This window comes from Photorhabdus tasmaniensis, from assembly GCF_011189505.1.
In the GTDB taxonomy this organism is placed as follows: domain Bacteria; phylum Pseudomonadota; class Gammaproteobacteria; order Enterobacterales; family Enterobacteriaceae; genus Photorhabdus; species Photorhabdus tasmaniensis.
The window spans coordinates 1-57,671 of sequence record NZ_PUJU01000002.1; the positions used below are offsets into that span (position 1 = coordinate 1).

40 protein-coding genes, 5 tRNA genes and 8 pseudogenes (1 of these 53 running past the window's edge) are annotated in these 57,671 nt (G+C 45.0%); 44 read left to right on the forward strand and 9 right to left on the reverse strand.

Features of this window, described 5'->3' with window-relative positions; translation table 11 throughout:
- Both C5471_RS00675 and C5471_RS00680 read left to right on the forward strand, forming a co-directional pair.
- A pseudogene (locus tag C5471_RS00675) lies at nucleotides 1–279 on the forward strand (ISNCY family transposase); the annotation flags it as partial.
- A gap of 53 nt (nucleotides 280–332) precedes the next feature.
- Nucleotides 333–662: pseudogene (locus C5471_RS00680) on the forward strand (hypothetical protein); the annotation flags it as partial.
- Nucleotides 663–832: 170 nt separating this feature from the next.
- Here the strand turns inward: C5471_RS00680 and C5471_RS00685 are convergent.
- Nucleotides 833–1,570 (reverse strand): cyclase family protein, encoded by a 738-nt coding sequence (locus tag C5471_RS00685; RefSeq protein ID WP_133815139.1) that lies wholly within the window; start codon nucleotides 1,568–1,570, stop codon nucleotides 833–835.
- A 1,072-nt stretch (nucleotides 1,571–2,642) separates the two neighbouring features.
- Here C5471_RS00685 and C5471_RS24130 point away from each other — a divergent pair.
- The 6 genes and pseudogenes from C5471_RS24130 to C5471_RS00720 form a co-directional block, all read left to right on the forward strand.
- Nucleotides 2,643–2,911: pseudogene (locus C5471_RS24130) on the forward strand (hypothetical protein); the annotation flags it as partial.
- A gap of 87 nt (nucleotides 2,912–2,998) precedes the next feature.
- On the forward strand, nucleotides 2,999–5,134 hold the full coding sequence (locus C5471_RS00700; RefSeq protein ID WP_133815138.1) for a type I secretion system permease/ATPase: 2,136 nt from the start codon (nucleotides 2,999–3,001) through the stop codon (nucleotides 5,132–5,134).
- A 104-nt stretch (nucleotides 5,135–5,238) separates the two neighbouring features.
- On the forward strand, nucleotides 5,239–6,654 hold the full coding sequence (locus tag C5471_RS00705; RefSeq protein WP_133815137.1) for an HlyD family type I secretion periplasmic adaptor subunit: 1,416 nt from the start codon (nucleotides 5,239–5,241) through the stop codon (nucleotides 6,652–6,654).
- Between the two features lie 121 nt (nucleotides 6,655–6,775).
- Nucleotides 6,776–7,297, forward strand: coding sequence for a DUF5625 family protein (locus C5471_RS00710; RefSeq protein WP_133815383.1), 522 nt, complete (start codon nucleotides 6,776–6,778; stop codon nucleotides 7,295–7,297).
- A 49-nt stretch (nucleotides 7,298–7,346) separates the two neighbouring features.
- Nucleotides 7,347–7,868: a DUF5625 family protein gene (locus C5471_RS00715; protein ID WP_133815136.1), complete on the forward strand. Its 522-nt coding sequence runs from the start codon at nucleotides 7,347–7,349 to the stop codon at nucleotides 7,866–7,868.
- 49 nt (nucleotides 7,869–7,917) lie between these two features.
- The gene (locus tag C5471_RS00720; RefSeq protein ID WP_133815135.1) at nucleotides 7,918–14,217 is read left to right on the forward strand and encodes a S8 family serine peptidase; all 6,300 of its coding nucleotides are present in this window, start codon (nucleotides 7,918–7,920) and stop codon (nucleotides 14,215–14,217) included.
- Nucleotides 14,218–14,259: 42 nt separating this feature from the next.
- Here the strand turns inward: C5471_RS00720 and C5471_RS24135 are convergent.
- A pseudogene (locus C5471_RS24135) lies at nucleotides 14,260–14,349 on the reverse strand (hypothetical protein); the annotation flags it as partial.
- A gap of 230 nt (nucleotides 14,350–14,579) precedes the next feature.
- On the opposite strand from C5471_RS24135, the gene C5471_RS00725 reads away from it, so the two are divergent.
- From C5471_RS00725 to C5471_RS00770, 10 genes are all read left to right on the forward strand, one after another.
- Nucleotides 14,580–14,789, forward strand: a complete 210-nt coding sequence (locus tag C5471_RS00725; RefSeq protein WP_133815134.1) for a YbfA family protein — start codon at nucleotides 14,580–14,582, stop codon at nucleotides 14,787–14,789.
- 181 nt (nucleotides 14,790–14,970) lie between these two features.
- Nucleotides 14,971–15,714, forward strand: a complete 744-nt coding sequence (locus C5471_RS00730; protein ID WP_133815382.1) for a type 2 GTP cyclohydrolase I — start codon at nucleotides 14,971–14,973, stop codon at nucleotides 15,712–15,714.
- 590 nt (nucleotides 15,715–16,304) lie between these two features.
- The gene (locus C5471_RS00735; protein WP_133815133.1) at nucleotides 16,305–17,984 is read left to right on the forward strand and encodes a ShlB/FhaC/HecB family hemolysin secretion/activation protein; all 1,680 of its coding nucleotides are present in this window, start codon (nucleotides 16,305–16,307) and stop codon (nucleotides 17,982–17,984) included.
- A 62-nt stretch (nucleotides 17,985–18,046) separates the two neighbouring features.
- Nucleotides 18,047–23,206, forward strand: coding sequence for a DUF637 domain-containing protein (locus tag C5471_RS00740; RefSeq protein ID WP_133815132.1), 5,160 nt, complete (start codon nucleotides 18,047–18,049; stop codon nucleotides 23,204–23,206).
- Between the two features lie 11 nt (nucleotides 23,207–23,217).
- Nucleotides 23,218–23,565: an immunity 8 family protein gene (locus tag C5471_RS00745; RefSeq protein WP_133815131.1), complete on the forward strand. Its 348-nt coding sequence runs from the start codon at nucleotides 23,218–23,220 to the stop codon at nucleotides 23,563–23,565.
- Nucleotides 23,566–23,886: 321 nt separating this feature from the next.
- A complete protein-coding gene (locus C5471_RS24775) occupies nucleotides 23,887–24,450 on the forward strand; it encodes an HNH/ENDO VII family nuclease (RefSeq protein WP_339959120.1) in 564 nt (187 codons plus the stop codon).
- Between the two features lie 9 nt (nucleotides 24,451–24,459).
- The gene (locus C5471_RS00755; protein WP_133815129.1) at nucleotides 24,460–24,879 is read left to right on the forward strand and encodes an SMI1/KNR4 family protein; all 420 of its coding nucleotides are present in this window, start codon (nucleotides 24,460–24,462) and stop codon (nucleotides 24,877–24,879) included.
- Between the two features lie 117 nt (nucleotides 24,880–24,996).
- Entirely contained in the window at nucleotides 24,997–25,821 is an 825-nt protein-coding gene (locus C5471_RS24145; RefSeq protein ID WP_133815128.1) for a hypothetical protein, read from the forward strand.
- Complete coding sequence (locus C5471_RS00765; protein WP_133815127.1) at nucleotides 25,818–26,168, forward strand: immunity 8 family protein; 351 nt, start codon at nucleotides 25,818–25,820, stop codon at nucleotides 26,166–26,168. The genes C5471_RS24145 and C5471_RS00765 overlap by 4 nt, the downstream gene beginning before the upstream one ends.
- 189 nt (nucleotides 26,169–26,357) lie before the next feature.
- Nucleotides 26,358–26,828 (forward strand): hypothetical protein, encoded by a 471-nt coding sequence (locus C5471_RS00770; protein ID WP_207627096.1) that lies wholly within the window; start codon nucleotides 26,358–26,360, stop codon nucleotides 26,826–26,828.
- A gap of 1,438 nt (nucleotides 26,829–28,266) precedes the next feature.
- On the opposite strand, the gene C5471_RS00775 is transcribed toward C5471_RS00770, so the two are convergent.
- Complete coding sequence (locus C5471_RS00775; RefSeq protein ID WP_133815126.1) at nucleotides 28,267–29,553, reverse strand: citrate synthase; 1,287 nt, start codon at nucleotides 29,551–29,553, stop codon at nucleotides 28,267–28,269.
- Nucleotides 29,554–30,424: 871 nt separating this feature from the next.
- Between C5471_RS00775 and sdhC the strand changes: the two genes are divergently transcribed.
- The 8 genes from sdhC (at nucleotide 30,425) to sucD (ending at nucleotide 40,175) form a co-directional block, all read left to right on the forward strand.
- Nucleotides 30,425–30,814 carry a succinate dehydrogenase cytochrome b556 subunit gene (gene sdhC, locus C5471_RS00780; protein ID WP_133815125.1) on the forward strand — a complete coding sequence of 130 codons (390 nt, stop codon included), beginning with the start codon at nucleotides 30,425–30,427 and terminating at the stop codon, nucleotides 30,812–30,814.
- Nucleotides 30,808–31,155 carry a succinate dehydrogenase membrane anchor subunit gene (sdhD, locus tag C5471_RS00785; protein ID WP_133815124.1) on the forward strand — a complete coding sequence of 116 codons (348 nt, stop codon included), beginning with the start codon at nucleotides 30,808–30,810 and terminating at the stop codon, nucleotides 31,153–31,155. The genes sdhC and sdhD overlap by 7 nt, the downstream gene beginning before the upstream one ends.
- Nucleotides 31,156–32,922 (forward strand): succinate dehydrogenase flavoprotein subunit, encoded by a 1,767-nt coding sequence (sdhA, locus tag C5471_RS00790; RefSeq protein ID WP_133815123.1) that lies wholly within the window; start codon nucleotides 31,156–31,158, stop codon nucleotides 32,920–32,922.
- Nucleotides 32,923–32,958: 36 nt separating this feature from the next.
- A complete protein-coding gene (locus C5471_RS00795) occupies nucleotides 32,959–33,675 on the forward strand; it encodes a succinate dehydrogenase iron-sulfur subunit (RefSeq protein ID WP_133815122.1) in 717 nt (238 codons plus the stop codon).
- A gap of 265 nt (nucleotides 33,676–33,940) precedes the next feature.
- Nucleotides 33,941–36,748: a 2-oxoglutarate dehydrogenase E1 component gene (sucA, locus tag C5471_RS00800; RefSeq protein ID WP_133815121.1), complete on the forward strand. Its 2,808-nt coding sequence runs from the start codon at nucleotides 33,941–33,943 to the stop codon at nucleotides 36,746–36,748.
- A 13-nt stretch (nucleotides 36,749–36,761) separates the two neighbouring features.
- Nucleotides 36,762–37,979, forward strand: a complete 1,218-nt coding sequence (gene odhB, locus C5471_RS00805; RefSeq protein WP_133815120.1) for a 2-oxoglutarate dehydrogenase complex dihydrolipoyllysine-residue succinyltransferase — start codon at nucleotides 36,762–36,764, stop codon at nucleotides 37,977–37,979.
- Nucleotides 37,980–38,133: 154 nt separating this feature from the next.
- On the forward strand, nucleotides 38,134–39,300 hold the full coding sequence (gene sucC, locus C5471_RS00810) for an ADP-forming succinate--CoA ligase subunit beta (protein ID WP_023045846.1): 1,167 nt from the start codon (nucleotides 38,134–38,136) through the stop codon (nucleotides 39,298–39,300).
- Entirely contained in the window at nucleotides 39,300–40,175 is an 876-nt protein-coding gene (gene sucD / locus C5471_RS00815) for a succinate--CoA ligase subunit alpha (RefSeq protein WP_133815119.1), read from the forward strand. The genes sucC and sucD overlap by 1 nt, the downstream gene beginning before the upstream one ends.
- A gap of 266 nt (nucleotides 40,176–40,441) precedes the next feature.
- On the opposite strand, the gene C5471_RS00820 is transcribed toward sucD, so the two are convergent.
- The 3 genes and pseudogenes from C5471_RS00820 to C5471_RS00830 all read right to left on the reverse strand — a co-directional run.
- The gene (locus tag C5471_RS00820) at nucleotides 40,442–42,235 is read right to left on the reverse strand and encodes a Hint domain-containing protein (protein WP_133815118.1); all 1,794 of its coding nucleotides are present in this window, start codon (nucleotides 42,233–42,235) and stop codon (nucleotides 40,442–40,444) included.
- Between the two features lie 478 nt (nucleotides 42,236–42,713).
- Nucleotides 42,714–44,012, reverse strand: a complete 1,299-nt coding sequence (locus tag C5471_RS00825; protein WP_133815117.1) for a phage tail fiber protein — start codon at nucleotides 44,010–44,012, stop codon at nucleotides 42,714–42,716.
- 301 nt (nucleotides 44,013–44,313) lie between these two features.
- A pseudogene (locus C5471_RS00830) lies at nucleotides 44,314–44,418 on the reverse strand (tail fiber assembly protein); the annotation flags it as partial.
- Between the two features lie 765 nt (nucleotides 44,419–45,183).
- Here C5471_RS00830 and cydA point away from each other — a divergent pair.
- From cydA to C5471_RS00850, 4 genes and pseudogenes are all read left to right on the forward strand, one after another.
- Nucleotides 45,184–46,752, forward strand: coding sequence for a cytochrome ubiquinol oxidase subunit I (gene cydA / locus C5471_RS00835; RefSeq protein ID WP_133815116.1), 1,569 nt, complete (start codon nucleotides 45,184–45,186; stop codon nucleotides 46,750–46,752).
- Nucleotides 46,753–46,769: 17 nt separating this feature from the next.
- A complete protein-coding gene (cydB, locus tag C5471_RS00840; RefSeq protein WP_133815115.1) occupies nucleotides 46,770–47,909 on the forward strand; it encodes a cytochrome d ubiquinol oxidase subunit II in 1,140 nt (379 codons plus the stop codon).
- Between the two features lie 12 nt (nucleotides 47,910–47,921).
- Nucleotides 47,922–48,038 (forward strand): cytochrome bd-I oxidase subunit CydX, encoded by a 117-nt coding sequence (cydX, locus tag C5471_RS00845; RefSeq protein ID WP_133815114.1) that lies wholly within the window; start codon nucleotides 47,922–47,924, stop codon nucleotides 48,036–48,038.
- Nucleotides 48,038–48,196: pseudogene (locus C5471_RS00850) on the forward strand (cyd operon YbgE family protein); the annotation flags it as partial. The gene cydX and the pseudogene C5471_RS00850, both read left to right, overlap by 1 nt.
- A 50-nt stretch (nucleotides 48,197–48,246) precedes the next feature.
- Here C5471_RS00850 and C5471_RS00855 read toward each other — a convergent pair.
- Both C5471_RS00855 and C5471_RS00860 read right to left on the reverse strand, forming a co-directional pair.
- Nucleotides 48,247–48,399, reverse strand: a pseudogene (locus C5471_RS00855) (RNA-guided endonuclease InsQ/TnpB family protein); the annotation flags it as partial.
- A gap of 24 nt (nucleotides 48,400–48,423) precedes the next feature.
- Nucleotides 48,424–48,837, reverse strand: a pseudogene (locus C5471_RS00860) (helix-turn-helix domain-containing protein); the annotation flags it as partial.
- A gap of 79 nt (nucleotides 48,838–48,916) precedes the next feature.
- Here C5471_RS00860 and C5471_RS00865 point away from each other — a divergent pair.
- The 13 genes from C5471_RS00865 to C5471_RS00925 all read left to right on the forward strand — a co-directional run bounded on the left by C5471_RS00865 (nucleotide 48,917) and on the right by C5471_RS00925 (nucleotide 55,350).
- Entirely contained in the window at nucleotides 48,917–49,039 is a 123-nt protein-coding gene (locus C5471_RS00865) for a cyd operon YbgE family protein (RefSeq protein ID WP_133815113.1), read from the forward strand.
- 116 nt (nucleotides 49,040–49,155) lie between these two features.
- Entirely contained in the window at nucleotides 49,156–49,557 is a 402-nt protein-coding gene (gene ybgC, locus C5471_RS00870; RefSeq protein ID WP_133815112.1) for a tol-pal system-associated acyl-CoA thioesterase, read from the forward strand.
- Nucleotides 49,557–50,252 carry a Tol-Pal system protein TolQ gene (tolQ, locus tag C5471_RS00875; RefSeq protein ID WP_133815111.1) on the forward strand — a complete coding sequence of 232 codons (696 nt, stop codon included), beginning with the start codon at nucleotides 49,557–49,559 and terminating at the stop codon, nucleotides 50,250–50,252. Before ybgC ends, tolQ begins: the two co-directional genes overlap by 1 nt.
- A gap of 16 nt (nucleotides 50,253–50,268) precedes the next feature.
- Nucleotides 50,269–50,694, forward strand: coding sequence for a colicin uptake protein TolR (gene tolR / locus C5471_RS00880; RefSeq protein ID WP_023045408.1), 426 nt, complete (start codon nucleotides 50,269–50,271; stop codon nucleotides 50,692–50,694).
- Nucleotides 50,695–50,739: 45 nt separating this feature from the next.
- Nucleotides 50,740–51,813 carry a cell envelope integrity protein TolA gene (gene tolA / locus C5471_RS00885; protein WP_133815110.1) on the forward strand — a complete coding sequence of 358 codons (1,074 nt, stop codon included), beginning with the start codon at nucleotides 50,740–50,742 and terminating at the stop codon, nucleotides 51,811–51,813.
- A gap of 133 nt (nucleotides 51,814–51,946) precedes the next feature.
- Nucleotides 51,947–53,239, forward strand: a complete 1,293-nt coding sequence (gene tolB, locus C5471_RS00890; RefSeq protein WP_133815381.1) for a Tol-Pal system beta propeller repeat protein TolB — start codon at nucleotides 51,947–51,949, stop codon at nucleotides 53,237–53,239.
- Nucleotides 53,240–53,281: 42 nt separating this feature from the next.
- Nucleotides 53,282–53,782, forward strand: a complete 501-nt coding sequence (gene pal / locus C5471_RS00895) for a peptidoglycan-associated lipoprotein Pal (protein ID WP_133815109.1) — start codon at nucleotides 53,282–53,284, stop codon at nucleotides 53,780–53,782.
- A 9-nt stretch (nucleotides 53,783–53,791) separates the two neighbouring features.
- Complete coding sequence (cpoB, locus tag C5471_RS00900; protein WP_133815108.1) at nucleotides 53,792–54,559, forward strand: cell division protein CpoB; 768 nt, start codon at nucleotides 53,792–53,794, stop codon at nucleotides 54,557–54,559.
- 146 nt (nucleotides 54,560–54,705) lie between these two features.
- Nucleotides 54,706–54,781: transfer RNA gene (locus C5471_RS00905), tRNA-Lys, on the forward strand.
- A 35-nt stretch (nucleotides 54,782–54,816) separates the two neighbouring features.
- A tRNA-Lys gene (locus C5471_RS00910) sits at nucleotides 54,817–54,892 on the forward strand.
- A gap of 35 nt (nucleotides 54,893–54,927) precedes the next feature.
- Nucleotides 54,928–55,067, forward strand: a tRNA-Lys gene (locus C5471_RS00915).
- 35 nt (nucleotides 55,068–55,102) lie between these two features.
- A tRNA-Lys gene (locus C5471_RS00920) sits at nucleotides 55,103–55,242 on the forward strand.
- A gap of 38 nt (nucleotides 55,243–55,280) precedes the next feature.
- Nucleotides 55,281–55,350 (forward strand) — tRNA-Lys (locus C5471_RS00925).
- 46 nt (nucleotides 55,351–55,396) lie between these two features.
- Here C5471_RS00925 and C5471_RS00930 read toward each other — a convergent pair.
- Nucleotides 55,397–56,248, reverse strand: a complete 852-nt coding sequence (locus C5471_RS00930; protein WP_133815107.1) for an aminoglycoside 6-adenylyltransferase — start codon at nucleotides 56,246–56,248, stop codon at nucleotides 55,397–55,399.
- Between the two features lie 831 nt (nucleotides 56,249–57,079).
- Between C5471_RS00930 and nadA the strand changes: the two genes are divergently transcribed.
- A protein-coding gene (gene nadA, locus C5471_RS00935; protein ID WP_133815105.1) for a quinolinate synthase NadA crosses the window boundary here: on the forward strand, nucleotides 57,080–57,671 show its 5' portion. It continues 449 nt past the right edge of the window; only the first 592 of its 1,041 coding nucleotides appear in the window; its start codon is at nucleotides 57,080–57,082; its stop codon lies off the right edge, out of view.

A 57,671-nucleotide genomic window follows, 5' to 3' on the forward strand; every position in this document is an offset into this window, starting at 1 on the left:
GATACCGCTGATCCCGAGGGTTTTATCCGGCGACTGGCAGAACAGTCCCCGAGGTATGAGGAGGTACTGATGACAATAGCACAAAGATTGGAACATAAAGCACGTCAGGAAGGGCGTCAGGAAGGGCGTCAGGAAGGACGTCAAGAGGGACGCCAGGAAGGGCACCAAGAGGCAACGTTAAAAATTGCTCATGCATTGCTGAATAGCGGAATCGATCGTGACACGGTGATGAAAACCACCGGGTTGAGCCAGAACGAACTGGAGCAAATACGCCATTAACTGGTACTGAGAGTTATTAAATCAGCATTCAACGATTCGTGTAAAAGAAGATTTTACGGCGACTGGCAGAACAGTCCCCGAGGTATGAGGAGGTACTGATGACAATAGCACAAAGATTGGAACATAAAGCACGTCAGGAAGGGCGTCGGGAGGGACGTCAGGAAGGGCGTCAAGAGGGACGCAAGGAAGGGCGTCAAGAGGGACGCAAGGAAGGGCACCAAGAGGGCCGCAAGGAAGGGCACCAAGAGGCAACGTTAAAAATTGCTCATGCATTGCTGAACAGCGGAATCGATCGTGAAACGGTGATGAAAACCACCGGGTTGAGCCAGAGTGAGCTTGAACAAATGTCCGGCAAATTTACTGTTGATACGTTATTGGTATAAAAATGCTTGAGTCAATGCACGAAACGCATAGAAGCCGCACATTTACATTCCAAGTGCTAAGACCGAGTCTGAATTTACGTGCTTTTGAAGTCTCCGTTCTTATCAGTAGAGCTGAGGTTAGTTGTATCGCCGTATTTCCCTTTTTCAGGAGATACGGCTCCGGGGAACAGTCACGGAAGTATGGCAAACGAACGAACGGGAAAACCAGATGCTTTTTTAGGTTTGGCGACAATGTTGAAAATGACTGCACCCCGGACAGGGACCTGGTCCAAATTAGCCAAAAGTTCTATCTGATAAGTATCTTGCTTTAATACATAGTCTTCACCCAACAACGCATTATTCTTTCTGAAATCTTTAGCGGCGTCGGTATCAAATGTTTCATGTCCAATGGCTTTAACATGGCGTTCCTCAAATAAAAATTTGAGTGCATCCATTCCCCACCCAGGTATTTGGTTATTGCCACGATCATCTTTATTATCCATAGCTTCCTGAGATGGCCAGCGTTTACTCCAGTCAGTTCTGAGTGCAACGAAAGTTCCCGCCTCGATAATTCCATACTCTTCTTCAAATTTAAGAATATCTTCTTTAGACAGTGAGAAATTAGGATCCTGTTTTGCTCTTTCTGACTGATTAAGTACGATTAAAGGTAGAACCAATTCTTTTAATTCCAGCTCATCAAGATAACGGGCATTAGGAACAAAATGACAGGGAGCATCAATGTGAGTCCCATATTGACCGGGGAAAGAAAATTGTTGAACAAGAAAGCCATCCTTATAATCAAACAGTGTCTTAAACTCGGCTGGTTCAAACATGAAAAAGTGGGGAGAGTCTTTATCAAAGCTATGGGTCAAATCGACCCACTTCTTCGATTTCAGTAAAGTGAGTGCTTGTAAGATGTTATTTGACATAAAAATCTCATTTTTGATAATTGTTGATATTTTTTATCGATATATTTTTTCTATAAAAAACAAATATATAGACCTTAATCAATTTAAAGAGTTAACTATTTCTTCAAATGTTGTCTTTGAATCTATTGTCTGATAGAAACCATTTTCGACATGCATTGGTATAACTATAGTCGTATTTTTCAATATTGGTTGGTGGATTCACATGATAAGTGCAACATCGCTATTTCTGACTTTAATGAGAATGGAATAATAGTCAATCCATAGACATTTTGGAAAAATAACTTGGTACAACAGCTTACATCATTCTTCCGTAGCCGTGTAATCATTGTCAATAAAAATTTTATATTGGCAATCTCTGCTTTTATCGCCAGCGTCAAATGGGTATTTCTAAATACCTGTATTGTTATCCGCAGGCATTTTTTAATTCTTTTCAATAAGAATTATCTATTGAGTCCAATCCATTTCCTGAACAAAGTAGAACCGATGATGACAGGAATAGAACCAAGGAGCATGAAAAAATTGACTCCTAAGTTATGAGGTTCGACGTCCAATGGGATGAAAAACTACGCTATTCTGTCGGCTAACTGCATTTCCCCGAAGGCGCAAATAAACTTAAAAAATATGTCACGTCCGCAAAAATAACCATAGAAGGGGGTATTGATGCTCTCTATTTTGCTATCGGTCACATTATTTTCCATTCCATTAACTAAGAATAAGTAATAGTCCGCTTCGGGGCGTCTCAACTTTGAGCGTTCCCTGGAACACGCTTTCGCCCCTTACAGGCGAAATAGCTTCAATTGTTACTTAAATTATTTTAAACTATTTTTCGATTATATAGTTTTTTAAATTGACGGCTTTGCTAAATTCAGTATTATATATATATAATTCAATAACTTACGCATCGGTTAGGTTCGGTGACCGTTGGGGTGAAGAAACCGGCGATAGTCCGGTTTCTTTGTATGTATACGGGAATAAATTTCGTGCGCACACCATTTTTTGTCGATGATTACAATTTATATTACGGTTTGCTAGCTGGAACAAAGTATAAATGGCTCAACCTTCTTGGCCTGCTTTCTTATATTACCGATGGGTGCGCAGCATCTATATCCTGTGCTATCTGCGTGACCCGCAGTTAGAACAGAACGTGTATCGCTTGCAATTCGGCCATCTTATCTCGGCTGCGGAAAAAGTTTAATGCGGAAGGCAACACTTAAGGCTCTTGCCTTTATCACCCAAATATCGCCAGTAGCTTGGTGGTATATCCTGCTGAACGGGCATTACACCTTCCAGAACGACGGGAAAATCATCGACCTTAATGCGCTTGTGGCAGGACTAAATTAACAACAAGCGGCAGCAGTCATTCTCTACATTGCCTAATGTTTTCAGTTTACAAAGGTAGGCACGTACGCAATATGGAAAAAAGAACAAATGAGTATTGAGTCGCCCCATTTTTCCCCGGAATTGGATACCGGCCTGATTTGCCTGACCATGTTGGCCAGGTTTCACAACATAGCCATATCGACCGAACAACTTTCACACGAATTTTCTACCACCAATCAAGGGGTTACTCTGCAAGAGCTGCTGCTGGCTGCACGGAAGTCGGGGCTGAAAGCCAAGGTTGTGCGCACCACACTTGCCAGGCTTGAGCACACGCCATTGCCCGCTATTGCCGTTGACCGAGATGGGACGTTTTTTATTTTGGCCAAGCTGGATCAGGAACAAGCTTTGATTCAGGATCCGCGTTCGGCACGGCCCGAAGTTATCAGCTTCGAGGGGCTTGAGCAGCGTTGGACTGGGCAACTGGTGCTGGTGCGTTCCAGTAACGGTGTGTCCGGCGAATCCTCGCGTTTTGACTTCACTTGGTTTATCCCGGCTATCGTCAAATACCGCAAGTTGTTGGGTGAAGTTTTACTGGGATCTTTTGCCTTGCAGCTGTTTGCCTTAGTGACTCCGTTGTTCTTTCAACTAGTTATGGACAAAGTACTGGTGCACCATGGCCTCACCACGCTGGATGTTGTCGCAGCGGGGTTGCTGGGCATCATGCTGTTCGAGTCGGCCTTGAGCGGTCTTCGTAGTTACGTGTTTTCCCATACGACCAGCCGTATTGATGTGGAGTTGGGTTCGGGTCTGTTTCGGCATTTAATCAATTTACCGCTGGCTTACTTCCAGGCCAGGCGCGTCGGTGATTCTGTTGCTCGTGTACGTGAACTGGAAAACATTCGTAGTTTCCTCACCGGCAACGCCATTACGCTGATGATCGATGTCTTTTTTTCCTTGGTATTCATCGTGGTAATGCTTTTTTACAGTGGCTGGCTGACGCTCATTGTACTGTTGTCTTTGCCACTCTATGCTCTGGTATCGGCGTTGGTGACACCTCTCTTGCGTAAGCGATTACAGGACAGCTTCACCCGCAACGCCGAAAATCAGGCGTTTCTTGTTGAAACAGTAAATGGCATCGATACCTTGAAGTCAATGGCGGTTGAACCGCAGATCATTCGTAAATGGGATAACCAGATGGCGACTTATGTGGCCGCAGGTTTCAAAACTCAAACCTTGTCTACTCTCGCCAATGAAAGTGTTTCACTTATCGGTAAGCTGGTGACTGTCGCTACACTCTGGCTTGGTGCCCGCCTTGTGATCGAGGGGCAGCTGTCGGTGGGGGAACTGATTGCATTCAATATGCTGGCTGGTCGTGTCAGCGGTCCTATTATGCGCTTGGCGCAACTATGGACCAGTTTCCAGCAAACCGGAGTATCGGTACAGCGTCTGGGTGACATCCTCAATTCCCGTACTGAATTGTCTCAGGCTACACGTAGTGCAGTACCGCCGCTCAAGGGGAGGGTAGAGTTTGAACAGGTGCATTTTCGTTATCGTCCCGATGGCTCTGAGGTGCTGCGCGGCATCAACTTGGTCATTGGTGCGGGAGAAATCATTGGAGTGGTTGGCCGCTCCGGTTCTGGCAAGAGCACCCTGACTCGCTTGTTGCAGCGGCTTTACGTTCCGGAGCGCGGGCGGGTTATGGTCGATGGCATGGATCTGGCATTGGCTGATGTGTCTTCGCTGCGCCGGCAGATTGGTGTGGTGTTGCAGGACAATATGCTATTCAACCGCAGCATTCGTGAAAACATCGCCTTGAGCGATCCGGGTGCTCCGCTCGAAGTGGTCATGCACGCCGCCCGCATGGCTGGAGCCCATGAATTCATTCTTGAACTGCCTGAGGGTTACGACACGATGGTGGGTGAGCACGGTACGTCACTTTCGGGCGGTCAGCGGCAACGGGTGGCAATTGCCCGGGCCTTGATCGGCAATCCTCGCATTTTGATTTTCGACGAGGCGACCAGTGCGCTGGACTACGAGTCTGAACGGGTGGTCCAGCAGAACATGCAAAGCATTTGCAAGGGACGCACGGTCATCATTATTGCCCATCGGTTGTCGGCCGTACGCGACGCGCATCGTATCCTCGTGATGGATCGCGGGCAGATCGTTGAACAGGGTGCCCACGCTGAGTTACTGGTGCGCCAGGATGGTCATTATTCACGACTGTATCGAATGCAGCAGAGCTGAGAGTCTTCCATTTCCCGGCACGTACGATAACACCGGCTAATAACGTAACCAGAGGTAGAAGTGATCAAGACAAACATACCCCAATTCAAGGAAAATAACTTCGTATGAGTGCCACTCTTTCCTTATTGCAGCGCTATCGCCACGCGTGGCATCAGTCCTGGTGCCAACGTAAAAGCATGGATGTGTCGCCGCGGCTCGCTCATGAATTACAGTTTTTACCGACGGCTTTGGAATTGCAGGAAACACCTGTTCACCCAGCGCCGAGAGTTTTCATCTGGAGCATCATGGGCTTCGCTTTATTGGCATTGCTTTGGGCTTGCATTGGCAAAATAGAGGTAGTGGCGGTCGCTCCGGGAAAGGTCGTTCCCAGTGGCAAAACCAAGCTGATTCAACCCAGCGAAACGGCGGTAGTCAGAGCGATCCATGTCAATGACGGTCAGGCGGTGAAAGTTGGCGAGTTATTGATCGAACTCGACCCGACTGCGGCAAACGCCGATGTTGGTCGGATCCAGAGCGAGTTGCTGGCTGCGCGTATCGACAGTGCGCGGAGCACAGCCATGCTTGATGCGATCAATCAGCAACAGCCGCCAGCGTCGCTGGTAGGAACGATTGCCAACGCCAACCCAGAGCAGGTGCTCAGTGCCCAGAGTTGGCTTCAAGGACAATATCAGGAATACCGTAGCAACCTGGAGTTGGTGGACGCCGAAATCCGTCAACGCAGCGCCGAAATCCAATCTGCTCATGCTCAGGTGGCTAGCCTGCGAAAAACGCTGCCGATTACCACGCGATTGACCGAGGACTACCAACGGTTATTGACGAAACAGTATGTGTCGCAGCATGAATATCTGGAAAAAGAGCAAACCCGGTTGGATCTGCAACGTCAGTTAAGTGTGCAGCAGGCCAGTGTCTTGCAGCACACTGCCGCCCAAGAGGAGGCGCGACGTCGGCGTGAAGCTGTTATTGCGCAAAATCGCCGCGCTATGCTTGATCTGCAACAGGATGCTAACCAGAAAGAGGCGATTTTGAGCCAGGAATTGGCGAAAGCTCGTCATCAGGAAACCCTGACCAGCCTCAAAGCACCTGTGGCGGGTACAGTTCAACAACTCGCAGTCCATACCGTTGGTGGAGTGGTGACAGAGGCTCAACCACTGATGGTTATCGTCCCCGCAAACCAACCGATAGAAGTGGAAGCTATGCTGGAAAATAAAGATGTGGGGTTCGTACACACAGGTCAATTGGTCACCGTCAAGGTGGAAACCTTCAATTTCACCAAGTACGGCACTGTTGATGGTGAAGTGCTCAGCGTGTCGAACGATGCCATCGAAGACGAAAAGCGTGGACTCATCTATAGCACCCGTATTCGTCTGAAATCTGATCACTTGTTGGTCAATGGTCAGCGAGTCGCTCTGTCTCCGGGCATGTCGATCACGGCAGAAATAAAAACCGATCAGCGTCGAGTGATTGACTACTTCCTGAGCCCATTGCAGCAGCATCTGGATGAAAGTTTGAGAGAGCGGTAAAAGAATGAATGCTTGGTGAGGGCTTTTCTGTGGACCCGGTTCGTCATATTCATCGTTTTTTGGGTTTGAGATAAGTTGCTGTTAATGTTTTTCGCAGTCTTACTTTGTTTGGAGTGACATGGTGAAGGTATTACGTGTGCATGAAAGGTTTAAAAACTGGCGAAACATTATTATTTTTATGAGCTGCATCTTATTAATGGCATGCTCTAAGTACATTGATATATACAGACCGATTGACGTATCGAAGTTTGGTCAATCAGTGAAAATTGATTTTGAAATCAGCAAGGAAGGAAATTATCAGTTTGTCCTGCTGTTTGCTACTACGGATGATTATGGTGAAATGGAAAGGCGGTTTGAATTGTTTGGGAGAGTTTATAAAGACGGAGTAATAACCCCCGTTTCACTCCATATCGTTAAAGATGGCAAGATTTTTTTTGACAAGAAAATAAACGCTGCGCGATCCGAAGGAGCGCGTACCGTCAATTACGAAGAGAGAAGGATAAATACGGCTGTGCGAGAAATTAAAGCATTTTCATTACCTCCCGGACGCTACTCTGCGGTAATTACCACCTTGGAGGATGTACCTGTTTTTAATGGTATTGAGAGTTTCGTTGAATTCAACCATTACGATCCGAAGATTTAAAAATGGTATCAGTATAAACAAAGGAAATATGAAAATTTGGAGTGAGGAAATGAAAGTATTACGTATACATGAGAAGTTAAAAAAATGGCGAAACATTATTGTTTTTATAAGCTGTATATTATTAATGGCCTGCTCTAAGTACATTGATATATACAGACCGATTGACGTATCGAAGTCTGGTCAATCAGTAAAAATTGATTTTGAACTCAGCAAGGAAGGCAATTATCAGTTTGCCCTGCTGTTTGAAACTGGGGATGGTCATGATGAAATGGAAAGGCGGTTTAAGTTGTTTGGGAGAGTTAATAAAGATGGAGTAATAACCCCTGTTTCACTCCATATCATTAAAGATGGCAAGATTTTTTTTGACAAGAAAATAAACGCTGCGGGATCCGAAGGAGGGCGTGTCTTCAATTACGAAGAGAGAAGGATAAATACGGCTGTGCGAGAAATTAAAACATTTTTATTACCTCCCGGACGCTACTCTGCGGTAATTACTACCCTGGAGGATGTGCCTGTTTTTAATGATATTGAGAGTTTTGTTGAATTCGGCTATTACGATCCGAAGATTTGATCTATGTAGAAAAAACAAAGAGAAATAACAGCTAGAGGAAATAATAAGTATGGAAAAGAAATACACTGTAACCTATAAAGTTGCTCCGATGGGGGCTAAGTATGTTTATCAGGAAGATAAGGGAAAGAGCAAAGCGGGAGACATACACAAGTCGTCCGGCGGTCATATGTGGTATGTGATGAATGACGGCAACGGAAATGAAAGAAGTGTCGGTTTCGAGTCAAAGGAAGGTGTGCCAGTTGGAGTAGGAAACGTAACTCCTCATGATAATGCGGCCTACCAAGAGACCACTTATGAAGTCACCATCGCGTTGACTGAGAAACAGTACAATGCGTTAAGCGACTTCTCAGACAAGCCAGAGTCAGGTGGATTTAATCCTGATACCTATTGGGTGAATTCCAACAGTTGCGTAGATTTCGTGTATTACTCATTACAATCTATTGGGTACAATCACAAGAATTTCCTAGGAAATATTTTTGAAGGAAATCTGGTTCCCAATACTAATCCTATTATTTTGAAAGCTATGCTTACATCTTATGGAGCTCAAATCATTCGGGACGACCTCATGCGTAATGGTGATCATTATGAAAAAAGAGTTGTTCCATGGTCTACCCCTAAATGGCTTAAACCGGTAGGTACCGAGGGTACACTTCCCAGCCCACCAAAAAGCTTAATTAATATTGATATCAATTCCTCCCCACAACCGCAGAAGCATATTCAGGGCGAAAACAAAGCTCAGCAGGATGTTGCTAACGGGTTTATACAAAATTCTGCAACACATAAAATATCTGCCGTCGGGGATATGCTCAATAAAACAGACTTCGCCTCCACCCAAATGGCGGGTTTTGCCACCGGTGGCATTCGTCCCGGTGAAATGCAGCTTGACCCCAATGTCAAACCCAACAGCTATCTGTCGGAGTTCTACAAGCCTTTCTACCAACCCGGGGACACTAGTAAGCTGGACTTCGGCTTACGCAACGCCGTGACGTTGAACGGCTTGTCGGCGATGACAACGTTTAACACTTATGTTGACCCGCTGTTATTGGATCTGAGCGGCAATGGTGTGCACATGACTGATATCCGTGACGGCGTGCTATTCGACATGGATAACAGTGGCATGCTTAAGCGCAGCGGCTGGGCGGATCGTAATACCGGAATACTGGTGATCGACGATGGTAGCGGCCAGATAAAAAATGCCAGCCAGATGTTTTCCGAATACTACGGTGGCAAGGCTGGGATAAACGGTGCCGCTGGCGAGAAAAAATTCAAGGATGGCTTCGGTGCTTTAGCCAGTGAAGATGCCAACAAAGACGGAGTGATTGATCAGAATGACCCGATCTGGAGCCAGTTGCGGGTCTGGGTTGACAGCACCCACGATGCAAAAGTCGGTGCGGGCGAACTCAAGACACTGGCGGAATTGGGTATTACCCAGATAAACGTTCGGGCTTCGGACAAAGCAGAAGTACGTGATGGGAACAGGGTTGTTGCCAGTGGATCTTTCACCATCAATGGCGAAACCCGTGAAATGCTAGCTGTTGATTTTCTCGGTGATCCCGTCAGTAATACCTTGAGTGCTGAGGGAGCTGGCACACGCGTGACCTCCACTCACAACGATATTACAACCACGGCTTACACCAGCCAGAGTGAAACAGATGAAACCTTAGATGCGGGGCAACTGGGGGTGAGCAATCTGTATGGTGGCAGCGGCAATGATACATTGATTGCGGCAAAAACCGGCAGTTGGCTGGTCGGGGGTGCAGGGAGCAATACCTATGTAGGTGGTGCTGGCGATGATGTTTTTGTTATCAGCGCTTCTGACGATACGAAAAATATTCACGGTAATGGAGGGCACGATACGGCGATCATTGTCGGTAACCAAAGTGTGGCACTGGACATGGATCGGGCAGGTTTAACTATTGCCCAAGGCGGGAGCGGCAATGATACCATCATAAGTGGCGGTGCCAACGGTGTCTTTATCAAGGGGGGCTCCGGCAATTCGACTCTGATAGGTGGAATGGGTAATGATGTCCTGGTCGGCGGCAGTGGGCACAACACCATCGTTGGTGGCACTGGTAAGTCGGTTATCTATGCCGGTCCTCAGGGTGACACAATTTACGCCTCCAAAGGCGGCAGCATCATTCACGCAGGTGGCGGTGCCGATAAGATTTTCGGCGGTGTGGGTGACGACGTTATCGAAGTGGGTCACGGCAATGCCACGATTGATGGGGACGGCGGGGTCAACATAGTCAGCCTGCACGGTAACCACGGCGATTATCGAATCACCCGCACCGACAGTGGGTATGAAGTGGCCGACAAGATTGCTGGGCGTGACGGCACAGTAACGCTGAAAAATATCCAGAAACTCAATTTTTCGGATATTTCGGCGGTTGATTTACAAATACCTAATGCGATGCCTGTCGAGGATGTCCTCACTCACGACAAGGACGGCAAGGTTTTTGATCGTACTCAGGCTCATCTGATTGCCGCAGAAAGTCTGCTGGCTAACGATCAGCACCTCAACAGTCAGGGAGGTCTGCGCATTGCCAATGTTGGGGATGCGATAGGCGGTACGGTCAGCCTTACAGCTCAGGGCGATGTTTTGTTTACGCCGGATGCAGATTACACCGGTGTAATTAGCTTTAAATATGGTGTAACTGACGCAGCTGGTAATCCGTCAGCATCGGTAGTCGATCTGAGTAGTGGGGAAACAGCGCCGATGCGCGCCGTTGCCACATTACTGACCCCGGAAGTGCCTCTCGATCCATTGGCTGCTCAGCAATGGTATCTGAGCGATGCCAACATTCTGCCGGTCTGGAAGGACTACACCGGTAAGGGGGTACGCATTGGTCAGTTCGAGCCGGGCGGCCAGTTCGCCACCGCGCCCGAAATCTTTGATATCAATCACCCCGACCTTGCGGCGAATGTTGACAAAGCTTGGTTGCAGACTCAACAAACCAATGGCACCTTGCCGAACGTGGTGTCGAACCACGCGACAATGGTGGCGGGTGTGATGGTCGCGGCGAAAAATAATACAGGGGGCGTCGGGGTTGCCCATGATGCTACATTGGGCGGCTATTATCTGGCCAATAGCGGTGCTGATCTTGCGGGACTGGGGCATATGGTCAGTTTTGACGTTGCCAACAATAGCTGGGGATTTACCAACGATTTCGTGCTCAGCAGCTTTCAGGACGGCTCTATAGATACTGCCGCATCGCTGAGCATGAATGCGCAGTACGCGGCAGCTAATGGTCGTGGCGGATTGGGTACCGTCATCGTGGCGGCGGGCGGCAACCATCGTGCGGAAGGCGGTAATGCCCAAGGGTCGCTGACCAATAACAACCGCTTTTCGGTGGAAGTCGGTGCGATCAACGCACAGGGCGATTTGTCGACTTTGCAGATTGGCTCTTCACCGTTCTCCAACCCGGGAGCCAGCCTATTGGTTTCGGCACCCGGTAGCAATGTCGTGTCGACCAGCTATATGCTGAAAACCGATCGTGGCTCAACCTTCGGCAATGACTACACCAGCATGCAAGGCACCAGCTTTGCCGCTCCGATAGTCTCCGGTGTTGTTGCGCTGATGCTTGAGGCCAACCCGAACTTAGGCTATCGGGATGTGCAGCAGATCCTTGCTCTATCCGCTCGCAAGATCAACGACCCCTCTACCGAATGGAGCGATAATAACAGCCACAGCTGGAATGGCGGCGGCATGCATACCAGCAACGATTATGGCTTTGGTCAAGTCGATGCGCGGGCCGCTGTTCGCTTGGCCGAGTCTTGGATGACCCAAAGCACCGCTGCCAATGAGTACGTCTATAGCGCATCCAGCGGGCCTCTAGGTAAAACCTTGGCAGCGGGTGAGACGTTGACGTCTTCCATCGCCATGAATGCCGGTCTGAATGTCGAGCATGTCGAGATCGATTTTGACGCTCAGGTAGGCCGTCTTGGCGATCTGACGCTCAAACTGATCTCTCCTGATGGCACTCAGAGCATATTGCTCAATCGTCAGGGTAAGGTGCCAGACGGCATGCCGGGCGCGAGTGCGGCCGATCTGGGTAGCAGCCAGTCGGGGAAGTTCAAGTACAGCTTTATGTCAACCCATGATTTTGGTGAACGCTCGGTTGGCAACTGGACCCTACAGGTGACCGATGCGAGTTCCGGCCTGCCGGTCACATTAAATACCTGGTCGCTACGTTTGTACGGCAGCAAGAGCACCCCGGATGACACTTACTTTTACACCGACGAATATATCCAATCGGTGGTCGAGCAGGCCAACCGCACGGTGCTGGATGATGCGGTCAATGGCGTGGCGGGTGGGCGTAATACCCTCAATGCGGCGGCTGTTTCGCGGGATACCTCGGTCAACTTGCTGACCGGTGTTGCTAGCATTGGCGGCACAGCGTTGACGATAAAGGATCCGTCGAACATTCAGAACATCGTCACCGGTGATGGCAATGATACGCTGGTCGCTGGTAATGCCGATGCATTGCTTGATGGCGGGCGTGGGAACAACATGCTGGCAGGCGGTGCGGGCAAGGACTTTTTTGTGGTCCACCGCCGTGAGGCAGGCAGCGATGTTATTAGCAACTTTGAGGCCGCTCGTGGCGAAATCATCGATCTGGTAGGATTTCGTGGAAAAACGTTTGCCGATCTGCGGCTGACACAGCAGGAGGCGGATGTTAAGGTCGATCTGGGTAAGGAGCAGAACATTGTCCTGAAAAACCAGACACTCGCCGGGATCGGTGCGGCGAACTTCAAGTTCCAGGACACCTTTATCGCCCCGATGGCTTACACAAGTAGCGACACCTCAACGCTCCAGCCACAGGAAGGTCTGGGAACCGTGATCCTCAAGGGCGGCGGCAAGGGCGTTATGCTCACTAGCGATGCTCAGGGTCAGATGAAATTTAGCTTGAATGGGACTATCTATAGTCATGACAGTGCGGTATCAGATGTTTTTGTGGTGGCTGCCCAATTAGGCGTTAAGGACTACAAGAATGCATTACGTGGGTTCCGTCACGGCATTGATAAAATTGATTTGCGTCAAACCGGAATCACTGATTTCAGCCAACTAACCATCTCTAAGAGCAATCGTGGCACGATTAACGGCCTGTCACAAATTCATGGCACTGACGTTATCTTTAATGGGGCCAGCGGTACTGATTCAAACGTGAAGCTGCTGTATCTCGATACCCTGGATACTTCGCAGGTTGATGCAAACGATTTCCTCTTTGCAGAGCTTGGGCCGGATTTGGTCCCAACGGTCGGGCCAGTGGTGACGCAATCTCCCGATAAACCGACGGTTACTGTACCGGGCTCATTGACACCAATTGTCGCTCCCCTTGATGTTGACAAGCCTTTACCGCTTCCCTCTATCGACCGGAAGCCGATTAGTATTCCCCCGAGGAAGCCGGTTAGCATTCCCCTTATTGACTGGAATCTCACTAAAATTTCTTCTATTGATATTGACCGGCAGATGATTAGACTTCCCCCAGTCAAACTGGAGCCGGTTAGCATTCCTCTTCTTGAACTACATCCAACGTTCACCGCTCCAAAAATTGAGCCGGCAGTAGAACCTACACCACTGACCACTGACCCCAATTCTATTACGGTCGAAAATCCTTTTGCCAAGGTTACTTTGGGGGACGAGAGCAAGACTATCAATGTGGAAGCTATAGGCGGCACAGTAGTTGCAGGCAACGGTGATAATAAGGTGAATGTGACGGGACGGGAGTCCGATATCACGCTAGGTAATGGTAACAACGTCATTATCGGCAATGTCAAAACACTAACAGTCGGACATGGTAATAATCGCATTACCAACACGGGAGTTTTTACGAAGGTGAAAGTTGGGGATGGTAATAATAATATCGTGGTCAGCGGTAGTACGCCGACGGTAGAAGTCGGGGATGGTAATAACAATATCGTGGCTAGCGGTCGTATGCCGGAGGTGAAAGTCGGGGATGGTAATAACAATATCGTGGTCAGCGGTAGTATGCCGACGGTAGAAGTCGGGCATGGGGTCAACGACGTGGAATTTAGTGGTGAGATGGGGAACTTGGTGTTCGGAAAGGATATCAGCCCTGATCGTCTGTGGTTCCAGCATGAAGGGAAGGATCTGCAAATTTCGGTCATTGGCAGCAAGCAGGAGGTAACACTGCATAATTGGTATGCCAGTCCTTCCGAACGACCAGATGACATCATGGCCGGTGACGGTCATCGGTTGATGGACAGTAATGTCGAACACCTTGTTCAGGCTATGGCTGCATTCGCGCCGCCGGCACCTGCGACCGCAATGCTCAGTGATGTCGAGCAACAGCGGCTGCAACCTGTGCTAGCCGCTAACTGGCACTGAATCAGTAACAAGACCCGCGATGGTTATCGCGGGTTTTCATAAGTCTGCCAGTTTGCCTGACTGATGTTCCAGCTGTTGTATAAAAACTCTGGCGCACTGAACCCGTAACGTACGTAGCTTTTTGTTACCCCGTTACTAACTCCATTCTCATTAACCGTTAATTAAATGTTATTGTTTGCTTGTAATATTACGTTTTTATCATATTTAATGTAATAAAATTACATGATATGGAAAATAACCGCTTAAAAGTGGTCAGATAAGTAGTAAATTTTCATTTTGTGCGGTAAAGTTTTAAACAATTTACAGATGGATTATTTTTAGGATTCTGCTGCACCGCGGGATCTTTTTTAGGAGGGTCTAATATGTCTGCATATCGTAAATATCCTCGGCACCAGATTCTTTTACGTCGTATTGGTGCTGTAACTGTAGGTGTGTTGGCGCTACCCGTTATGTTGTTTCGTTGTGATCGTGCTCGTTTTTACAGTTATTTGTACCGTGTATGGGTAAAAACCAGCGATAAGCCTGTATGGTTAGAGCAATCCGAGCTGGTTGCTCAAATCAGAAATAACTGATGTCTGGCGGGGAATCGGGTTCTCTGCTGTTGATATATAGTTAAATAGTTAAACGCCTTGCCTGTTTATTCTGGCAAGGCGTTTTGCTTTATCCGGAATCGGAAAAATTACAAAGCTCAATTGCTATGGTCAGTGCAGATGGGTATGTTACTCCCACACAACCAAATACAGGACGAATATGATGCATAATATTGAGCTGGAAAATGTGATTAACCAAGAGCTGAATGTTGGCGAGTTTCAGGATTATGCGCCCAATGGTTTACAAGTTGAAGGGCGTACTCATATTCAGCGGGTCGTTACCGGTGTCACAGCTTGTCAGGCGTTATTGGATGAAGCGGTTCGTCATCAGGCTGATGCAATTATCGTTCATCATGGCTATTTTTGGAAAAATGAACCAGCGGTGATTCGTGGCATGAAACATCGTCGTCTAAAGACGTTGCTCTGCAATGACATTAATTTATATGGCTACCATTTACCGCTGGATGCCCATCCATCACTGGGGAATAACGCGCAACTGGCCCAGAAGGTGGGGGCGAAAGTTATCGGGCTGATTGAGCCATTCGTGCCGTATGGGGAATTTGAGCAGCCAATAACGCCGATTGAGTTAGCTTCACGCATTGAACAGGCGCTGGGTCGCAAGGCATTGCATGTGGATGACAATGCTCCTGCACAGATTCGTACTCTTGCCTGGTGTACCGGCGGTGGGCAGAGCTTTATTCAACCGGCGGCTGAATTTGGTGTTGATGCGTTTATTACCGGTGAAGTTTCAGAGCAGACTGTTCATATCGCCCGTGAAATGGGGCTGCATTTTTATGCGGCGGGCCATCATGCCACTGAGCGTTATGGTGTTAAGGCGTTAGGTGAGTGGTTAGCTGATAATTATGGGTTGGATGTGACTTTTATTGATATTCCCAATCCGGCTTGATCAAGTTTTTCTAATTCGATAATAAACGAAGCCCACCAGAGTGGGCTTCAAAGCTTTTGACAAACTTTTCATATTTTCATAATTAACGTTGTTTTATCCGCTTTATAGAATTGTGAATTTTGATCCTGATGATCCGGCTACACACGCAAGCGGTGGCTACGTTTGATAATTTAGAGGGCAGGATAACGTGTATCTGCTCTTGAAAAACGAGCATACACTAAGGAAGATGGCGAGATCAATTTTTACGGTGATTTCAGTCGCGCTGGTATAACCTCAATTCCCACTAAGTCATTTCCCCAATAGGTTGTTGACCAACCCATTTAAAAACATCCCCAAAGACATAAGCAGAAGGCTACACACCTGCCAGGCTAGGGACGTAATACCATTAATAAATTTAAAAAACTACTATTGCTTTATAAAATTATCTCCATTCTTATTACCATTTCATGGCATTTAATACATTTCATTCCCCATTGTCAGGATTAAAGAACCAGATCTTGATCACATTTCATACTATTCATTCAGACAGGCAATTAATACCAAATTAGAATAGTTTAATAATGTCACTATCAAATTATTAACTATTATCTATGAGAAAATTATTTATTCATCACCGAAGCCTGGCAGGGCTTATTCTGCTGGCAATTTCCGCACTGGCACAGGCTTCAATCCCTGTCAGCCCTGCGGATCAAGAAACCATCACTCAACAACAAAAAGCCGTGTTGCAGCAAGCCCAACAGCAACGGGAAGCGCTGCGTCACAATATCCCCTTATCCCCTCAACCCGTTTTAACACCGAGTGCATCTGAATCTGTTTGCCACACCATTCAACGGATTGAATTTGCAGGTGCAGAAAGCCTGTCAAGGTCAGTCAAACAGAACTTGATCCACCCTTATTTATCTCATTGTTTAACTTTACAGGATATTAATGGGCTGATGCGTAAAGTATCGAATGCCTATATCGAACGAGGTTATGTCACATCCCATGCCAGCCTCAAAACACAGGATTTATCCTCCGGTACCCTTATTATTACCGTGAATGAAGGCAACATTGAGTCAATCAGCCTTGATGATGAAACACCCCTCTCACTCAAAATGGCCTTTCCGGGCATGGTTGGAAAAACACTCAATCTGCGGGATATTGAGCAAGGCATGGAGCGCTTGAACCGCCTGCCCTCCCAACAGGTGACCATTGATATTCAGCCAGGAAAGCAACCTGGCTATTCTGCGGTTATCTTAAAACGAACTTCGACACGTTTACCGATCAGTGCCAATTTGGGTGCGGATAACAGTGGTCAGAAAAGCACAGGCCCCGGACAAATCAATGCCAGTGTGAACCTGGATAATCCATTACATCTTGCTGATCAGTGGTCATTATCTGCCAGCCATAACAGTGATTTTCGCAATAGCCACCAAAACCGAAGCCTCACTTCTAATGTAACGATCCCTTATGGCTACTGGCTGTTCAGTTATCAATATGCGTGGAATGATTCCTTCCAGAATATCCTGGTTGACTCACCAGCCTATCGCTACGAAGGCGACGGCCAGACTCACCGGCTAACAATAAACCGGGGGTTATACCGTGATGGCGAACAGAAGCTGGCGCTGGATATGGGATTGACGCGCCGCCAGACAACCAATTTGTTGGCAGGAGAGAAATTATCCATCAGCAGTCCGGCACTCAGCACTATTAGCCTTGGTATTAACTACAGTTCCGCACTGGCAGGGAGCTATATCACATTTAACCCGGCAATAAGCCACGGTTTACCGGTGCTCGGTGCGACAAAAGATGATCCTCATTTCCCGGATGCACCACGGAGTCAATTCCGTAAATTTAGCCTGAGCGCCAGCTATTTTATGCCAGTTACAGATTCCATTTATTACCTTTCATCCATTTACGGCCAGACCACGCCGGACAACCTTTACGCCAGCGAACGTCTCTCGCTGGGTGGGCAATATTCCGTCAGGGGATTTAAAGAACAATATCTCACTGGCAACCGCGGCGGATATTGGCGCAATGAGCTGAACTGGCGAATTTCAGCGCTGCCTGTACTGGGTGAACTCTCCTTAACCGGTGCGCTGGATACGGGATGGTTACGGGGAAAAGCCAGACAAATTGATGGCGGTAATATCACCGGCACTGCGTTTGGCCTCTCACTGAATCACCGCAGGTTCAATCAGGCGATAACTGTTGGCAAGCCACTCACTCACCCTGACCACCTGAAACCGGATCACTGGGTGGTTTACTGGTCTGCATCACTCATTTTGTAATGATGCAAGACATAACCTATTGAAACAAAACATTTCCATTGCAATAAAATAAGGACTGATACATGAGTCAACGTAGCACCTCTGTGACAAGGGTCACGAGTTATCTTTTAATTTACCTTACCGCTGTTTATCCCCTTCATCCGGCTATTGCGGCTGGGATAACACCGGATAACAGCCAAATACAGGTACAAAATCAGGGTAATATCCCGGTGGTGAATATCGCCACACCGAATGACGCCGGGATATCCCATAACACCTATCAAGAGTTTAACGTTGCCACTCAAGGTGCCGTACTCAATAACGCCACTCAGGCAGCCCAATCACAACTGGCCGGGCAACTTAACGCCAACCCTAATCTAAAGGACAAAGCGGCTGAACTGATTATCAATGAAGTCACCGGCAACGGGCGCTCTGAACTGCAAGGTCAGTTGGAAATTGTCGGCAATAAAGCCAACGTGATGATTGCCAACCCTAACGGCATCACCTGTGATGGCTGTGGCTTTATCAATACCGCCAGCGCCACCCTGACCACCGGTAAACCCCTGTTTGATAAACAAGGTGCGCTGGAAGCACTCGAAGTGAAACAGGGACAGATCACCATTGGTAGCAAAGGGCTGGATGGCAAAGCGACGGATTATGTCGATATCATCAGCCGGGCAACGGAGTTAAACGGGAAAATTCAGGCTAACACTCTCTCTCTGACGCAGGGAGCCAACCGCATCAGCTTAAAAGACGGCACGGTTAACTCTCTCGCCGGAGAAGGCGCTAAACCACAATTAGCCATTGATACCAAAGCGCTGGGCGGCATGTATGCCAATAAAATCCGGCTGGTGGCTACTGAAGATGGTGTTGGGGTGAATTTGAAAGAGTTAACCAGTGACCAGCGTGATATCACTTTAAACGCTAACGGTAAAATCGAATTAGGCAATACCAATGCTAAAACCGACTTAAATATTATCGGCAAAGAAACGCATATTGCCCCGAATATTACCGTGCAAGCAGAGCGGGATATGACTCTGGCAAACACCACGCTGGAGAATAAAGGCCGCGTCACCGCCGGTCGGGATATGCGGGTATTTGGTGACACCGTACGCAATACCGGTGATAAAGCCTTGCTGCAAGCCAACGATAATCTGTGGATACAGAAAGATGCGCAGGGAAATAAAGGTCAGTTAGTCGAGAACAGATCGGCGACAATAAAAACCGTCAAGGGGGATTTGGTCGTCAGGACAAAAGATCTGAATAATACCCGCAATGTCTTTGTTATGCAAAATAAGCCGGTAACACCGGATTTTACAGACAGAGATATGACCGTATTTAATGATGTCAATATTTTTGGCAAGCCCTATGCTATAACAGCAGAGTTGACACCACTTCCTGACAAATGGTTCGGTCATGCCTATTTCAGTCGTCTTAGTTTTGAGGATAACAGAACAGAAAAAGCTTATTTAAATAATGCCAGAATGAAAAGCAGGGTATTAGAAAATTCTCTGCCCGGTCTTATCCTCTCGGGAAGAAATGCTTATATCAACAGTGATAATTTATCCAATCAGATAAGTAAAATTGCAGCTGAAAAAGATATTTTTCTGACTGGAAATAAGCTTATTAATGAAAGCAAAAGAAAAAGCTCACTCAATGATTTTATTATTTATGATCTTAAGCTTGAACCTGCCCCGACTATTTATCCTTACAAAAAATCAGGTGAAACCCAGACCTTGAATGATGAGGACGATGTCATTGAGCCGGCAAGCCTCATCGCGAAAGGTAGCATTGTTGCTGATTTCAAAGACAGTATCACCATTAATACCGCCCTTCCTTATGACATTAAAACTGTCTCGGAAATTAATGTCAAAGAACGACCGGAAACCTTATCGGCGATGAATATTATTCTCCATGCCGGGCAAATTAATATCACTGATAAAATAAAGGCCATAAATGAATTAAACATTATCGCTGAAAAAGAGATTAATCTTAATGATGCTGCACTACTGTCATCAAATAACTTATCCATGACAGCCATCAATAATATTAATGCTCTGCAAAGTGAGGTAAAAGGGCAAGAGATTACCCTTATCAGCCGTCATGGAGACGTCCGGTTTCAGAGCAGTGAAAAACCCGGTTATTTTAATGCCGATAATACCCGTAGAATAAGTACATTAAGTGCTAAGGGTAATTTAACAATCAATGCAGGTAAAAATCTCCTTTTACAAAATACCTATTTAACTCCGAGTACATATATCTCTTTGACAGCAAATAATGATATTGGGATAGAAAATACGGTACGACTCACCCCTCGACAAACGGGTCCTGTGCATTCAGATAAATGGGATCCGGATCTGCTTAATGCTATTTTGCCTGAACAGGAGAAGGGACATCTTGAATTTCTGTTGCCAATGACCGGCGTTTTACATGCCTCAACATCATTGATGATTAATGCGGGCGGTCATTTCTTTACTCAAGGGGCTTTCATCTCAGCCGGAAAAGATGTTTATTTAAGTGCGGCAAAGCATATTGAACTCGGCTCCCGTGAATTGATTTTTCATAAACTAGAGGGCATCTTTTTATCGAGTTATTATATTCCACCTTCACGTTCACTGGTATTAGGTAGCAGGATCACAGCAAAGAATAATATCAGCCTGATAAGTGGCGGTGATATTAACGGGAAAGCCGTTCAGATACAGGCTAGCGGCAATACATTATTATCCGCTGGAAGAAATATTACATTACCTGCCCTGGCTTATTCTGCAATTAACCCGGCTAATGATAACAACAAGGATGACCGACATATTATTGCTCAAGTCCGGGGTGATAAAAAACTGACGATGGCAGCAAATGGCGCGATCACCACTGCGGGGACTCAATTGACTTCTGACGGTGATGTCACGCTCTCCTCCGGCGGTAATCTGCGTTTTGAATCGGTGCAAAATCACATCTACCGGGAAAGCGGCAGGGAATTCACCAAATCAGTGAGCCAGCAAGGCACCGAATTGACCAGTGGCGGCATCCTCACGCTTATCTCAAACGGCAGTATCCTTTTCCAGACCACTAAACTGGCGGCCAAAGGGGCAATGGATGTCGCGGCACAAGGCGGCTACCTGTACGCTCAGGCGATGGAAGAGTCCAGCCACTATGAGAAAACAGAGACCAAACGCCGGTGGTATGGCAGAAAGAAAACCACCACACGCACCCGTCATGATGTCACGAACAAAGTCACTGAATTTACCGCCGGCGGCGATATTAACCTGTTAAGCCGGGATGACAGCACCTATGAAGCCAGCAAAATCACCACCAATCAACATGCTAAACTGACCAGTACGCACGGTCAGGTTAATTTCAAAGCGGTAAAAAACAGCACTTTTGCGCAAACGATTACCCATTCCAAAGGCTTTTATATCACGCAGACAGATAAAGGTTACACCGAAAATACCTGGGTGCTTCCTGCTATTCATCTCGGTGGAAAACTCACCGTCGAAGCCGCTAACGGGGTCAGCGCGGATATTAAAGCTAAAAATGGTCAGTCATTACACAATGCCCTTTCCGTCTTTGGTAATACCCCGGAAACCGCCTGGTTGAAAGGACTGAGTGAACGTCAGGATGTGCAATGGAGCTTAGTCAACGATGCATATGACAGCTGGGATTATAAAAGCCAGCACCTGAATTCGGTGGTTTCGGCGGTCATCGCGATTGCCGTGGCTACCGTGACGGCAGGTGCAGGCATAACAGCTTCGGTGGCCGGATCAGCCGCAGGCACGGCAGGTTCAGCGGCGACGGCTGCGGGGGCAACCGCCAGCACCGCGGCTACTGTGGGATCAATGGCTTACGGTGCGACAGCTTCCGGCATGGCGGCGCTGGCCTCTCAGGCGGCGGTCACTCTGGTGGATAATCAGGGTGACCTGTCCAAAACCTTAAAGGCCATGGGCAGCAGCGATACGGTTAAATCCATCTTCACATCCATGGCAATGGGCGGCGCACTGGCGGGTTTTGACACGGTGATGGGATGGGATAACGCGGCGAATGGCGCAAAACTGGATCCATCAAAGGCAACATTACCTTCCCTGAGCAACGGCGATTGGAGCAAAGTGGCTCAACGGGTTGCGGGCCAGTCCATTATAGGTGCCAGTCTGGGGACAACGATTAATGGCGGCAGTTTTAAAGACAATTTCACCACGGCTTTGCTGTCTAATATTGGCAGCCAGATGAATGCGGAAGGGGCCAATCTGATTGGCAATAACGGCCAAATTCTTGGTGTGCCGGGTAAAGCGATTAGCCATGCTGCGGTATCCGCTCTGGCCGCCGAGATAGGTGGAGGCAATGCCAAAGGGGCTGCGGCGGGTGCGTTGGCAGCAGAACTGGCAGCAATCACGCTGGATAAAACGTTCAGCGACCCAATGAGCATTCAGGCTGGCGGTAAAATTATCGGCGGCGTGGCCGGTGCGATTGCAACTAATAGCGCAGAAGGTGCTAACAGTGGTGCTAGTGCCGGGGAAATCGTTATTGTCTATAATTCGCTGGCACACCTTCTGTCTGCGGCTGAGAAAGAAAGACGGGGTACAATCAAAGCTTACGAGGAGAAAAAGAGAGCCTTTTGTCAGCAGTCACCGGAGGCGTGTAAGCAAGCCGGAGAGATTATCAGCTTTGGTACTGACTTCGTGCCGGTTATCGGTGATATTAAAGGCTTTGTAGAGGCTGAAAGCGCATTAGATTATCTGGTAGCCGCGATAGCCATTATTCCCGGTGCAGGTGATGCCGCTGGGAAGACGATTAAAGCGGCAGAGAAAGCACTAAAGAATGGGGATGTTGGAAAAGCGTCTAAACTGATTAATAAAGTCAGTGATGAAATCTCTGCATATAACTCGGCAACTTATCCAAAATTGAAACATAACTTGGCAAAACAAAATTTGCACAACATTGCTTCGCAGGATTCAAGGCTAGCAGCTGCGATTAAAGGGGACAATGGTAAGGTTAACTTTGGTATAGGAAATGGAAGTCGTGAAGAAGCTGATCGGTTGGGTAAAATTTGGGTTGGTGATGGTGCGAGGCCAATCAGTGATGGAACTGGATTAGTTAGTGCTGATGGTACTCGTATATATCGTTTCCCGACAGAGAAGAAAAATAGCAAGCATGCCTCAACAGGAACTCAAGCTAATTTTGAAACCTTTAAAATAAACCCATCTACAAGCGATAAAATTAAGATAGGAAACGGTCATTTGGATATCCAATAGGATGAATTTTTATGAAAGCGGAACTAAAAAGCATATCTAGTGATGATTATGATCTAGATTCATATTTTCCTGATAACGAAGATGAATTCTTATTAAGAGTCATATTGCGCATTGGAGAAAAAGATAGTGAAGGGGCAGATAATTTTGATTTATTTATCTGCACTCCAGATTGGCTATTAAAACATCACTGGACCCCAGAATTAATCAGGCATATGTTACTTATACGAAAATATGATCTGGCTGAAATCACCAAAACCATAACAGATTATATAGATAAGTGTGAATGTAAAGGCTGGGAGGAAATAGCTGAAAAGCTCTCCCGTGTCTTTGCCTGGGAATATGAGGATTACCAAAGCTGATATTGATAGCCCCAGCCCTATACTTGCCTCTCAATTCAATCTCTTGGTTACGAGGCAGAATTTGGCTGGGGTTTCTTTATCCTCTGGTTACTACTTACCTACTCAGCAAAAATTGGTCACAAATCTGGCGTCGCTAACAGTAGTGCTATTACCGAGGAAATCGTTATTGTCTATAATTCGCTGGCACACCTTCTGTCTGCGGCTGAGAAAGAAAGACGGGGTACAATCAAAGCTTACGAGGAGAAAAAGAGAGCCTTTTGTCAGCAGTCACCGCAGGCGTGTAAGCAAGCCGGAGAGATTATCAGCTTTGGTACTGACTTCGTGCCGGTTATCGGGGATATTAAAGGTTTTGTAGAGGCTGAGAGCGCATTAGATTATCTGGTAGCCGCGATAGCCATTATCCCCGGTGCAGGTGATGCCGCAGGGAAGACGATTAAAGCGGCAGAGAAAGCGTTAGTTAAAAGTGATGTAGCAGAAGCTTCCAGACTGATTAATAAGGCCAGTGATGAAGTTAATACAGCGAAATATTTTGGGCAGGAAAGAAAATACTGGTCAGCTAATCCAATTGAATTTCAAGGGAATAAGGTTTATCAGAGAAATGATATATTCGATCTAAAATATATTGACCCAAAATCAGGAAAAACGAACGTAGAGCTAATGTCGTCTGGTCGCGCACCAATCGGTACAGATGGTAAACCAGTGAATCTTCACCACATGTTACAGAAACAAGATGGCGCAATTGCAGAAATCACACAGTCTTTTCATAAAGAAAATCATGGAGTTATACATATTAATGATAATAGTATTCCTTCAGGCATAAATAGAGCAGAATTTAACAAATGGCGCATTAGCTATTGGAAAGACAGGGCCAAAAGCTATAAATAGGTGAAAAAAATGAACAATGATTTAGATAAAGTTATTGATCAGATAAAACTTCTATCTGGTGGAGAAAAAAACAATATAGACCTTCCAGACGATGAGTTACTAACACAATATGAACATGATATTGGTTTCACTTTTCCAGCTGATTATAAAAAAGTCTTAAAGGAAATAGGAAATGTTTTCTATGGAACCATAGAATTATTGTCAGTAACTAAAGATAAAAAAAATTATGGGGAGCTGTCTCAATCTCTTGATGATGCAAGAAAGTTAGGGGTACCTAAAGACTGGTTGCCTATTTGTGAAGATAACGGAAACTATTACTGTCTGCTTGCTGATGGTCAAGTTAGATACTGGTCCCATGATGGCTATAGTGACGAGATGTGGTCAGATATCACCGATTGGATCCAACAAGTATGGATAAATAGTTATTAATAAATACTCACCCCAGCTACAACTGGGGTTTCTTTAATGCGCTGGTTACTACTTTATCAGTAAAAATTATTAAAAAAACCGGTAGCAATCACGCTGGATAAAACGTTCAGCGACCCAATGAGCATTCAGGCTGGCGGTAAAATTATCGGCGGCGTGGCCGGTGCGATTGCAACTAATAGCGCAGAAGGTGCTAACAGTGGTGCTAGTGCCGGGGAAATCGTTATTGTCTATAATTCGCTGGCACACCTTCTGTCTGCGGCTGAGAAAGAAAGACGGGGTACAATCAAAGCTTACGAGGAGAAAAAGAGAGCCTTTTGTCAGCAGTCACCGGAGGCGTGTAAGCAAGCCGGAGAGATTATCAGCTTTGGTACTGACTTCGTGCCGGTTATCGGTGATATTAAAGGCTTTGTAGAGGCTGAAAGCGCATTAGATTATCTGGTAGCCGCGATAGCCATTATTCCCGGTGCAGGTGATGCCGCTGGGAAGACGATTAAAGCGGCAGAGAAAGCACTAAAGAATGGGGATGTTGGAAAAGCGTCTAAACTGATTAATAAAGTCAGTGATGAAATCTCTGCATATAACTCGGCAACTTATCCAAAATTGAAACATAACTTGGCAAAACAAAATTTGCACAACATTGCTTCGCAGGATTCAAGGCTAGCAGCTGCGATTAAAGGGGACAATGGTAAGGTTAACTTTGGTATAGGAAATGGAAGTCGTGAAGAAGCTGATCGGTTGGGTAAAATTTGGGTTGGTGATGGTGCGAGGCCAATCAGTGATGGAACTGGATTAGTTAGTGCTGATGGTACTCGTGTTTACCGTTTTCCCAAAGAAAAACCAAATACTCCGGCAGAGTTTACTAATACTGGTGTACAGGCTAACTTTGAAATATTAAAAGATGGTAAAAGAGTAAGTAATGGGCATCTGGATGTAACAAAATGAAAGGTCAATTAAAATTAATGGGAGTTAATTCGGCTGATTTTAGTTTGGATAATTATCAGCCTGAAGAAGACTCTTTTGGGTTATGGGTAAACCTTTGTATTGGGCCAGATGATAACTCAGGCGGGCATGATTATCAGGTTCTTATCTGCACCCCCGAATGGCTGTGTAAGCATAAATGGGAACCTGAGTTGATACGTCATACACTTCTGGTACGTGAGTATAATTTGGATGAAATTAAAAAGACCATTACAAACTATATCGATCAGTGCAAGGGGCAAGATTGGATGGAGATAGCACAAAAACTATCTCGTGTCTTTGCCTGGGAATATGAGGATTACCAAAGCTAATATTTATAGCCCCAGCCCTATACTTGCCTCTCAATCCAATCTCTTGGTTAAGAGGCAGAATTTGGCTGGGGTTTCTTTATCCTCTGGTTACTACTTACCTACTCAGCAAAAATTGGTCACAAATCTGGCGGCGATAACAGTGGTGCTAATGTTGGGGGAATCGTTATCCTCTTCAATTACCTGCATTTCATGAGTGTTTACAATCTGACCAAAGAGCTTCAAGAGGCCAATAAGCAGGGTGCCTCTACCGAAGCCATCTGGAACAAATACGGGGCACTGAGCGCTGTACAACGGGCAGAAATGTTGTCTGACTGTGCCGGGAGTGGTGGGTTATGTACGCTAACCTACCAAGCTGAAATGGAAGGGGGGATAAAAACAGCCGATGCCGTTAGTGGCCTGAGATGGATGTTTAGCTTGTCGGAAGAAGATGCTCATCGTCTTAGCCAGTTTGTGACGACAGAAAACCAGAACGATTTAGGGCTGTTATATAACTCATTGCCCGCCTGGGAAAAAGGTGCACTAATAGCCAAAGAAGCGATAGAATCTGCCGGTATCGGTGGTAAGGTTTCAGTTGCTTCCATTATTGGAAAGAATAAACAACCTAATCAGAGCACAGAGAGGAAACCTGAGGCTGGGAAGGGAGTAACTACTTACCCATAAGGAATTCATTTTAATATTAACCAGTAAAATCACTCGATATAGAACAGGTATTGTTATAACTAATTGACTGACTGTATCCTATTTGAAATTCATTAAGAAATGGAATCGATAAAAGACGAGATTAAGCAGTCTCTTTTTAACATTATGCACCTTCTCCTTTGACTTGTTTTCCCTTTTTAGGCGATCGGCAAGTTGCTTTTTTTGGTGAAATGCTATCCTCCGATTATTTTACATTTAACAGTCTTGGCATGACCATTTAAAAGCATAAAAACAGAGATATTAAAGCTTTTATATAAAAGTCGGATTTAACTATAAGTGCCGTTTTAAAAAGAACGTTAATTAAATTTAATTGAATTCCATTAACCATTAACCATTAACAGAAAATCGAAAATAAATCAGCGAGAAGAACTATCATCCTAAAAAACATAAAATAGTATCTTTATACCATCAGGCTATTTACGCGTTGATTTATGAAGATAAAGAATTTATAAAAACCACTTGGAATTGCCAGTAAAATAGCGATAAAAAATGAGAAAAGAATTGGCTTTACTAAAGCTTATGCTTCACTTCCAACCAGCCCTTGTGTACCAAGACATACAGCCTTTTCATCTAAACGGCCCGTGGAAACAGTAATATTGTTTAAGAAGAAAACAGAATGCGTAGGTGTATCGGTATTATGGAAAGCTATTTAATAACGTTTTCAACTGGAGATTAAACTTTTTTATCAGCCAGTTAAATAATCGTTTATAAAAAATCCGAATAACAAAAGCCGCAAATAAATCATTTAGAGACTGTAATTTAAACTTGTTTTATACTACTTTACCTCGCCCAACAGCATTGCTTTTCTACGGTTTCATTTAAATCATGCCTCTTTTTATACCATGAATGTGATTTAACGCTTAAATACCCGTTTAATCATTATAACCTTTCTGATAAATGAATTAGCCAGAATTTTCAATATTGTTGATATAATAAAACGTTATTAAATGAATTAACCGATTTATTTAAGCATAATTTAAATAGATACGGGTGAGTGAGGTTAAGTGAAAATCTAAAATAAGATGGTGAGTCTATTTTAACAAATAAACGATTTTATTCTGATAACCCTAATCATTTTCAAAATGATTTTAACTAAATCACATGCCATTTATTATGCTAAAAATAACTCTTTTATTGAAGGCAAGAAAATAACCATAAAACAAAATATCTCAAATGTAAAATAAATCTCTTTTTAAAAAGTTAAAAACTTTCTATTTAAACACACCACTAAACAATCAAATCACGTTTGAAAACTGACGCAGGTAAATATCAAAGCATACAGATAATGCGGATTTCAGCAGGCTACGATCTGGATCTCGTCGGTACTCAGTTAATGTCTAGCTCAAAGCCCTAACTATAAAGTTAGAGCTTTGCCCTTAATCGTGATCGGATTTTGTTATTATTTTTTCAACTGGCTTTGGAAATCACGTTGAGTGTAGCCGGTATAGAGTTGACGAGGACGGGCGATTTTCACACCGTCATCATGCATTTCGTTCCAATGGGCTATCCAGCCGATGGTGCGGGCAATGGCAAAAATAACAGTGAACATGGTGGATGGAATACCCATGGCTTTCAGAATAATGCCTGAGTAGAAATCTACGTTCGGATACAGTTTCTTCTCAATAAAATATGGGTCGTGCAGAGCAATTCTCTCAAGCTCCATTGCAACTTCCAGCAGGCTATCATTCAGGCCGAGTTCATCCAGTACTTCATGGCAGGTTTCACGCATGACTGTTGCGCGCGGATCATAGTTTTTGTAAACACGATGACCAAATCCCATCAGGCGGAAAGCGTCGTTCTTATCTTTAGCGCGTTCAATAAATTCAGGAATATGTTCAACTGACTGAATTTCTTCCAGCATACGCAGACAAGCTTCGTTTGCACCGCCATGCGCAGGCCCCCAAAGGGAAGCGATACCTGCGGCGATACAGGCAAATGGGTTAGCCCCGGAAGAACCTGCGGTACGTACTGTTGAGGTAGAGGCGTTCTGTTCGTGGTCGGCATGCAGGATCAGGATGCGATCCATGGCACGTTCCAGCACTGGGTTCACTCTATATTCTTCGCATGGGGTGGAGAACATCATATGCAGGAAATTGCCGGCATAGGAGAGGTCATTGCGGGGATAAACGAACGGTTGACCAATAGAATATTTGTAGCACATTGCAGCCACTGTCGGCATTTTGGACAGCAGGCGGTACGCAGTAATATCACGATGAAGCGGGTTGTTCACATCAAGGGCATCGTGGTAGAAAGCCGCCAGAGCACCGGTGACACCACACAGTACTGCCATTGGATGAGAATCACGGCGGAAGCCGTTGAACAGACGATGGATCTGTTCATGGATCATGGTATGGCGGGTAACGGTTTTTTTGAATTTATCAAACTGCTCTTGTGCTGGTGTTTCGCCATAAAGCAGGATATAGCAAACTTCCAGATAAGTGGATTTTGTCGCTAGCTGGTTGATAGGGAAACCTCGGTGAAGCAATACGCCTTCATTACCATCAATATAGGTGATCTTGGATTCACAAGATGCTGTGGAAGTAAAACCAGGGTCGTAGGTATAAAAACCTTTGGAGCCAAGAGTACGAACGTCGATGACTTGAGACCCAAGGGTCGGGGTTAGCACGTCCAATTCAATAGCAACTGTACCATTTGGGGGGGTTAGAGTTGCTTTGTTATCTGCCATTACAGTCTCCTTAGCGCTTTCATTTTTATAACTCTTAACAACCACGGCGGAAAGATACAGTATAGGGTCTATCTCATCAGGCTATTTTATTGACCATTCTTTAGTGGTCATAAACGGGCCTGGAGAGTGCTCTGACAAAAGCGATAACTTTTGAACGCACTTTGTATGGCCCGCGCCGGTGAGCGATTTGTTAGTGAATCGCTTGTTACAGACTGCGTGCATATTCCGGTTGCTGCGCGCGATCTGTGCCCTCCATTTATTGACAAGAATGGCCTACACCAATAATGCCCAGTGGAATAGGTTTTTATACTGTGCTCCCTGGCACTGTGTTCCCGGAGACAATTTGAAATCAGGCCAATATCACATTTAAGGCTGAAATCTTACCCCGGACGACAATGGTTTTCAGATTGTTAGCGAGTTTTTGAGTGTTATGTTTTATGCATGACTACAAAAAAAATTATGATTTGTGTGGACTACACAGTTACATAACTTTAGCTTTTAGTGAAGTTTTTCCTCTTATCAGAAATCAATCTCAAAAGTACTTTCAAGCATATATGTAAGATAAATGTTTAAAGTTTGTCAAACAAGATAATTAATTTTGTGCAATATGTTTGAATCGTGATCTCAATCACTGTTCAGTGGAAATGTAGCTAATCATATTGTGTTGGAATTGTAATAATAATGTGAAGCACCTATACTGCCGCCAGGTCTCCGGATTATCCTGCTGTAGGAGCACCCAGCGTAACTAAAAAATCACGACATTTTTTAACATGAGGATCTCTCATTTGATTAAATGTTGTGTCTTTGTATCCCATTATCGCTGTCTGATTTCCGCCCAGGTCCGGAGGAAGGAAAATAATAAAAGAGCTGTGTGGGCAAAATTGTGAAAAAACAAAGACCTGTCAACCTTGATTTGCAGACGATACATTTTCCAGTCTCTGCAATAGCCTCGATCTTGCACCGTGTCTCTGGCGTCATTACTTTCATAGCAGTAGGAATTCTCCTCTGGTTGTTAGGGATGTCTCTCTCCTCGCAAGAAGGGTTTCAGCAAGCCGCCGATATTATGACGGGATTTTTCGCCAAGTTTATCGTGTGGGGTATTCTGACCGCACTGGCTTACCATATCAGTGGTGGTATCCGTCATATGTTGATGGATTTCGGCTACTTGGAGGAAAACTTGGTGGTCGGTAGTCTCTCTGCCAAAGTGGCAATCGGGATTGCTGTGATTCTGTCGATTCTGGCTGGAGTACTGGTATGGTAAGTAACGCTTCTGCATTGGGTCGCACGGGTATCCATGATTGGTTATTATTGCGTGCGTCCGCAATCATTATTGTTTTATATGTTCTCTATATGTTGGGCTTTGTCGCGATAACGTCGGATATCACTTATGAAGTCTGGCGGGGTTTCTTCTCCTCATCCATCACTAAAGTCTTCACCGTGCTGGCACTGTTTTCCATCCTGGCTCACGCCTGGATTGGGATGTGGCAAGTACTGACTGACTATGTAAAGCCACTGGCGCTGCGCTTGGTGTTGCAATTGGCGATTATCGTTACACTGATGGCTTATTTGATTTACGGAACAATTGTGGTGTGGGGTGTATAGATGAAACTGCCAGTAAGAGAGTTTGACGCGGTCGTTATTGGCGCGGGGGGGGCGGGTATGCGTGCCGCGCTGCAAATTTCACAAATGGGATTATCCTGTGCTTTGATTTCCAAAGTATTCCCAACCCGTTCTCATACTGTATCTGCGCAAGGTGGTATCACCGTTGCACTGGGCAACTCTCATGAAGATAACTGGGAGTGGCACATGTATGACACGGTAAAAGGTTCCGACTATATCGGTGACCAGGATGCGATTGAATACATGTGTAAAACTGGCCCGGAAGCGATTCTGGAGCTGGAACACATGGGATTGCCATTTTCTCGTTTGGATGACGGCCGTGTTTATCAGCGCCCATTCGGTGGCCAGTCAAAAAACTTTGGTGGTGAACAGGCCGCTCGTACTGCCGCAGCCGCAGACCGTACCGGTCATGCATTGTTGCATACCCTGTATCAGCAGAACTTAAAAAATCACACCACTATTTTTTCTGAATGGTATTCGTTGGACCTGGTTAAAAACCAGGATGGCAGCATTGTGGGTTGTACGGCTATCTCGATTGAAACCGGTGAAGTTGTTTATTTCAAAGCGAAGGCGACGATTTTGGCGACCGGTGGTGCAGGCCGTATTTATCAATCCACAACCAACGCCCACATTAATACCGGTGACGGTGTAGGTATGGCACTACGTGCTGGTGTACCTGTGCAGGATATGGAAATGTGGCAATTCCACCCGACCGGTATCGCGGGAGCTGGGGTTTTGGTAACCGAAGGTTGCCGTGGTGAAGGCGGTTATTTGCTGAATAAAGATGGCGAGCGCTTTATGGAGCGTTACGCGCCAAATGCCAAAGACCTGGCTGGTCGTGATGTGGTGGCCCGTTCCATCATGATAGAAATCCGCGAAGGCCGTGGTTGTGATGGTCCTTGGGGGCCACATGCCAAGTTGAAACTGGATCATTTGGGTAAAGAGGTGTTGGAATCTCGTCTGCCGGGCATTCTTGAACTGTCCCGTACTTTTGCCCACGTTGATCCGGTAAAAGAGCCGATTCCGGTTATTCCAACCTGCCACTATATGATGGGCGGTATCCCAACGAAAGTGACCGGTCAGGCGCTGGCTGTGAACGAGAAAGGTGAAGATGTGGTTATTCCGGGCTTGTTCGCTGTTGGTGAAATTGCCTGCGTATCGGTTCACGGTGCAAACCGTCTGGGGGGGAACTCTCTGCTGGATTTGGTGGTGTTTGGCCGTTCTGCCGGTTTACATCTGAAAGAGTCGCTGATGGAGCAGGGTACCAGCCGCGAAGCCAGTGAATCTGATATTGAGCAATCACTGCAACGTCTGAACCGTTGGGATAGCACGCGTACTGGCGAAGATCCGGTGGAAATTCGTAAAGATTTGCAGGCGTGTATGCAGAATAACTTCTCGGTATTCCGTGAAGGTGATGCCATGGCGAAGGGCCTGGAAGAGCTGAAAGTTATCCGTGAACGTCTAAAAAGTGCGCGTTTGGATGATACTTCCTCAGAGTTCAATACCCAGAGAATTGAGTGTCTGGAACTTGATAACCTGATGGAAACGGCGTTTTCTACGGCGGTTGCCGCTAACTTCCGTACTGAGAGCCGTGGTGCTCATAGCCGTTTCGACTATCCTGATCGTGATGATGCAAACTGGTTATGCCATACCCTCTATCTGCCGCAAACTGAGACCATGACGCGTCGTGATGTCAACATGCAGCCAAAACTGCGTGAAGCATTCCCGCCGAAAGCGCGTACTTACTAATGAGTTGCTGATGATCCAGTTGCGAAGGAATAGATTATGAAACTTGAATTTTCGATTTATCGTTACAACCCGGATGTTGACAGCGCGCCTCATATGCAGGATTACACGCTGGAAGCAAAAGATGGGCGTGACATGATGTTGCTGGATGCGTTAATTCAGCTTAAAGAGCAGGATCCAACACTCTCTTTCCGTCGTTCTTGCCGTGAAGGGGTTTGTGGTTCAGACGGCCTCAACATGAATGGTAAAAATGGCCTGGCCTGTATTACACCGGTTTCGGCTTTGCGGCGTGGCAGCAAGAAGATTGTGATCCGTCCGCTACCGGGTTTGCCGGTTATCCGTGATTTGGTTGTGGATATGGGGCAATTCTATGCGCAATATGAGAAGATCCGCCCATATTTGCTGAATGATGGTAAAAACCCACCGGCGCGTGAGCATTTACAGTCACCGGCACAAAGGGAAAAACTGGATGGCCTGTACGAATGTATTCTGTGTGCATGTTGTTCAACCTCTTGTCCGTCATTCTGGTGGAATCCAGACAAATTTATCGGGCCTGCGGGTTTGCTGGCAGCATATCGCTTCCTGATCGACAGTCGAGATACGGAAACCGATGCACGGTTAGATAAGCTGAATGATGCTTTCAGTGTTTTCCGCTGCCATAGCATCATGAATTGCGTTAGTGTGTGCCCTAAAGGGTTAAATCCAACAAAAGCGATTGGTCATATTAAGTCTATGTTGTTAAAACATAGCGCGTAATTGGCCTGCCCTCCGCGCAGTTTTCGCTGCGGAGGGCACAAAGAATTGAGAATGATGAGTTGCCAACTGCTAATGATGACAAAAGCTTTGAGGCAAGGAATTTTTAAAAACCATTTAACGGTTTTTAAAGGTTCCTTGAAGGGTTCCGAAACCCAAAGAGAACATGCATAAAGCACGTCCAAATGAACCTTTTATCGACACCGCATTTAAGCGGTGATAGTTAACCACGGCGAAAACTAAAGCTTTTAAAGCTTAAGGGATCACAATGCAGAACGGCGCAATGAAGGACTGGCTGGATTCAAGCTTCCTGGCTGGTTCAAACCAGTCTTACATAGAGCAAGTCTATGAAGACTATATAACCAATCCAAACTCTGTTGATGCAAGTTGGAGAGAAATTTTCCAACAATTGCCGGATGCGGGATTAAGCGGTGAACAACTCCACTCGCAGACGCGTGATTACTTCCGCCGCCTTGCGAAAGATACTACGCGTTATCACTCCTCTGTCAGCGATCCGGCAATGGATGCAAAACAAGTCAAGGTTTTGCAGCTCATCAACGCATTCCGTTTCCGCGGCCATCAAAATGCCAATCTTGATCCGTTGGGATTATGGAAGCAGGATAGTGTTCCTGATTTAGATCCTGCTTTCCATAATCTGACGGAAGCCGATTTTGCCGAGACATTTAATGTCGGTTCTTTTGCTCTCGGTAAAGAAACGATGAAATTGGCGGATTTGTATGAAGCACTGAACCACACTTATTGCGGTTCTATTGGCGCTGAATACATGCATATCACCAATACGGAAGAAAAACGTTGGATTCAGCAGCGTCTGGAATCTGTTACCGTTAGCTCCCAGTTCAGCGCAGAGGAAAAACAGCGTTTTCTGGCGGAACTGACGGCGGCTGAAGGTTTGGAACGTTATCTGGGCGCGAAGTTTCCGGGAGCGAAACGTTTCTCTCTTGAAGGTGGTGATGCATTGATCCCCATGTTGAAGGATCTTATCCGTCATGCGGGTAAGAACGATACACGGGAAGTTGTGATGGGGATGGCTCATCGTGGTCGCCTCAACGTTCTGGTTAATATCTTGGGCAAAAAACCGGCGGATCTGTTCGATGAGTTTGCCGGTAAGCATAAAGAGCACCTTGGTACCGGCGACGTGAAATACCATCAAGGTTTCTCATCTGATTTTGCCACCGAGGGTGCCAAGGTTCATTTGGCATTGGCATTTAATCCATCTCATCTTGAGATTGTCAGCCCTGTGGTTATTGGTTCAGTACGTGCCCGCCGTGATCGTCTGGATGAAGGCCGCAGCAATATGGTGTTGCCAATCACTATCCACGGTGATGCTGCCGTTACCGGTCAGGGCGTTGTGCAGGAAACCCTGAATATGTCTCAGGCCCGTGGTTATGAGGTGGGAGGTACGATTCGTATTGTTATCAACAACCAGATTGGTTTCACCACGTCTAATCCGAAAGATGCCCGTTCAACACAATACTGTACCGATATCATCAAAATGGTACAAACGCCGATTTTCCACGTTAATGCAGACGATCCCGAAGCGGTGGCATTTGTTACCCGTCTGGCTCTGGATTTCCGTAATGCCTTTAAACGTGACGTGATGATCGATCTGGTATGTTATCGCCGTCATGGTCATAACGAAGCTGATGAGCCAAGTGCGACTCAGCCAATGATGTATCAGAAAATTAAGAAACACCCAACGCCACGTCAAATCTACGCTGACAAGCTGGTTGCTGAGAAGTTGATATCAGCCGATGATGTGACTGAGATGGTGAATCTGTATCGTGATGCCCTCGACCGTGGTGATTGTGTAGTTGAAGAGTGGCGCTCAATGGGGCTGCACTCATTTACATGGGAGCCTTATCTTAATCACGATTGGGATGAAGAATATCCACATATAGTCGATATTAAGCGTTTGCAGGATCTGGGCAGACGTATCAGCTCTGTCCCGGCAGAAGTAGTAATGCACTCCCGCGTAGCGAAAATTTATAATGACCGTGCAGAGATGGCTAACGGTGATAAATTGTTTGATTGGGGTGGTGCAGAAACTTTAGCCTATGCGACTTTAGTTGATGAAGGTGTTGCGGTGCGTTTGTCTGGTGAGGATGCGGGCCGTGGTACTTTCTTCCATCGTCATGCTGTTATTCATAATCAGACTAATGGTTCTGTTTATGTGCCTCTGGCGAACGTTCATAACGGTCAGGGTGTGTTCGATGTATGGGATTCTGTTCTATCGGAAGAAGCTGTTCTGGCGTTTGAATATGGTTATGCAACAACAGAACCCCGTGCTCTGACCATCTGGGAAGCGCAGTTTGGTGATTTCGCTAACGGCGCACAGGTTGTTATTGACCAGTTCATCAGCTCTGGGGAGCAGAAATGGGGCCGTATGTGTGGTCTGGTTATGCTGTTGCCGCACGGTTATGAAGGTCAGGGGCCTGAACATTCTTCAGCCCGCCTGGAACGCTATCTGCAACTGTGCGCAGAACAGAACATGCAGGTTTGCGTACCGTCAACGCCGGCTCAGGTCTACCACATGCTTCGCCGTCAGGCTCTGCGCGGTATGCGCCGTCCATTGATTGTTATGTCACCAAAATCACTGTTACGTCATCCGTTAGCGGTTTCCAGCCTGGATGAACTGGCTAACGGTAAATTCCAGACAGTTATTGGTGAAGTTGATACGCTGGATCCTAAAGGTGTTAAACGGGTTGTGCTTTGTTCAGGTAAAGTTTACTACGACCTGTTGGATCAACGTCGTAAGAACGAACAAACTAATGTTGCTATCGTCCGTATTGAGCAACTGTATCCGTTCCCTCATCAAGATGTTCAATCAGCATTGGAACAGTATGCCCATGTACACGATTTTGTCTGGTGCCAGGAAGAGCCGTTAAACCAAGGAGCCTGGTATTGCAGTCAGCATAACTTCCGTGAAGTGATCCCGTTCGGGGCTTCTTTACGTTATGCAGGTCGTCCTGCGTCTGCTTCCCCGGCAGTTGGATATACGTCAGTTCACCAGCAGCAGCAGCAAGAGCTGGTTAATGACGCACTGAACGTTGAATAAATAAGGATTGAAAATGAGTAGCGTAGATATTCTGGTTCCTGTTTTGCCCGAGTCTGTTGCTGATGCCACTGTTGCAGTCTGGCACAAAAAAGAGGGTGACCGTGTTGAACGTGATGAAGTGCTGGTTGAAATCGAAACGGATAAAGTGGTACTGGAAGTGCCTGCCAGTGAAGCCGGTGTTTTAGAAGCCATTTTAGAAGTGAAAGATGCAACCGTTCTGTCCAGTCAGCTTCTTGGTCGTATCCGTTTGGGCGATAGCACCGGTAAGCCAACAGAAGTAAAAGAAAAAACGGAAGCAACTTTGGCTAAACGCCAGACGGCGGGTTTGGAAGAAGAGAGCAACGATGCACTCAGCCCGGCGGTTCGCCGTCTGATTGCAGAGCATGATCTTGATGCCAAAGCGATTAAAGGCAGTGGTGTCGGTGGGCGTATTGTTCGTGAAGACGTGGAAAAACACATGGCTGATAACGAAAAAACGGGTAATAAACCAGCAGCAGTCTCTGCTTCTGCCCAGGATTCTTTGTTGCCGCACCGCAGCGAAAAACGTGTTCCAATGACTCGCCTGCGTAAGCGCGTGGCTGAACGTCTGCTGGAAGCGAAAAACAACACGGCGATGTTGACAACGTTTAACGAAGTTAACATGAAGCCAATTCAGGAAATGCGTAAGCTGTACGGCGAAGCGTTTGAAAAACGCCACGGTGTGCGTCTGGGCTTTATGTCTTTCTATGTGAAAGCTGTGGTTGAAGCACTGAAACGCTATCCGGAAGTGAATGCTTCTATTGATGGCACTGATGTGGTTTACCACAACTATTTCGATATCAGTATTGCGGTATCGACACCGCGTGGTCTGGTCACGCCGGTACTGCGTGATGCGGATGCACTCAGCATGGCTGAACTCGAAAAACGTATTAAAGAGCTGGCTATCAAAGGCCGTGACGGTAAATTGACCGTCGAAGAGTTGACCGGCGGTAATTTCACGATCACCAATGGCGGTGTATTTGGCTCTTTAATGTCTACGCCGATCATTAACCCGCCACAGAGCGCGATTCTTGGTATGCACGCCATTAAAGATCGTCCGATGGCGGTGAATGGTCAGGTAGAGATCCTTCCGATGATGTATCTGGCACTGTCTTATGACCACCGTCTGATCGATGGACGCGAATCTGTAGGCTTCCTGGTGACCATTAAAGAAATGCTGGAAGATCCGGCACGTTTGCTGCTGGACGTATAGCAACATAATAAGGGCAGATACGCGCTAATATCTGCCCGGTCTGAAGTAAACCAATGTACATGCACAGCCGGTCTTTGGACTGGCTATATCCAAAGCAACAAAAAAATTAAGAGAGCAACTTGCTCCTCTCAGACTAGATTATGGATAGAACATCATGAATTTACACGAGTATCAGGCAAAACAGCTTTTTGCACGGTATGGTTTACCCGCTCCGGCTGGTTATGCCTGCACTACACCGCGTGAAGCAGAAGAAGCGGCATCTAAAATTGGTGCTGGCCCTTGGGTGGTTAAGTGCCAGGTTCACGCTGGCGGTCGCGGTAAAGCGGGTGGCGTGAAATTGGTTAACAGTAAAGAAGAAATTCGCGCTTTCGCTGAACAATGGTTGGGCAAACGTCTGGTCACTTACCAAACAGATGCGCAAGGGCAGCCTGTTCACCAGATTTTGGTCGAAGGGGCAACTGATATTGCGAAGGAGTTGTATCTCGGTGCTGTAGTTGATCGTGGTACGCGTCGTGTAGTGTTCATGGCCTCTACTGAAGGTGGCGTTGAAATTGAAAAAGTTGCGGAAGAAACTCCGGAACTGATTCATAAAGCGATTATTGACCCACTGGTTGGCCCTATGCCTTATCAGGGGCGTGAACTGGCATTTAAACTGGGATTAACCGGTAAACAAATCAGCCAGTTCACTAAAATTTTCTTAGGATTGGCAAATCTGTTCCTGGAGCGCGATCTGGCTCTGGTTGAAATTAATCCGCTGGTTATCACGACTCAGGGTGATCTGATTTGTCTGGATGGCAAACTGGGCGCTGATGGTAACGCCCTGTTCCGTCAGGCTGAACTGCGTGAAATGCATGATCCATCTCAGGAAGATCCGCGTGAAGCGCAGGCGGCACAGTGGGAACTGAATTATGTCGCGCTGGATGGCAACATTGGTTGCATGGTAAATGGCGCAGGTCTGGCAATGGGGACGATGGATATCGTTAAATTGCATGGTGGGGCACCGGCAAACTTCCTTGATGTGGGTGGTGGTGCAACCAAAGAACGTGTTACAGAAGCGTTTAAAATCATCCTGTCAGATGAAAATGTGAAAGCAGTATTAGTTAACATCTTTGGTGGTATTGTCCGTTGTGACCTGATTGCTGACGGTATTATTGGTGCGGTGGAGGAAGTGGGTGTTCACGTACCGGTTGTTGTTCGTTTGGAAGGGAACAATGCTGAACTGGGTGCGAAAAAACTGGCTGACAGTGGTTTGAATATCATTGCCGCAACCAGCCTGACAGACGCCGCGAAGCAAGCAGTAGCCGCAGTGGAGGCCAAATAATGTCTATTTTAATCGATAAAAACACCAAAGTTATCTGTCAAGGTTTTACCGGTAGTCAGGGGACTTTCCATTCAGAACAAGCGATTGCTTATGGCACCCAAATGGTGGGTGGTGTTACGCCAGGTAAAGGTGGTACTGAGCATCTGGGATTGCCTGTTTTCAATACGGTTCGTGAAGCGGTAGAAGCGACCGGGGCAACGGCCTCCGTTATCTATGTTCCGGCTCCATTCTGTAAAGACTCTATTCTGGAAGCTATCGACGCTGGCATCAAACTGATCATCACGATTACTGAGGGTATCCCGACTCTGGATATGCTGGCGGTTAAAGTGAAACTGGATGAAGCCGGTGTTCGTATGATCGGCCCTAACTGCCCGGGTGTTATTACACCGGGTGAATGTAAGATCGGCATTATGCCGGGCCACATTCATCTGGCAGGGAAAGTCGGTATCGTTTCCCGTTCAGGCACACTGACTTATGAAGCAGTAAAACAGACCACTGATGCAGGTTTAGGACAATCTACTTGTGTTGGTATCGGTGGTGACCCAATTCCAGGTTCTAACTTCATTGATATCCTGAAATTGTTCCAGCAAGATCCACAAACAGAAGCCATCGTCATGATTGGTGAAATTGGTGGTAATGCGGAAGAAGAAGCGGCGGCTTATATTAAACAGCACGTCACTAAGCCTGTTGTTGGCTACATCGCAGGTGTGACTGCACCGAAAGGTAAGCGTATGGGCCATGCCGGTGCCATTATTGCCGGTGGTAAAGGAACTGCTGACGAAAAATTTGCTGCTCTGGAAGCTGCGGGTGTGAAGACGGTTCGTAGCTTGGCAGACATCGGTGATGCAGTGAAAGAGTTACTTGCTGGCAAGTAAGCGCTGATAAGTAATATTTATCTATAAGGCCACTGTAAAGTGGCCTTATACTGTTAAAAAAGCCTGTTAAAAATAGGTTTTTTTAACCATCAAAAATTTCGAATCCCATCTTTAGCCGATTGGTTTTCTCCATCGGGCTTCAACATTCTGTAATTACTGTTTTTCGTTAACCGGATTTCATTCTCAACCATAAAAATAATACAAATGCGCTATTTTAGATTTTAGTGCTGACTAAAGAGTCAGCACTTTGTTATTAATCTGAGAGATTAATTTGATATCGACACTTTTCTTTGCAGATTATTATCACCGACCAAAATGCCACCGGCAAAAAGCACAGCATCTTCAGGTAACAATTCACTTTGGCTATCTGTCTTTTCTAAGACAAAATTATACACGTTTGATGGCTCTGATTTTCTCTGTTTAACTGAGGTAAGAGTAGTTTGTCCATCACGTGTATGTATCGTATCACCGATCTTAAGTTCATCGGCTTTGACTATTCCTCGTAATGTTGAGACAGGATGTGTTGGCGTCAGTGAAACTTGCTCACCATTATTGTAAATTAAATCAATAAATTCAGTATCATGACCTGTAATACGCTCTTTTACTTGTAAGATGCCTCCTTGTTTTGTTAAAACTTTATCGCCTCTGCGTATATTTTCAACTTTCCGTTTTGAACCGTCAGCCATATCTATTAATGTGCCTTCTGCAATACAGCCATATTGGATTTGAATGGGTGGATAGATGAATTGTGAGGGGTGCTTATTACCTTCCGTACCATCATTGGGATCATTGGTATAACTAAACGGGACAAAAAATATTTGATCACCTTTAGTCGTTATAATAGTAGCCATTAAGTTTAGTACATATCTTTCGTTATTTTTCCAGCATATTGGTCCAAAATCAGCGTAACCTGTGTTTTTAGAAAATTCCCATGATAAATTTGTATTATTGCCGCTGATAGGATGATTATTGACTTTTGTATGTCTCCAAAATCCATCGTTATCTATTGTTCTTACTTTACATGCACCTCCAGTATCAAGACCGACCAGCGTCAGATTTGCCGCTGGTGATGCTTGTCCAACTGATGTAGGCTTCCCTTTTTTATCAATAGCGATAGGGTTTCTGAATGTAACATGACCTGCTATTTCCAGCTTGATTGTTGACTCATGATTTGGTTTGCCAGGTGATGTTGGGCCATAATCGCATTCACTAGTAGCCCGTGGTTCAGGGTTTTCTCTATTTAAGCAAACGATTAATGGATTACGTTTGTCTAAATTCTTTATACGAACTGGTGCTTTATTATGCATACCATTCTCAATAGGCATAGACTGCTTAAGAATGTCGTCATTGTTTATCAGTATATTTGTCTTTTCTAATATTGGTCCATACGTCCCATTAACAGATAACGAACGCCCGTTTTTTGTCCCGTGGAAAAGAACAACAGACCATATTTCAGCATCTGGTTTAAGATTAGTACGGTGAAGTTTACTGGATTGTATAGAAAGGCTCCGTACTTCCTTGCCTGCTGCTTTTTTTGTCTCAGTCATAACCTGCTTGTTGTTCTCATACATTGATAAACCGCTGTATAACCATGTTTGATCTTCATTGGCAGTTTTAATTTCATTTTTGTTTGAAATATAAGAACCAGGAAAATATAAGGAACTAAAAGTTTCAGTTGAAATTAGTTTTAGATCTTTAGAAACTAACATCTGAGGTGAGGCATAATAATCTTGTGGTTCTGTAGTCGAGTTAAGTTCAGTCTGTTTTCTGTTCTTAGGTGTTTCTTTTTGGAGTTTTTTTATCTCATTGATATTAATAAAAATATCAGGATGTGTTTGCTCTGTAATATTATGGGATTTTAATAATGCAATATATCCTTTCTCATTTTGCGGTTGAGTTAAGTCGAGCGTTATAGGTTTATTAGGTTCAAGACTCTTTATGAGCTGAAACATAGCCTGACTTTCCTCGTCAGATAACTTAGTTTTGGTATCCGCAAAGCTGGATATTATCGGGGCAAACATCATGATGAAAAAAATAAATATTCTGTTATATAGAGTCATATTTTATCCCATGAAATAATAGAGGTTTGTAAACCATGAATCATACATGTTTTATATGATATCCATGGTATATTAATATAATATTGAAGCTGCACTATCCACTGAATCTTAAACGGATAGCGTGATAATACCGTAAGTTAATCTTGAAAGTTATGGGTCAAGATAATAATAAAACAGCATAATAATTCCCCCAATTAAATAGTTGTAAAAAAATATATATAACATTCAGGTATTACAGGAAAAAAAGGACATTAAAGATGGTATTATAATTAATAGTCATTTGTAAGAAATTGTCAAGTTCATCATGTTAAATGGTTAACAAATCCCGCTATTTTTCTTACAGGGATTTGTTAACTTCATTCTCCACAGAAACCTGCGATAAGCTGGATATTACGCTGTTATGAAAAGAATATGGCGTGATGCTGGGTTTTAGCTACCGATTTTTAATTTAAATACAGGGCCATATGGCCCCGTATTACTACAATTTATCGTCAGAAACGCGGGTGCTCTCGATTTCTTCCTGTAACTTGTTTCGTTTCAAGTTCCAGAGTGAATCTTCTGGCATTTGGACACGAATATCTAAACGGCAATATTCAGGAATATCACAGGGTTCCCCATCCTGGTAGAACACTTGTTTGCCATTATCATCAACAAATTTGAGTTGCCAGTTCTGAAATTTCTCAGGTAAATGCGAATGTTGGCGGTGACAGACTTCAATGATAATAGAACCATCAGGTTGAATATGATCATCAACAAAAATTAGTTCAAGATTATTATTATTTTGCGGAACAGAAATACCGCCATGTACACCCCAGGCTCCATCAGTGTTATAGCCTGAGATATTTGATATGCGGTATATGCCTATTCCTTCTTTCGTCACTTCTGCACCCGCTGATTCTTCGTTAGTTGAGAATGTTCCATCAGGATAAATTTCTATTATCGGGGAGGATATTTTTAGGTATCCATTAAAATCGGGTTTGGCATTAATATTGTCCCAAAATTTACGTGTGAGTTTATAATACTCATTTATATGATCTGTACGATATGTATCGCCAAAATGCGTAAAAATCAGTCTGTGGCTCCATACATTTTCTTCCCCCTCGCTTGATTCACCATTCATGTTGCTAATTCTTAACTGAACGCCACCATTGCCACGTGGCAGTCCATATTTAGTCAGGAACGACGCGGAAGGGTTAAACCCAGAACAACCATTACGTAGGTTTTCCAATTCATCCAGATGACCGTGTTTCATTGAATGTATTACATTATCTGTTGATATCGCTCCTACATCCTCAGCATTAATATTAATATCCCCAGTCAACACTTTTCCATTTATTTTCAGTGTGTTGCGGACTCTGTCATTAATATTTTCACGCAATGAATTTATGATTTCTTGAATAAATTTCTGTGTCACAGCCAATGTGTCATTATTGCCAATTTCATTTGTCAGTTGAACAATACCCTTTTGTGTTAATGAGGCATTGGGGATTTTTGCTGTGGTTATTTTTTCTAACGCTCTATTTAACTGATCAGTAAGCTTAACTATATCACGATCATCCAGAACATTCTCGCCAGATTGTGTCTTGATAAAATCAGCCACTACAGATGCTATTATTGATGATTGGCGTAATGCCTTATTTAACAAGTGAATGTGAATTTTAATGTCATTTGGTGGAATCCCAGTTTGCAAATACGTATTTTTTTCATACTCTTCTTGGCTCGGCACATTAGCATTATCACCGATAGAAAAAGCTTTAAAATCATTTTTTAGATTCATATACATTCCTTAAATTAAATAACATTTTTTTATAATCAACATATTGAATTATTGAAAAATATCTCCATAATTCACATCAATCATAGTCTAGTTCAGTTAATTAATAATTAAATTCTCTTATACCTTAAAGGATTAACTATTTTTAGTTAATTGGTGAAAATAAAAAATTCAACATCTGAAAGCTATTTTTTCTCTCTCAATTTATTATTGTAAGCCATCCTCAATAATATCCGTGTTATCTAATAATTAATTTACAGTGAAAAATTTGATTTTGTATTAAATAACCAGAAAAAATAGTTATTCATTTAATGTTTGGTGCCAATGAAACATCAACCAAACTCAATAATACCAAATACTTTTTCCAGTTCAGCAACAACACTTTTTCAGCTTCCGACTGCATCTCAGTTTCAACAGCGTATTATGGTGGTGATTAGCGCGAACCTGAAAAAGCCAGCCTGTGGGAGTCGGTTCGGCCATTACTTGCTGGTACGCGCAGTTTTTCTGTTGTGTAAAATATTTTTACATAATTATTGTTGAGCTGTGTAACTTAAAATACTAAGTCATTTCACTTAGTTTGAAGAGAGCTGTCGTTAAGAGGGAAGTGTAGTTCTCGAGTGGCGTGTCATTATGCTATCTGAATGACAGCCAAATGGTGGTGATCTCACTGTTAATGCAAAGTTAATAATAATATTTTCTTAAGAATGAAAATAAAAAATTAATTTCATAAATCATTTCACAGCAATATAGAAATCAATAATTATTTAAATAAACAAATAATTAACAATTTGCCAACCAAAATGAAATAATAGACAGAGTAGTTAACACTAACCAGAAAAAAATTAATAAAATCAATTTATTACTATAGCATTATTTTTCTAATTTGCTTAAATTGATCCTGATCAATGAGTTTCCATTAAACAATAACTGCAATTATTGACTTATATTCAGAATTCTAATCTGAATCACGTAAAACGTATTTATTGTATGGGAATATAAGCGTACTATACTATTAGTCTAATTAGGTTTTTAATTTACTTGATAATGAGTTGTTATTTTAGAGGCATTTATTGCTGGTAGTTATAAGGCTTCCGTTTTAGAGCCCTGAATAGGTTCTTATACGAAGCCAGGTTGCCGCAAGTCGGTGCTTTCCTGCTAGGAGCAAGGAGTTAAGATGTTTGATATTGTCGAACTGTCACGATTACAGTTTGCCTTAACAGCAATGTATCACTTCCTGTTCGTTCCGCTAACGCTTGGTATGGCGTTTTTGCTGGCGATTATGGAAACGGTATATGTGCTCTCCGGTAAACAAATTTACAAAGATATGACAAAATTCTGGGGCAAGTTATTTGGTATTAACTTTGCACTGGGTGTCGCAACAGGGTTGACTATGGAGTTCCAGTTCGGGACTAACTGGTCATACTTCTCTCACTACGTCGGTGATATTTTCGGCGCGCCTCTGGCGATCGAAGGTCTGATGGCGTTTTTTCTGGAGTCCACATTCGTCGGTTTGTTCTTCTTCGGTTGGGATCGTCTCAGTAAAAAGCAGCACTTGGCGGTAACTTGGCTGGTTGCGTTAGGATCTAACTTCTCCGCACTTTGGATTCTGGTTGCTAATGGCTGGATGCAAAACCCGATTGCGTCTGACTTCAACTTTGAAACCATGCGGATGGAAATGGTGAGTTTTGCCGAATTGGTACTGAACCCGGTTGCTCAGGTGAAATTTGTTCATACCGTTGCGGCAGGCTATGTGACAGGAGCGATTTTTGTTCTTGGTATCAGCTCTTACTACCTGCTTAAAGGCCGTGATATTCCATTTGCTAAACGTTCGTTTGCGATTGCTTCAAGTTTTGGTATCGCCGCTGTGCTATCCGTTATTGTTCTGGGTGACGAATCCGGTTACGAAATGGGGGATGTACAGAAGACTAAATTGGCCGCAATTGAAGCTGAATGGGAAACGCAGCCACCGCCGGCAGCCTTTACACTGATAGGTATCCCGGATCAGGATAAAATGGAAAACAAATATGCCATTCAGATCCCTTATCTCATGGGCCTGATTGCAACCCGTTCTGTCGATACCCCGGTCATTGGTCTGCGTGATTTGATGGACCAGCATGAGCTGCGTATCCGTAATGGTATGAAAGCTTATCAACTGTTGGAGGAATTGCGTGCAGGTAACACGGATCCGACGGTTCGTACTGCATTCAATGAAAGTAAACAAGATCTTGGTTATGGCATGTTGCTGAAACGTTATACCAGCAAAGTGACTGATGCCAGCGAAGAGCAAATCAAAGCCGCTGCGAAAGATTCCATTCCTCGCGTTGCTCCGCTCTATTTTGCGTTCCGTATCATGGTTGCAGCTGGCTTCCTGATGTTACTGTTGATTGGTCTGGCGTTTTGGAGTGTGATCCGTGGCCGTATTGGTGAGCAAAAATGGTTACTGCGCGCAGCATTGTACAGCATTCCATTGCCGTGGATTGCTATAGAATCAGGTTGGTTTGTCGCTGAATATGGGCGTCAGCCGTGGGCGATTGGTGAAGTTTTGCCAACGGCAGTGGCGAGTTCCAATTTGGCAGCCAGCGATATCCTGTTCTCGATGGCGCTGATTTGTGGTCTTTACACCTTGTTCCTGATCGCAGAAATGTTTTTGATGTTCAAATTCGCCCGTCGTGGTCCAAGCAGTCTGAATACTGGCCGCTACCATTTTGAACAGAAAACAACTTCAGCGCACGATGCTCAGTAATAAACGGGAGTCCACTTATGTTTGATTATGAAGTACTACGGTTTATATGGTGGCTGCTGATTGGTGTGTTGCTAATCGGTTTCGCGGTAACTGATGGTTTTGACATGGGCGTGGGTGTTCTGTTACGCATCATTGGTAAAAACGATACTGAACGCCGCATCATGATTAACTCAATAGCACCTCACTGGGATGGTAATCAGGTTTGGCTAATTACTGCTGGTGGGGCATTGTTCGCCGCATGGCCAATGGTTTATGCCGCCGCATTCTCTGGTTTCTATGTCGCTATGATCCTGGTGTTATCCGCATTGTTTTTCCGTCCGGTTGGTTTTGACTACCGCTCCAAACTGGAAAGCCGTAAGTGGCGTAACATGTGGGATTGGGGGATATTTGTCGGTAGTTTTGTTCCTCCATTAGTTATCGGTGTGGCATTCGGTAATCTGTTACAAGGGGTGCCGTTCAACGTTGATTCTCAACTGCGCCTGTTCTATAGCGGTTCGTTCTTCGGGTTGCTCAATCCATACGGTTTGCTGGCGGGGGTGATCAGCCTGATGATGATTGTGACTCAGGGGGCAACTTATCTGCAAATGCGTACTACTGGTGAACTGCGTCTGCGTTCCCGTGCCGCAACTTATCTCTGTGCGCTGGTGACTATGGTTGCTTTCCTGCTGGCCGGTGTATGGCTGATTTATGGTATTGATGGCTATATTGTGGCGGGTGGCCTGGATACTATGGGGCAGTCTAACCCATTGCATAAAGAAGTTGTTCATCAGGCGGGTGCCTGGATGACCAACTTTAATCACTATCCGTGGTTGTGGGCGTTACCGGCTCTGGGTGTTGTTTCTCCTCTGCTGACGATATTGATGACACGTATGAATAAAGCAGGATGGGCATTTCTGTACTCTTCACTGACCATTGCTTGTATCATTCTGACCTGTGGCGTGACGATGTTCCCCTTTGTTATGCCATCAATCACTCATCCAAATGTCAGCCTGACAATGTGGGATGCGACTTCAAGTTTATTGACACTGCGCGTTATGTTTGTAGTTGCGCTGATTTTTGTTCCAATTGTTCTGGGATACACCATTTGGTGTTATTACAAAATGTTTGGACGTTTGGACAAAAGCTTTATTGAAAATAACAAACATTCACTGTACTAAGGAGCACAGAGCATGTGGTATTTTGCTTGGATTCTCGGAACACTCTTGGCTTGTAGTTTCGCTATAATCGCTGCCTTGGCACTTGAGCATAATGAAGCGGAAAAAATCGCTGAAAATAGTGAGAAATAATGTTGATAGATAAATGCTATCAGCTAATGGATAAAGGTCCTGTAAGGGGCCTTATCCTCATTATGGCGTTGGTGCTTGCTTCTTGTGTCTTCTGGGATCCCGCTCGTTTTGCGGCTAACACCAGTTCATTGCACCTATGGCAAGGCATTTTACTCATTTGACATCCTCCCCCACTTTCGCACTTAGTGACTCAAGAGGGGGATCCCCGTTAGTGGGCGACGGCTGATCGCTCTGCGTCTGGTTCCTGCTTCAACGGGCGGCCTGATTGCTCCGTCCCTCCACAGGCAAGCACGGCATGTCCTGCCGCTAACATGTTACGAGCGCCGTTTACAGTAGCATTTTTGATTTTGCCGTTCACCTCCTGCGATTGCCGGAACTTTATTCATCCGAGCCCAGAAGGAAGTCTGACTCTGCGATTTTCAAGGAGACAATATTTTTCAAAATTGACGAACCGGATTGAATCCCTGCCGTCATTTTTTCGTTTCCATACAGGCGCTTTCGCTGCCAGTGTTTTATCGAAGCAACGCCTCCATGCCCCATGTAAGTCTTTCAGTTTTTGTTGAAGGTTATCGGTGTAAGCTTCCTGTAAGAAGGCGTATTCCGGTGTTTTTTTCCACCCCGTGAGCATTCGGTTTAGTTCAAACGCGGAGGGAAGTTTTCCGCCAGAATCCAGAATGTGTTTTGTTACCTCAAGTCCGTGATTCCAGACAAAACGAGCACACCCGCATAACTGCCGCAAACGCGGCAACTGTTCTTCAGTTGGCTCTAGTCTGAACTTGTAGGCTTTCAGTACTAGCATTATCATTCAGTGTGTAGTCGGTTTATTCTCTTCCTACCTGATGTCGGCGGGAGTACCCTTTGGAGGTTAAAGATGGGCTGTGTGCACAGGTGTAACTTTCGGAACGGGTTTTCACCCAAGGAGTATCGTCTGGCGTATCTTTTTCTTTCCTTTGCCTGCGTTCTTAATGTTGATTTGGGGCTTGTGCCACTTCTTCTATTAGTTAATTCTGTATGTTATGGGCTTTTCAGCTAATAAATTTTTTATTTGCACATTATTCCAAAGCTGCATGGTCTTGAGTATAGTGGCAGCGTTAATTCGCCTTACTTAGGATTGAAAGTGAGTAATACGTTGTTCCGTTGGCCGGTCCGTGTTTATTACGAAGATACAGATGCTGGTGGGGTAGTTTATAACGCCCGTTATGTCGCCTTTTATGAAAGAGCCCGTACAGAGATGTTGCGTCAGCATGGCATTCATCAGCAGCATTTACTTGATGAGCAAATTGCATTTGTTGTTCGGCGTATAGTGGTTGATTACCGAGCCCCAGCCCGGCTTGATGATATGTTGCAGGTGGAGAGCGAAATTACGGATATTCGTAAAGCATCTTTGACATTTATTCAACGCATTGTTGATGTTAACGGAACAATTCTTAACAGCGCAGAAGTTTTAATCGCCTGCGTGAATACATCTCAAATGAAGCCGATTGCGCTTCCTAAGTCTATTGTCGCGGAGTTTAAGTAGTGACTGACATGAACATTCTTGATTTATTCCTAAAGGCGGGCCTTTTGGTGCAGCTGATCATGCTTATTTTGATCTGCTTTTCCATTGCTTCATGGGCAATCATTATTCAAAGGACCAAAATTCTCAATGCGGCAACCCGTGAAGCGGAAGCGTTTGAGGACAAATTCTGGTCAGGCATTGAATTATCACGCTTGTATAAGGAAAGTCAGTCTCGCCGTGATTCCTTGGGAGGAACGGAACAAATTTTTTATTCTGGGTTCAAAGAATTTGCCCGGTTGCACCATGCAAATAACCATGTGCCGGAAGCGGTGGTAACAGGTGCTTCACGTGCAATGCGTATATCTATGAACCGTGAATTGGAAACACTGGAAAGCCATATTCCATTCCTGGGTACTGTAGGTTCAATCAGCCCGTATATTGGCCTGTTTGGTACAGTTTGGGGAATTATGCATGCATTTATCGCATTAGGGGCGGTAAAACAGGCAACGCTTCAAATGGTAGCACCGGGTATTGCGGAAGCGTTGATTGCAACGGCGATTGGCTTATTTGCAGCTATTCCGGCTGTTATGGCATACAACCGCCTGAATCAGCGTGTGAATAAGCTGGAGCAAAATTACGATAACTTTATGGAAGAGTTTTTGGCTATTTTGCATCGTCAGGCTTTCTCTGCTGAAAATAAAGCTGAAAACAAATAGTAAGGGAGGAGAGGCTATGGCACGCACTCGTAGTCGCAAGCGTGAGCTGAAATCCGAAATCAATATCGTTCCCTTACTGGACGTGTTGTTGGTTTTGTTGCTTATTTTTATGGCAACAGCACCGATTATCACCCAGAGCGTAGAAGTTGATTTGCCGGATGCAGTCGATTCCAAAACGGTTTCCAGCTCCGATAACCCGCCGGTAATCGTAGAAGTTTCTGGTGTTGGTCAATACACCATGGTAATTAACCATGAACGGCTGGAGTTATTACCTGAGCCGCAGATTATTGCTGAGGCGCAGGCCCGAATAAAAGAGAACCCGAAAACCGTTTTCTTGATCGGTGGTTCGAAAGAAGTACCTTATGATGAAATTATTAAAGCACTGAACATGTTACATCAGGCCGGTGTGAAATCCGTTGGTTTAATGACTCAGCCTATCTGAGTCTGGCCGGCAGTTGCTGTTATTTAAAGATTTTGGATATTGAGCGTGGGAAAGACAAACGGGCAAAACAATAAACTAAATCGCGCCGTTATCGTTTCGGTTGTGTTGCATATTATTTTGATAGGATTACTTATTTGGGGTTCCCTGACGCAAAAAACTGAAATGGGTGGTGGCGGACAGGATGGTTCTGTTATTGACGCTGTTATGATCGATCCGAATGCGGTAGTACAACAGTACAATCAACACCAGCAACAGCAAGCTGACGCTAAACGTGCAGAACAGTTACGTAACAAGAAAGCGGAGCAGCAAGCAGCCGAATTGAGAGAAAAACAGGCTGAGGAGCAGGAGCGCCTGAAAGCGGTAGAAGAAGAACGGATTAAAGCGCAACAGGTTGCGGAAGAGCAGAAAAAGCAAGCTGTAGAATCAGCAGCAAAAGCCCGTGAAGAGCAAAAACAGGCCGAAGAAGCTGCGGCAAAGGCTAAGGCTGAAAAAGAAAAATTGATTAAAGAGCAGGCTGAGGCGCAGAAAAAAGCAGAAGCTGAAGCGAAGAAAGAAGCTGACGCCGCTGCGGCTAAACAAAAGGCGGCGGAAGAAGCGAAAGCCAAAGCAGAAGTTGAGGCTAAAGCAAAAGCCAAGGTTGAAGCGGATGCTAAAGCCAAAGCTGAGGCAGATGCAAAAGCTAAGGCTAAGGCAAAAGCTGAAGCTGATGCCAAGAAAAAAGCGGCGGCACAAGCCGCCAAACAAGCAAGTGAAGTTGATGATTTACTGGGTGGTTTAACTTCTAATGCGCCAAAGCAGGGTGGTGCTTCTGCTGCGGGTAAAGGTGGCGGTAAGAAAAGTGGTGCTTCAAATTCTGATATTAATAACTATCTTGGGCAGATTCAGATAGCAATACAGAATAAGTTTTATGATCCAAGTATGTATCGTGGGCGTATGTGTACATTACGGATTAAGCTTGCTCCTGATGGTTTGCTAATTGATATAAAACCAGAAGGGGGGGATCAGGCACTGTGTCAGGCAGCGGTAGCCGCAGCTAAACAAGCGAAAATCCCTAAACCACCAAGTAAAGAGGTTTACGAAGTGTTTAAGAATGCGCCGATTTATTTCAAACCTCAATAAGATTGTTATTTATAGAGATTATTAATAATAAACAAAACCATTCAATGTTATTAAGCTATCTGGTTTTGTTTGTTGACGTTTGTTAATATTCTGCGAATTATTGCGGCATTCCATCTGCGATAAGGGAGAGATGATGAAGCAGGCTTTTAAAGTAGTGCTGGGCATTTTGATGTTGTGGGCTGCTGTTGCTCACGCAGAAGTTCGTATTGAAATCACCCAGGGTGTTGATTCTGCACGTCCTATTGGTGTTGTGCCATTTAAATGGACTGGGGCGAGTGGTGCTCCTGAAGAGATAGGAGCGATCGTTGGAGCGGATCTTCGCAACAGCGGTAAATTTAATCCTATTGACGCCAGCCGTATGCCACAGCAACCGACGACTGCATCTGAGGTGACGCCTGCTGCTTGGTCGGCCCTTGGGATTGATGCGGTTATTGTCGGGCAGATTCAGCCAAGTGCGGATGGTGGTTTCCTGATTTCTTATCAGTTGGTTGATACCGCTGGCGCTCCGGGAACTATTCTTGCTCAGAATCAGCTTAAAGTGACTAAGCAGTGGTTGCGTTATGCGGCGCATACCGTCAGTGATGAAGCGTTTGAAAAGCTAACTGGCATTAAAGGCGCATTCCGTACTCGCTTGGCTTATGTTGTGAAAACGAATGGCGGCAAATATCCATATGAGCTGCGTGTATCCGATTACGATGGTTACAACCAGTTCACGGTTCACCGTTCACCAGAACCATTGATGTCACCGGCATGGTCTCCTGATGGCGCTAAACTGGCTTATGTGACCTTTGAGAGTGGCCGTTCCGCCTTAGTTATTCAGACCTTGGCCAGCGGTGAAGTACGTCAGATTGCTTCTTTTCCTCGTCATAACGGGGCGCCTGCATTTTCCCCTGATGGCAGTAAATTGGCGTTTGCCCTGTCCAAATCGGGTAGTTTAAATCTTTACGTGATGGACTTGGCTTCAGCTCAAATCCATCAGGTCACAGATGGCCGCAGTAACAATACTGAGCCAAGTTGGATGCCGGATAACCAGACTTTGGTCTATACCTCCGATCAGGGTGGTCGTCCGCAGTTATATAAAGTTGATATTAATGGCGGTGCTCCGCAACGCCTCACTTGGGAAGGCACACAAAACCAGGATGTTGATGTTAGCTCCGATGGTAGTTTTGTGGTGATGGTCAGCTCAGGGAGTGGTAAGCAGCACATTGCTAAACAAGATCTGGCAACGGGAGCCGTTCAAATTTTGACGGATACGTTCCTGGATGAAACGCCAAGTATCGCACCTAACGGCACTATGGTGATTTATAGCTCCACTCAAGGGTTGGGGACTATATTGCAGCTAGTTTCGACTGACGGGCGTTTCAAAGCGCGTCTTCCGGCGACTGATGGACAGGTAAAATTCCCTGCCTGGTCGCCGTATCTGTGATGCATAATAATATGTGTGGCAAATTTTAAAAGGATCAAAGAGATGCAACTGAACAAAGTGCTAAAAGGGCTGATGTTAGCTTTACCAGTTATGGCGGTAGCAGCGTGTAGTTCTAATAAAAATGCTGATAACGATCAGTCTGGTGTAGGCACTGTTAACGAAACTAATGCGGGCCTGTCAGCGGAAGAATTAGCTCGTCAGCAAATGCAAGAGCTGCAAAACAACAACATTGTATATTTTGGTTTCGATAAATTCGATATCAGCTCAGATTTTTCTCAGCTGTTAGACGCTCACGCAGCATTCCTGCGTAGCAACCCATCTTATAAAGTTGTTGTAGAAGGTCATGCTGACGAACGTGGTACTCCTGAGTACAACATCGCATTAGGTGAACGCCGTGCTAACGCAGTGAAAATGTACCTGCAAGGTAAAGGTGTTTCCGGTGATCAGATCTCTATCGTCTCTTACGGTAAAGAAAAACCAGCTGTACTGGGCCACGAAGAAGCAGCATATGCTAAAAACCGTCGCGCAGTATTGGCATACTAAGAGTAATTCATGAACAGTAACTTCAGACGTCATTTTTTGGGTCTGTCGTTATTGGTTGGCGTAGCGGCTCCTTGGGCCGCTATTGCCCAAGCGCCAATCAGTAATGTCGGCTCGGGTTCTCCCGATGAGCGCCTCACCCAATTAGAGCGTATTTCCAACGCTCACAGTCAGCTGTTAACCCAGCTCCAGCAACAACTCGCCGATTCTCAACGTGATATCGACATGCTCCGTGGGCAGATTCAAGAGAATCAGTATCAGCTTAATCAGGTTATAGAGCGGCAGAAGGATATTTATCAGCAACTGGAAGGCGCTACTAGTTCTGCGGAGAGTCAATCTGCTACCAATACAGCATCTTCAACTGCAAGTCATCGTGGTAATCAGGCGTCTTCAACTACAAGTACGGGTAGCGAGAAGGGTGATTATGATGCTGCCGTTTCTTTGGCGGTGAATACCAAAGAATATGATAAAGCGATTACTGCCTTTCAGAGCTTTGTGAAGGCTTACCCAAAGTCGAGTTATATGCCTAATGCGAATTACTGGTTAGGTCAACTTCATTACAACAAGGGTAAGAAAGACGAAGCTGCTTACTACTTTGCTACGGTGGTGAAAAATTATCCCAAGTCTCAAAAGAGTGGTGAGTCGTTGTATAAAGTTGGCTTGATCATGCAGGACAAGGGCCAGAAGGATAAAGCTAAATCTGTTTATCAGCAGGTTGTAAAACAATATCCTGGTTCGAATGCGGCTAAATTGGCTGAGAAAAAGCTTTCTGCGTTGTAATTATCGGCCCCGGAAGGCAGTATTAATATATTTTCGGGGTTTTTGAGTATTTAATAGGCATCTAAACGTAATTTGAAAAAATAATCATTGCGTTGCGCGGAGAAATCAGTAATATATGCCGCCGTTGCCGAGAGAAGTCACAAGATGGGTCGTTAGCTCAGTCGGTAGAGCAGTTGACTTTTAATCAATTGGTCGCAGGTTCGAATCCTGCACGACCCACCATCTTGAAGCTTCACTCAAAAACGAATTCCTTAGATGGGTCGTTAGCTCAGTCGGTAGAGCAGTTGACTTTTAATCAATTGGTCGCAGGTTCGAATCCTGCACGACCCACCATTTTGAAGCTTCATTCAAAAGCGAATTCCTTAGATGGGTCGTTAGCTCAGTCGGTAGAGCAGTTGACTTTTAATCAATTGGTCGCCGGTTCGAGCCGAGCGAAGCGAGACAACAACGCGCAAGCGTTGGCCCGAAGGGCGAGGCCGTAGGCCGAGTCATCCTGCACGACCCACCATTTTGAAGCTTCACTCAAAAACGAATTCCTTAGATGGGTCGTTAGCTCAGTCGGTAGAGCAGTTGACTTTTAATCAATTGGTCGCAGGTTCGAGCCGAGCGAAGCGAGACAACAACGCGCAAGCGTTGGCCCGAAGGGCGAGGCCGTAGGCCGAGTCATCCTGCACGACCCACCATTTTGAAGCTTCATTCAAAAACGAATTCCTTAGATGCGTCGTTAGCTCAGTCGGTAGAGCAGTTGACTTTTAATCAATTGGTCGCCGGTTCGAGCCGAGCGAAGCGAGACAACAACCGCGCTCAGTAGTTCTATATTCTTTACTACCTTAAAACTTACCTCCCAATAACTTGCATAATATGCTTCTTAACCTTACCAGGTAGCTCACTATCGAACTCAAATCCCTTCATTTCCGCCATTTCAGCAGAAATTGCCGTATAAAGCTCTGTGGTTTCCAGTAATGCTCGTATCGCTTCTTCTTTGCCATAACTGCCAAAAATCCCTTGAATACGCTTGCTGAACTTCTCAGGCAGCCATTCATGCAAATGATGGCCGTTGTACCAGATATCCGTCTTTCCATCACTTTTTATCGAGACGTACCACTCCATCATTGCCAGCAATAATTCTTTCATCTCATTATCCCTCATTCTTGCAGGCCATAAATCACCACGAGCGATATAAATAGGCACTTGTGTTGCCTCGAACCAGAACTCGCGCAGGTTTTCATTAAATTCTGCTGATGATGGAATATGTGATTGAGTCAATTGGTGAGTGATTTCAGGAAGCCCGTTCGTAAGGCTCGTCTTATCAAGGAGGATCTTATAGCCGCGTTGATAGAGTTTATCCAAACCTCTCTGTTTCATATCTTTCAGGCGTTCAACACTTGCCAGTGTGAAATCCACCTTACGACCGCCTCTAAAAACGACCAGACAAGTTGGCCAATCTGGTTCACCCTCTTTTTCATTAGCCAGATGCAATGCAACCATAACGTCACCCAACTGTTTAAACCATAAATCGTTGCCTATTAATTCATCTGTTCCCGAACCAATCAGTTCTATATCCAGATCTGAGAATTTATCTACCCGTGTGTTTCTGGCACGGGAACCTGTTTGGATAACTATATCAATACGGGGATCGTTATGGGCAAAAGTCAGGATTTTTTCCAGAAGGATTTCCGGGTCTTCCATATATATGAAGTTCCTATTTAACTTTAGTGATGATTGATGAATAAGCCTAATCTCATAAATTAGCAGGTAATGTAATAACTTATAACAGGTAAAATACTCCGCGACAAATTGTTATAAATTGGTTATTTTGTTTAGTATATAAAACAAAATTGCGTGAATTTTTTGATAAGCAGCCGGTTCCATGGGGCCTTTTTTACCTCATTAACCAAGCCTTTAGTGGTTGTTTTGCATCTGGATGTTTTTCCCAGAATGTTTTCAATGATGCGACGGATATTAGTATCGATAATAACAATGCGCGTGTCTTCTACAAAGATGGGAAATCCTGTGATATTCCTGAACATTGTTGCTTAGATATTTGTGTCCAGATGCCAGAATATTCTATCTGGGATTTAAAACAGAAGAGGTTACAGGAAGGGATGGAAGGAATAAGATAAAAATGATTAACCTTATAAGTAATAAGAACACTCTATTGTTATTTTTCTGAACTAGACTGTGATTGATATGAATTGTTGAAGTATTTTTTCAATAATTCAATATGTTTATTATGAAAGAATATTATTTAATTTAAGGGTTAGATAAATATGTAAAATAAACAAAGGATAATAGCGCCGAAAAATGGATTAAACATAACGGTGGATAGGCGGTTTTTACTGATACTTGGTGCTTTCTCGTTTTACCTTTAAGTTAGCGATAACAGACAAAATATTCCACGATAAATTGCTATAAATTGATTATTTTGTTTAGTATATTAAACAAATATGCGCAAATTTTCGGACCAAAAACCAAAATTATCGCTTTTTAAAACCATATACTAAACAGAGAATCAGCGTAATGAGCGAGTATATTGATTTTAATTCAACCATTTACCCATTCCCACCGAAACCGGCTTTTCTCCGTAAGGATGAAAAGAAACATTGCCGTGAAAAAATCAAACACCTCCTGAAACAGCAGGATGCCGTTATGGTTGCACATTATTACACCGATCCAGAGATCCAGGCTTTGGCTGAGGAGACGGGAGGGTGTGTAGCAGATTCACTGGAAATGGCACGTTTTGGCAGCAATCATCCAGCTTCTACTCTATTAGTGGCCGGAGTGCGATTTATGGGAGAAACCGCTAAAATTCTCAACCCGGAAAAGCGTGTTTTAATGCCAACGTTGGAAGCGGAGTGTTCGCTGGATCTGGGGTGTCCTGAAAAAGAATTTACTGAGTTTTGTGATAATAATCCAGATCGTACAGTCGTGGTTTATGCAAATACATCAGCAGCGGTTAAAGCACGGGCTGATTGGGTTGTGACTTCAAGTATTGCTGTTGAGCTGATCGATCATCTGGATAGCCAGGGGCAAAAGATAATTTGGGCACCGGATCGCCATTTGGGAAATTATGTCCGTAAACAGACCGTAGCCGATATTCTTTGTTGGCAAG

Bases quoted from the DNA above. Each gene is read 5' to 3' on its own strand.
- C5471_RS00685 (WP_133815139.1), bottom strand. From the start codon at position 1,570: ATGTCAAATAACATCTTACAAGCACTCACTTTACTGAAATCGAAGAAG.
- C5471_RS00700 (WP_133815138.1), top strand. From the start codon at position 2,999: ATGAGTATTGAGTCGCCCCATTTTTCCCCGGAATTGGATACCGGCCTG.
- C5471_RS00705 (WP_133815137.1), top strand. From the start codon at position 5,239: ATGAGTGCCACTCTTTCCTTATTGCAGCGCTATCGCCACGCGTGGCAT.
- C5471_RS00715 (WP_133815136.1), top strand. From the start codon at position 7,347: ATGAAAGTATTACGTATACATGAGAAGTTAAAAAAATGGCGAAACATT.
- C5471_RS00720 (WP_133815135.1), top strand. From the start codon at position 7,918: ATGGAAAAGAAATACACTGTAACCTATAAAGTTGCTCCGATGGGGGCT.
- C5471_RS00725 (WP_133815134.1), top strand. From the start codon at position 14,580: ATGTCTGCATATCGTAAATATCCTCGGCACCAGATTCTTTTACGTCGT.
- C5471_RS00730 (WP_133815382.1), top strand. From the start codon at position 14,971: ATGCATAATATTGAGCTGGAAAATGTGATTAACCAAGAGCTGAATGTT.
- C5471_RS00735 (WP_133815133.1), top strand. From the start codon at position 16,305: ATGAGAAAATTATTTATTCATCACCGAAGCCTGGCAGGGCTTATTCTG.
- C5471_RS00740 (WP_133815132.1), top strand. From the start codon at position 18,047: ATGAGTCAACGTAGCACCTCTGTGACAAGGGTCACGAGTTATCTTTTA.
- C5471_RS00745 (WP_133815131.1), top strand. From the start codon at position 23,218: ATGAAAGCGGAACTAAAAAGCATATCTAGTGATGATTATGATCTAGAT.
- C5471_RS00755 (WP_133815129.1), top strand. From the start codon at position 24,460: ATGAACAATGATTTAGATAAAGTTATTGATCAGATAAAACTTCTATCT.
- C5471_RS24145 (WP_133815128.1), top strand. From the start codon at position 24,997: ATGAGCATTCAGGCTGGCGGTAAAATTATCGGCGGCGTGGCCGGTGCG.
- C5471_RS00765 (WP_133815127.1), top strand. From the start codon at position 25,818: ATGAAAGGTCAATTAAAATTAATGGGAGTTAATTCGGCTGATTTTAGT.
- C5471_RS00770 (WP_207627096.1), top strand. From the start codon at position 26,358: ATGAGTGTTTACAATCTGACCAAAGAGCTTCAAGAGGCCAATAAGCAG.
- C5471_RS00775 (WP_133815126.1), bottom strand. From the start codon at position 29,553: ATGGCAGATAACAAAGCAACTCTAACCCCCCCAAATGGTACAGTTGCT.
- sdhD (WP_133815124.1), top strand. From the start codon at position 30,808: ATGGTAAGTAACGCTTCTGCATTGGGTCGCACGGGTATCCATGATTGG.
- sdhA (WP_133815123.1), top strand. From the start codon at position 31,156: ATGAAACTGCCAGTAAGAGAGTTTGACGCGGTCGTTATTGGCGCGGGG.
- C5471_RS00795 (WP_133815122.1), top strand. From the start codon at position 32,959: ATGAAACTTGAATTTTCGATTTATCGTTACAACCCGGATGTTGACAGC.
- sucA (WP_133815121.1), top strand. From the start codon at position 33,941: ATGCAGAACGGCGCAATGAAGGACTGGCTGGATTCAAGCTTCCTGGCT.
- odhB (WP_133815120.1), top strand. From the start codon at position 36,762: ATGAGTAGCGTAGATATTCTGGTTCCTGTTTTGCCCGAGTCTGTTGCT.
- sucC (WP_023045846.1), top strand. From the start codon at position 38,134: ATGAATTTACACGAGTATCAGGCAAAACAGCTTTTTGCACGGTATGGT.
- sucD (WP_133815119.1), top strand. From the start codon at position 39,300: ATGTCTATTTTAATCGATAAAAACACCAAAGTTATCTGTCAAGGTTTT.
- C5471_RS00820 (WP_133815118.1), bottom strand. From the start codon at position 42,235: ATGACTCTATATAACAGAATATTTATTTTTTTCATCATGATGTTTGCC.
- C5471_RS00825 (WP_133815117.1), bottom strand. From the start codon at position 44,012: ATGAATCTAAAAAATGATTTTAAAGCTTTTTCTATCGGTGATAATGCT.
- cydA (WP_133815116.1), top strand. From the start codon at position 45,184: ATGTTTGATATTGTCGAACTGTCACGATTACAGTTTGCCTTAACAGCA.
- cydB (WP_133815115.1), top strand. From the start codon at position 46,770: ATGTTTGATTATGAAGTACTACGGTTTATATGGTGGCTGCTGATTGGT.
- cydX (WP_133815114.1), top strand. From the start codon at position 47,922: ATGTGGTATTTTGCTTGGATTCTCGGAACACTCTTGGCTTGTAGTTTC.
- tolR (WP_023045408.1), top strand. From the start codon at position 50,269: ATGGCACGCACTCGTAGTCGCAAGCGTGAGCTGAAATCCGAAATCAAT.
- tolB (WP_133815381.1), top strand. From the start codon at position 51,947: ATGAAGCAGGCTTTTAAAGTAGTGCTGGGCATTTTGATGTTGTGGGCT.
- pal (WP_133815109.1), top strand. From the start codon at position 53,282: ATGCAACTGAACAAAGTGCTAAAAGGGCTGATGTTAGCTTTACCAGTT.
- cpoB (WP_133815108.1), top strand. From the start codon at position 53,792: ATGAACAGTAACTTCAGACGTCATTTTTTGGGTCTGTCGTTATTGGTT.
- C5471_RS00930 (WP_133815107.1), bottom strand. From the start codon at position 56,248: ATGGAAGACCCGGAAATCCTTCTGGAAAAAATCCTGACTTTTGCCCAT.